Below are 56,931 nucleotides of genomic sequence, written 5' to 3' on the forward strand. Positions count from 1 at the left end.
TTTCGGCCTTTCGGCTTTCGCGCTCCCCGACTTTAGCAGATGCTTTCCGCCGGATTTACCGACCCATCGTGAGGACGCACGTCTCCGTGGCGTTCTCGTCGCGGGGTTAACCCAACGTACTGGAGGAGCCCGGTCGGAGCAAATCGGGGTTGCGTGCGGTGCCGTGGTGTGCCGGGCCTTGAGGGGGTGGCAGACTTGAGTGGTCTGGACCACTTGCTTGGAGGCTTCATCATGACGACTGTCTCGTCGCCCCTGACCGGGCGCGTCATCGGTCTGGCCGCGGTGCCCGACCCCGTGTTCTCGGGTGCCATGGTGGGGCCCGGCACGGCGATCGACCCCGTGCGCGAGCCGTCAGTGGCCGTGTCGCCGGTGGACGGGGTGGTCGTGTCCCTGCACGCGCACGCGTTCGTCGTGGTGGACGCAGACGGGCACGGGGTGCTGACCCATCTCGGCATCGACACGGTGCAGCTGAACGGCGAGGGCTTCGAGGTGCTCGTCAACAAGGGCGACACCGTCGTGCGCGGCCAAAAGATGGTGCGCTGGGACCCCGCGGCGGTCGAGGCCGCCGGCAAGTCCCCGGTGTGCCCGGTGGTGGCTCTGGAGGCGACGGCCGAGGCCCTGGCCGGCCTCGTCGAGGACGGAGAGGTGGCCACTGGAGCCACGCTCTTCTCTTGGACGTAGCCTTTCCGGCAAGGCCACTCCCGACGCATACACACAGGCAACGCGGTCGCGAGCGTCCGCGACAACGGAGACGGGTGAGATGGAGACAACGCTGCGAGGCGTCGGTGTCAGCCACGGCGTGGCGATCGGCGAGGTACGGCACATGGGAACCGCGGTTCTCGAGCCCCCGGCCAAGCAGATTCCGGCCGACGAGGCGCCGCGGGAGCAGGCCCGGGCGCGTCAGGCAGTCGAGGCGGTGGCCAACGACCTGATCGCGCGCGGCAACCTGGCCGGTGGCGAGGCGCAGGCGGTGCTGGAGGCGCAGGCGCTGATGGCGCAGGACCCCGAGCTTGTGGCCGATGTGGAGCGCCGGATCGCGGTGGGCAGCTCGGCGGAGCGCGCGGTGTACGACGCCTTCGCCTCCTACCGGGCCCTGCTCGCCAACGCGGGCGAGTACCTGGCGGGGCGGGTCGCCGACCTGGACGACGTCCGCAACCGGATCGTGGCGCGGCTGCTCGGGGTGCCGATGCCGGGTGTCCCGGACAGCGACGAGCCGTACGTGCTGATCGCGCGCGACCTGGCGCCGGCCGACACCGCGCTGCTGGACCCCTCGCTGGTGCTCGGCTTCGTGACCGAGGAGGGCGGGCCGACCAGCCACAGCGCGATCCTCGCGCGTGCGCTGGGGGTACCCGCGGTGGTGGCGCTGCCGGGCGCGACGGAGCTGGTGGAGGGCACGGTCGTCGCCGTGGACGGCAGCACCGGCGACATCTACGTCGACCCGGACAAGGACCGGCGGGCCGAGCTGGCGAAGGCCGCGGAGGAGCGCAGGGCGGCGCTCGCCGCGACCTCGGGGCCCGGTGCGACCTCGGACGGGCACAAGGTGCCACTGCTGGCGAACGTCGGCGGTCCCGCGGACGTCGAGGCCGCCGTGAAGGCGGGCGCGGAGGGCGTGGGCCTGTTCCGCACGGAGTTCCTCTTCCTGGACGACTCGAAGAACGCGCCGTCGGAGGAGATGCAGGTCGAGGCGTACCGGCAGGTGCTGGAGGCCTTCCCCGAAGGGCGGGTCGTGGTCCGGGTGCTCGACGCCGGCGCCGACAAGCCGCTGGAGTTCCTGACGCCCGCGGACGAACCGAACCCGGCGCTGGGCGTGCGCGGTCTGCGGACCCTGCTCGCCCACCCCGACGTGCTGCACACGCAGTTGCGGGCGCTCGCCACGGCCGCCGAGGGACTGCCGGTGTACCTCGAGGTCATGGCGCCCATGGTGGCGGACCGCGTGGACGCCAAGGCGTTCGCGGACGCGTGCCGGGCGGCCGGGCTGCACGCGAAGTTCGGCGCGATGGTCGAGATCCCGTCGGCGGCGCTGCGGGCGCGCTCGATCCTGCAGGAGGTGGAGTTCCTCTCGCTGGGAACCAACGACCTGGCGCAGTACACCTTCGCGGCGGACCGCCAGATCGGCTCGGTCTCGCGGCTGCAGGATCCGTGGCAGCCGGCGCTGCTGGACCTGGTGGCCGCGGCGGCCGACGCCGCGCGGGCCGAGGGCAAGAGCTGCGGTGTGTGCGGTGAGGCGGCCTCCGATCCGCTGCTGGCGTGCGTGCTGACAGGTCTGGGCGTGACGAGCCTGTCGATGGGCGCGGCGTCGATTCCCTACGTGCGGGCGACACTCGCGAAGTACACCCTGGCGCAGTGCGAGCGGGCGGCGGCGGCCGCCCGGGCGACGGACACGGCGGACGAGGCGCGGCGCGCGGCGCAGGCGGTGCTGTCCGGGGAGTGATCGCTTCCCGTGCTCCCCAGGGGCGTCCCACCGGTGGTGGGGCGCCCCTGGGCGTTCCCGCGCCCCGCGGAGCTCAGCCGTCCTCCGGTGGTGGGAGGACGAATCCGGGGCGGTGGACGACGCCGGGCTCGGGCGGTACGGGATCGCCGGACTCGGCGTCGGTGCAGTAGGCGTTGAAGACCTGTGCCTCGGTGAGGGGTTGGAGCCAGCCGTCACGCAGCGTCCAGCCGCGCACCTCGTCCGGACGGTCCGGTGGGGGCTGTCCGGTGCCCGTGCCGCTGCGCAGTACCAGGCCTCCGGGGCTGTCCTCCGCGATCCCCGCGGCGAGGACGGTGCAGCAGACCAGGGCCTCGGCCTCGACGAGGTGGACCATGCCCTGCTCGTCGCAGCGGGCGTGCATGGCGGCGAGGAGCGTGGTGCCCTCGGCGGGCACGCTGCAGACGAGGTGGTGGTGGCCGGGTCCCGCGGCTTCGAGGAGGCGCATCAGTGCCTGGGATGCGCGGTCGAAGGACGTACGGGCGAGGTCGTCGCCGCAGCCGGCGCAGTCCCCGGCGCGGGCCAGGATGCCGGAGGCCCGTTCCCAGGTGGCCTGGCGGCCCGCCTCGTACTCGAGCTCGGTGACGAGGAGTTCGAGGGGCTGTCCTGTGTAGGGGACGGTGGGTCCGGCCGTGGTGACGTCGGCGGCGTACCGCGTGCGGGAGCCTGAGCTGTCGGGGTCGTGGCCGGTGTCGGCGCAGTACTCGGCGTACTCGGCGGGGTCGAAGGGCCCGACGCGGGCGTGGATGCCGCGGGAGGCGAGGGAGCGCAGCAAGCCCTCGATCTGCCTCAGGTAGGTCCTGTGGTCGTCGAAGGTGAAGCTCCGGTAGCCGCGCATGGCGGCGAAGTCGGCGGGGTCGGTGAGGACGGCGACGGTGGTCGGTGCCTCGCGGCGCAGGGCGCGGCGGCCGGTCCTCGCGGCACGGCGGGCGGGGCGGGCGCTCTGCTTGCGGTGCTTGGTGTGTGCCATGACGGCTCCCCCTCGGTACGACGGTCAACTGTCACTCACCGTAATCGCCACCACTGACAGTCACCGTCGCGCTGGGGACGGCGGGGGTCTTCAGGTCCGCGGCCCCCTGCTCTTCCACGGCGTCCAGCCGGTCGAGGCGGCGGCGGACGAGGGCGCGCTGGCCGACGGAGACGGCGGCGAGTCCGGCGCCGAGGCCCAGCCAGCCGAGCGGGCCCGCGGCCATGACTGCGGAGGTGAGCAGCACCGGGCCGGCCGAGCGCTGGGCGGACTGCGCGAGCCCGTGGACACCGAGGTACGAGCCCTGGGACCGGCCGGGCGCGAGGGCGAGGGACAACTCCCAGGAGATCGCGGCGTGGACGATCTCCGCGGCGGTGAAGGCCGTGGCGGCGACGACGAGGGCGACGACGGCGGCCCCCGCCGAGCCCACGGCCGAGACTGCCATGGCCCCTCCCGCGACGAGGAAGGCGACGCCGAGCAGCGGCAGTGAGGCGGCGGCCCTGCGCGGCTCGTCGCCGAGGCGGCTGAGACGGACCTGGAAGAGCACGACGAGGACGTTGTTGAGCACGAAGAGCAGGGCGACGAGGCTGTGCGGCGCGACGGTCGCGGTGGCGATCCACAGGGGCAGGCCGACGTTGAGCGCGGTGTCGTCGAGGAGGAGCAGGGTCTCGGTGGCGGTGTACGCGAGGTAGCCGCGGTCGCGCCACGGGCTGGTGGCAGGGGTCTTCGTCCGGGGCGGTTCCCCGCCCGTGGTGGCGGGCGCGCCGGTCACCACGCGTGCGGGCGACGGTGGTTCGCCGCAGCGCAGGACGAGCAGGGCGGCGCCGGCGAAGGAGAGGGCGTCCCCGATGAGCATGGTGCGGTACGCGGTTCCGGTGCCGATGGCCAGGGCGACGGCGGCGGCAAGCCCGCCGACGCCGAAGCCGATGTTCACGACGGTGCGCTGGAGGGCCTGGTAGCGGACGCGGTCCGGGCCGGCGACGCGGGCGGCGTACAGCTTGGTGAGGACCGAGGCGGCACGGTCGCCGAGGCTGCCGAGCGCGGCGATGGCCAGGAGCAGCCAGAAGGTTCCAGTGAGCAGGATGCCGACGGCGGCCGCGGCGCGCAGGGCGTGGACGGCGGGCAGCAGCCGGGTGAGCGGGACGCGGTCCGCGACCCGGCCCGCGACGGGGGTGCCCGCTACGCCGACGGCGCCGGCGACGCCGAGCAGGAGGCCGATCTCGTGCGGGGACAGGCCGGCGACGTACGTGTAGTAGAGCGCCGAAGTGCCGTACCAGAGACCGGATCCGGCCTTGTCGGTGAGGCTCACCCAGAGCATGCGGCGGCCGTCGCGGCCGCCCGGTACGAGATCCTCGATGTCGCTGCGGCTGCGAGGGAATCGCATGCACTGCCCCCTTGACCCGAAGTTTGTATTGATACAGACTTGCGAATGTGGCAGCACAATATGCGATCAGTGGCACGAGCGCCAAGGGCATTGCCGCGTCCGTGGAACGGGGGGTGGCCGACGGGACGTTGTCCCCGGGGACCGCGCTCCCGCCGGTGCGGACGCTGGCCGATCGCCTGGGAGTCAGTCCCGGCACGGTGGCGACCGCCTACAAGGAGCTCCGGCAGCGCGGGATCGTCGTCACGCGCGGCCGTGGCGGCACCGTCGTCGCGCAGGCGCCCGCGGTGGCGTCCAGGAGACCGCCGAAGGTGCCCGACGGGCTGCGGGACCTGACCGGCGGGCATCCGGACCCGGCCTTCCTGCCGGAACTGCCGGCGTCGGTGCGCGTGACGCCCGGGGTGCGCTCGCACCGTTCGGCCCCGCGCCTGCCGGAGCTGGAGGAACTGACCCGCATGTGGTTCGACCGCGACGGGGTCCCGGCGGACGACGTGACGTTCGCGCACAGCGCGCTGGACTGCGTCGGGCGGCTGCTCTCCGTCGAGTCGCGGCCCGGCGACGCGGTGGCGATGGAGGACCCGGGCTACCACCATCTGCTCGACCTGGTGCCCGCGCTGGGCCTGCGGATGGTGCCCGTCGCGGTGGACGACGAGGGCATGCGGCCCGACGCGCTGCGCGACGCGCTGCGGGCCGGGGCCCGCGCGGTGGTGTGCAGTCCGCGCTCCCAGAACCCGTACGGCGGGTACTTCTCGCCGTGGCGACGGGACGCTCTGCTCGCCGTGCTGCGGGAGGCGCCCGACGTGCTCGTCATCGAGAACGACCACGCCGCGGAGATCGCGGGCGTACCGCTGAACAGCCTGACGTCAGGAGGGCTGCCGCGCTGGGCGCAGGTGCGCACGGTCACCAAGTACCTGGGCACGGACCTGCGGTGGGCGGCCCTCGCCTGCGACCCGACCACACTGGCGCGGCACGACGGGCGGCTGCTGCTCACCTCGGGGTGGATCAGTCATGTGCTGCAGGCGATGGCCGCGCGGCTGATGACGGACGCGGCCGCACGGCTGCTCGTGGAGGCGGCGCGGGACGCGTACGCCCAGCGGCGGGAGGCCCTGGTCGCGGAACTGGGAGCGCGCGGGATCGCGGCGCACGGGGCGAGCGGGCTGAACGTGTGGGTGCCCGTGCGGGACGAGGCGGCGGTGGTGAACGGACTGCGCTCGCGCGGGTGGTGGGTGGCCGCGGGGGCGAGGTTCCGGCTCGCGGCGGGGCCCGGGGTGCGGATCACGACCGCGGGGCTGCGGCCCGCGGAGGCGGGCACGCTGGCCGCCGACTTCGCGGGCGTCCTCGGCGAGTTCGGGGCGACGTACGGGGGGTGAGGCGGGCCGGGACCCGGGCCCGCCTCACCCCCCGGGGCGGCGCTCAGCCGCGGGTGCGGGCCAGCTCCTCGTAGAACCTGAGCAGCTCCAGGTTGTCGACGGAGCCCGGGTTGACGGCCTTGTCCAGCGGCGTGCCCTGCAGCAGCTTCTTCACCGGGACCTCGATGCGCTTGCCGGTGAGGGTGTGCGGGACGCCGGGGACCGGGATGATCTCGTCCGGGACGTGTCGGGGGGAGAGCTGTTCACGGATGATGCGCTTGACCTTGTCGCGGAGGGCGTCGTCGAGCACCGCGCCCTCGGCGAGCTGCACGAACAGGGGCATCCAGTAACCGCCGTCGGGCTGTTCGATGCCGATGACCAGCGACTCGCGGATCTCCGGGAGGCGTTCGACGGCCTCGTAGATGTCGGCGGAGCCCATGCGGACGCCCTGGCGGTTGAGGGTGGAGTCGGAACGGCCGTGGATGACCACCGTGCCGCGCGAGGTCAGCGTGATCCAGTCGCCGTGCCGCCAGACGCCGGGGAACATCTCGAAGTAACTGTCGTGGTAGCGGCTCCCGTCGGGGTCGTTCCAGAAGTGGACCGGCATCGACGGCATGGGGTTGGTGACGACCAGTTCGCCGACCTCGTCGGTGACGGGCTTTCCGTACGGGTCCCAGGCCTGCAGGTCGGTGCCGAGGCAGGGGGCCTGGAGCTCGCCGATGTACACCGGAAGGGTCGGGACGCCGCCCGCGAAGCAGCTGCACACGTCGGTGCCACCGCTGACGGAGGCGATCCACAGGTCCTCCTTGACCTCGTCGTGGATCCAGCGGAAGCCGTCCGGCGGGAGCGGGGAGCCGGTGGTGGCCACGCACGTGACGGCCGACAGGTCGTGGTCGCGGCCGGGGTGGACGCCGGCCTTGCGGCAGGCGATGACGTACGCGGCGGAGGTGCCGAACACGGTGGTGCCGGTGCGCTCCGCCACGCCCCACTGCGCCCCGGTGTCGGGGAAGCCGGGACTGCCGTCGTACAGGACGATCGTGGATCCAGCGAGGAGGCCGCCGACGAGGAAGTTCCACATCATCCAGCCGGTGGAGGTGTACCAGAAGAACCGGTCCCGCGGCCCGAGGTCGAGGTGGAGGCCGGTCTGCTTGAGGTGCTCCAGCAGGATGCCGCCCTGGGACTGGACGATGGCCTTGGGCAGGCCGGTGGTGCCGGAGGAGTAGAGCACCCACAGCGGGTGGTCGAAGGGGACCTGCTCGAAGACCGGCTCGGGGTCGCCGGAGACCAGGGACTCCCACTCCAGGGCGCCCTCGGGGGCCGCCGTGCCCAGCAGCGGGATGTGCACGACGGCGCGCAGCGAGGGCAGTTCGGCGCGCAGCTCGGCGACGACCCCGGTGCGGTCGTGCTCCTTGCCCCCGTAGCGGTAGCCGTCGACGGTGAACAGGACGACGGGCTCGACCTGCTGGAAGCGGTCCAGCACGCTGCGTGCGCCGAAGTCCGGGGCGCAGGACGTCCACACGCCGCCGACGGCGGCGGTGGCCAGCAGGGCGACGACGGCCTGGGGGACGTTGGGCAGGTAGCCGCTGACCCGGTCGCCGGGGCGGACGCCCAGGGCGCGCAGCTCGTGGGCGAGGGAGGCGACCTGGCGGCGCAGGTCGGCCCAGCTCGTGGCGCCGGTCTCATGGCGCTCGTCGAGGTGGAGCAGGGCGGGCTCACCGGCCCGCGTCGCGTCGCCGGCGGGACGCAGTGCGTGCTCGGCGTAGTTGAGGGTGGCCCCGGGGAACCACTTCGCGCCGGGCATGGAGGCGTCGGCGAGGACGGTCGCGTACGGGGAGGAGAAGCGCACGTCGAACCACTCGACGACGGATTGCCAGAAGGTCTCGGGCTCGCGCACCGACCAGGCGTGCAGGGCGTGGTAGCCGGCGACCGGGTCGGCGGTGTCGGGGGCGGGCGCGCCGTGGTGCTCCGCCGCCCAGGCCTGGAAGCGCGTCACCTGGGCACCAGAGACACGGTCCGGGCCGGGCTGCCAGAGCGGCTGCTCGGTCGCCGGGTCGGCGGTGGGCTCAGGTGTGGTGCTCATGGGGCGGCTCCCGGACGGTACGCGACGCTGCGTGATCTGCGGCTGGACCCCGGCCGGGCGGAATGTCCCCGGTCGCGGCTGGGCAGGACGATGCCACGCGATCGTCTCAGGCGCCAGGGCACGCCCCACACATTGGGGGGTGGAAGCATGTGCCGGGCCGCCAGGTGGAAGGTGGCCGGCCGGCGGCTGGGCGGGCGGGAACGGAGAAAGGGTGGGCCTCATGGATGCTCGGGACCTGGTGCGGCAGGTACGGCAGGTCGGATCGGCGAACGGGCTGAGGGCGGTGCGCGCGGCGTGGCGCCGGCAACGCACCGACGCACGTGACCTCCCGCGGCGGGGACCGGAGCGGGCGCGGGTGCCGGGACCGGCCGAGGGCGCGGATCCGCTGCCGGGCGGCGGGCTGGTCCGCTTCGCCCGGTCGACCCTGCGGGTGCGGGTCGCGGCGGGCGGCGCGGTGTTCTGCGGCTGGGACGGCGCCGAGCCGGAGCCGTCGTACGCGCTGGACGGCAGTTGCCCCGACGCCGACACACGGGCGGTCATCGAGCCCGACAAGGACGGCTGGCGGGTGGTGTCGGAGCGGATCACGGTGCTGGTCTCCCGGCACGGGGCGGTCGAGTTCCGCACGCCGGGGGGCCTGCTGCTGCGGCGTGACCTGCCGCCACGCTGGTGGGACCCGGTGAACACGGCGAACCCGGCGGGCGGCGCGGAACCGCGCTGGGTGCAGCGCTCTGAGACCGCCGCGGACGCGGCCGTCTTCGGGCTCGGCGGGCGCGCCGCGGGGCCGCGGCTGAGCGAGGGCACGTACCGGCTGTGGAACACCGACCCCGGCGGCGCCTTCGAGCCGGAGACCGATCCGCTGTACATCACCATGCCGCTGCAGCTGGTCGTCGCCGACGCGGGCAGCCATCTGGTCTTCCACGACAACACCTGGGACGGCCGGGTGACCCTGCGCGACGGCGAGGAGGGCGCGGGTTCCGGCCACGACCGCCCCGGCGGCTGCGAGACACGGATGGACGGCGGCCCGCTGCGCTACTGGGTGATCCCCGGCACGCCCGCGCGGATCCTCTCCTCCTGGACCGCGCTGACCGGCCGGCCGGCGCTGCCGCCGCGCTGGGCGCTGGGGTACCAGCACTCGCGCTGGGGCTTCGGCACGGCGGCGGAGGTGCGCCGGGTCGCGGCGGGCTATCGTGAGCGGGAACTGCCGCTGTCGGCGCTGCACCTGGACATCGACCACTTCGACGGCCACCGGGTCTTCACCGTCGACCGCGAGCGCTTCCCCGACCTGCCCGCACTCGCCGAGGAGTTGCGCGGGCACGGGGTGCGCCTGGTGTCGATCGTGGACCCGGCCGTCAAGCTGGAGCCGGGCAACCCCGTCCACGACAGCGGGGCCGCGGCCGACGCCTTCGTACGGGACGCGCAGGGACGCACGGTGCACGGCGTGGTGTGGCCCGGCGACGCGGTCTTCCCGGACTTCACCGACCCGCGGGTGCGCAAGTGGTGGGGCGGCCTCTACGCGGAGCGTCTGTCGCAGGGCTTCGCCGGGGTGTGGCACGACATGAACGAGCCGGTGTCCTTCGCCGCGTTCGGCGACACCACGCTCCCCCGCTCCGCGCGGCACGCGCTGGAGGGCCGCGGCGGCGATCACCGCGAGGCGCACAACGTGTACGGGCTGACCATGGCCCGGGCCGGCCACGAGGGGCTGCGCGAACTGCGGCCCGGCTCCCGGCCGTTCCTGTTCTCCCGCTCCGGCTGGGCGGGCATGCAGCGGTACGGCGGCACATGGTCGGGCGACGTGTCGACGGGCTGGCCCGGGCTACGTTCGTCGTTGTCGCTGGTGCTGGGGCTCGGCCTGTGCGGGGTGCCGTACTCGGGGCCGGACGTGGGCGGGTTCACCGGGAACCCGTCCCCTGAGCTCTACCTGCGCTGGTTCCAGATGGCCGCGTACCTCCCGTTCTTCCGCACGCATTCGGCGATCGACGCCGGGCACCGTGAGCCGTGGGAGTTCGGGCCGCGCGTCCTGGAGGCGGCCGGGGCGGCGATGCGCGAACGGGAGCGGCTGATGCCCTACCTGTACACGCTCGCGCACACCGCGCGGCGTTCGGGCGCGCCCTATGTGCGGCCGGTGTGGTGGGGCGATCCGGAGGACCGCAAACTGCGCTCGTGCGGGGACGCCTTCCTGCTGGGGGACGCGCTGCTGGTGGCGCCGGTGCTGGAGCAGGGTGCGACGGAACGGGCGGTGCGGCTGCCCAGGGGCCGCTGGTACGACACCGCGACCGGGGAGGCGTACCAGGGGCCCGGTCAGGTGCTGTTGCCCGCGCCACCGGAGCGTGTCCCGGTGCTGGCCAGGGCCGGCGCCGTGGTGCCGGTGGCGGAGGAGGACGGCACGGTGACCCTGGAGGTGTGGGCTCCGGCGCCCGGGCGCGGCGGGGGCGGCACGTTGATCACCGACGCCGGGGACGGCTGGGCCGACCCGCGGGTGGAGCGCTTCACCTCGCGGATCGCCGACGGCGAGGTCGTCGTGGTGCGTGAGGACCACGACGCGGTGGGGTACCCGGTGCGCGTGCGTGGCGCCGCGGTTGGGTAGCGGCCGTTCGGTGCCGCCTCAGTAGCGGCCGCCGAACCAGTTGCGCACCGCCGCGGTGTGCAGCGGGAAGGCCAGTTCCGCGGGGGCGAGGAGGATCTCCCGGCCGTCGGTCTCGTCGGTGGCGACGGCGGGCGGCAGGTCCCGCGCGGCGCGCTCCGGCAGGAGGCCGAAGACCAGCAGGTGCCCGCTGTCCCCGCTGAGGGCGTCCGCCAGCCGTACGTCGCCCGCGGCGGCCTTGATGCCGGTCTCCTCGTCGAGTTCGCGTACCACGGCCTCCTGCCACGTCTCGCCGAGGTCCACGAAACCACCGGGAAGGGCGAGCAGTCCCCGCCGCGGCTCGATGGCCCGGCGGACCAGGAGCAGACCGGTGCCCTCGGCGGTGCGCACGGGCAGCAGGGCGACAGCGACGGGGAGCGGATTGCGGTACGTGACGCCACCGCAGGCGGCGCAGGTGCGCGGCCATCCCGCGCCAGGGGCGAACTCCGTACCGCAGTAGGAGCAGTGGCGGTCCTTGCGGCGAGTGCTCACGCGCGGACTGTAGCGGATTGACCGGCCGGGCACGGGTGTCGTGCGGAGCCCTGTCCGTCGCGGCGGGTGAGAGGGCACACTGGCGCCGTGACACCCGAATCCCTCGGAAAAGGCGCCAATCTGCCCGTTCCCGTGCCCGCCGTGCGGGCCGTGCTCGACTGGACCGCGGGTCCCGGCGTGCCCGACGTCGACGCCTCGGCGCTGCTGCTGGGCGGCGACGGACGGGTGCGCTCCGACGCCGACTTCGTGTTCTACAACCAGCCCGCGCACGCCTCCGGCGCCGTGCGGCACGCCGGGAAGCAGACGGGACCCGGGCAGGCCTCGGACGCCCTCGACGTCGACCTGGCCCGCGTGGAGCCGGCCGTGGAGCGGATCGTGCTGTGCGCCTCCGCGGACGGCGGCACCTTCGGTCAGGTGCCGGGGTTGCGGCTGCGGCTGCTGGACGCGCGCAACGGGGCCGTGATCGTGCGGTTCGACATGGCGGCCACGACGGAGACGGCGTTCCTCGGCGGTGAGCTGTACCGGCGCAGCGGGGTCTGGAAGTTCCGCGCCGTCGGGCAGGGCTGGACCTCCGGACTGGCCGGGCTCGCCACGGACTTCGGGATCACCGTCGACGCGCCGCAGCCTCCCGTGGCGCCGGCCGCGCCGCCGCCTTCCCCTCCGGCGCCGCCCTGCCCACGGCCCGCGCTGCCCGTGACGGTGCCGCCTCCCCTTGCCCCTCCCCCGCCGCCGGCCACGCGTCTCACCAAGGGCGAGGAGCACCTGCCTCCCGACATGCGCGAGCGGCTGAGCCTGCGCAAGGAGCAGGTCGCCGTCAGCCTGCGCAAGCACGGTGCGGCGGGCGTCGTGGCGCGCGTGATCCTCGTGCTGGACGCGTCGGGCTCGATGAGCGGCCTGTACGCGCGCGGGGTCGTCGCCGACGTGGTCGAGCGCATGGCGGCGGTCGCGGCCCAGCTGGACGACGACGGCGACATGCAGGCGTGGACCTTCGCCTCGCACTCGGCACGGCTGCCGGACCTGCGGATCGCGGAACTGCCGCTGTGGCTGCGGCTGCACGTCCGGGTGGGCGAACTGAGCCTGTTCGGCCGTCCCAAGAAGCCCCGGCACGGGCTGCAGCCGGGCCAGGTCGACATGCGGTTCGTCGGCATCCAGAACGAGGAGCAGAAGGTCATCGCCGAGGTCCGGGCCTTCGTGCGGGCGTACCCGACGGCGGCACCGACGCTGGTGCTGTTCTTCTCCGACGGCGGCGTCTACCGCAACGCCCAGATCGAGCAGCAGCTGCGGGAGGCGGTGGAGGAGCCGGTGTTCTGGCAGTTCGTCGGACTGGGACGGGCCGACTACGGGGTGCTGGAGCGCTTCGACACCCTGCCGGGCCGGCGCGTGGACAACGTCGGCTTCTTCGCCGTCGACGACATCGCCACCGTGCCGGACGCGGAGCTCTACGACCGGATCCTCTCCGAGTTCCCGTCCTGGATGACGGCCGCGCGGCAGGCCGGGATCCTGCGCTGAACCTCCCGCTTGTCGGCGGCCGTCGGGCCGTGGGACTCCAGGACGACCGGTGCGCCGAGGGCGTCGCCGATCGCCTGCGACCAGGCGCCCGGATCGGGGCCGGGCACGTCCCAGCGGGCCGGGCGGGCCGTCAGCAGCCGTTCGGTGAGGGCGGCCTGGCGGCCGAGGTCCCCGGGCGGGGCGGTGGGCAGCCGCGTCTCGCCGGTGTCGTACGCGCGGACCAGCCGCAGCTGCGGGCAGCGGCGGGGCGCGTCCAGGTGGGTGACGGCGAGGGCGTCCACACCGCCGCAGGCCTCGACGGCGTAGCGGTGGGCGACGGCGTCGAAGTGGCCGGTGCGGAAGGCACCCTGCCAGGGGCCGTGGTCGTTGTGCGGTTCGGGCAGCAGCGGGGCGAGTTCCCGGTCCTCGGTGACGTGCGGTCCCGGGCCGTGCCGGGTGGTGTACGTCCGTACGACGCCGAGCCGGCGGGCCTGCCGGCCGGCTTCCGCCAGCAGGGTCTCGGCATTGGCGAAGGTGGTCGTGGACCAGGTGGTGTACGGGTGGAAGCCGTGCCACTCGTCCAGGAGCACGCCCTGGGCGCCCTCGAGGACGACCGCGCCCTCGCGCAGGACGCGGGCGAGGTGGCCGTCGCCGGTGAGGGTGACGGCGCGGGCGAAGGCGGTGAGGGCGTCGGCGCAGTCCTCGGGCGGTGGGGCGGGCAGGCGCCGGCCGAACTCGTCGGCCAGGCGGTCGCGCAGCAGGCGCAGCTTGCGCAGCAGCCGGGGGCGTGAGGCGCAGTCCCCCGCGGTGGGGGCCTCCTCCGGGTGGGCGAGGGCGTAGGCGGCGGTCTCGCCGATGCCCATGCCGCACGAACCATGGCGGGCCGCTCCCCGTGCCTGCTCCCGCAGCCGGTTGGCGGCGGCGTGGTACGGGGTGGTGAGGCGCGCCGCGCGGTCGACGCTGAGAAAGGCGTACGGGGCGGTGACCCCGAGGGTGGTGAGGTGGTCTGCCTCGGCGGCCAGCGCGAGGGGGTCCACCAGCATGAAACGGGACAGGTGGGTGGGGACGCCCTGGAGGGTGCCGGAGCCGAACTGGGCGAAGGTGTGGTGGCGTCCGTCGGTGGTGACGACGTTGTGCGCCGCTTGGGCTCCGCCGTTGAAGCGGACCACCGCGCGAACCGGCCCGCTCGCGCAGAGCCGGTCCACGACGGTGCCCTTGCCGGCGTCGCCGTAGCCGAGGTCGACGACGATGGTGTGCACGGGGTCCTCCGGGAAGGGCCTACAGGCGGGTGGTGCCGGTGGCGGAGTCGCCGCCGGCGCCGGAGCCGTCGATCAGGGGCGTGTCCGTCACCGCGACGGGCGCTCGGTCGCGGTCGAGGGCGGCCAGGGCCTTGCCGACGGTGCCGGTGGCGGTGGAGCCGAGGTCTGCGAGGTCGTCGAGGCCCTCGGCGAGGTCGATGGCCTCCTCGCCGAGCCCGATGGTGACGGCGATGGTCTCGCAGACGGCGTCGAGGTCGTCGAGCTCGATTACGTTCTGGCCGAGGAGTCCCCGCCAGGTGCCCAGGACCTCGGTGTTGCCGACGTAGGAGGAGCCCGCCGGGAGGATGTAGTAGACGTCGAACTTCTGCTTGAGCTCCGCGACGATCCGCGTGACCGGGATGTCCTCGGCGAGGTCCTCGCCGAGGACGTCGCGCACCTCGCGGGCCTTGACCTTGCCGTAGGGCAGCTCGTCGCCGATCAGGAAGAGGTAGCCGCGGCGGCCGCGCTTCTCGTGGCAGTCGAGCGAGGTGTGCCGGGCCATCGCGTACAGGGCGAGCTCGTAGGACTCGGTCATCTGTCCGCCGCCCCCGCCCTCGAGCAGGATGTTGCCGAGGTCGTCGTCCATGCGGTTGTCAGACTCGAACTGACCCAGCTGGAGCGGGACCCGGTCGCAGGTGGCGTCGCCGACCGCGCCGAAGAGGATCTGCGGGTGCTCGGTGTAGCCCTTGCGCAGGAGCAGGCCGAAGAGCTCGGGGAGCTTGGTCTGCAGGACCTGCGGGACGGTGCGCATGGATCCGGTGACGTCGAACAGGACGGCGATGGCGAGCGAGGTGGGGTGCTCGTCGGAGTCGCGGCTCTCGCGGACGCCGATGCCCTTCGGGTCGAGCGAGGGGTGCGCGGTCCAGGAACCGCGCGGCGCGGACGAGGTGACGCGGTCACTGTAGGCGAAGGCGCCGGCGCCGCTGGCGGCGCGATAGCGCGCGGCGGCGTCGTAGACGTTGGTGGACCAGCTTCCGCTGCCCATGGTGGTTCCCCCTTGGTGTCGGGTGTTTCGGGTGTCGGGTGTGCGGTGTCAGGTGTCGGTGCCCGGCATGGTGAACGGGCGGAAGGTGCGCGGGCCGTAGAGGCGTTCCAGGACGTCGTCGAGCTCCGCGAGCAGCCGCCACGCGTCGTGCGGGCGTCGGGACCCGGACGGGAGCGTGCAGCCGCGGAGGAAGGCGCTCAGCGGGCGTGGCGCGCGGTCCCCCATCAGCTGCCCGACGCAGCGCGAGGCGAGGTGGATGTCGGTGGCCTCGGTGGCGGGGCGCCGGCCGGTGACCTCGGGCGGGTAGAGGGGGCGGTGCCGCTCCACGAGGGCGGGGACGGTCGCGCCGCGGTCGGTGGAGTAGCACCAGTCGACCAGAACGAGGCCGTGCTGTGCGGGGTGGATGAGGACGTGTTCGGGCAGCACGGCGCCGTGGACGACGCCGGCGCGGTGCGCCCAGCCGAGGGCGGCCAGCAGGCGGCGCCACATCCAGGCGGCGTCGCGCGGGTCGAGGCCGCCGGGGTGGAGGGCGTGGACCTCGGCGAGGGTGTGGAAACCGCGCAGCCGCTGGAGCGCGTTGACACGGCGTTCGGTGCCGTCGGGGCCGCGGTGGCGGAAGGACTCCGTCAGGCGGGGCGCGTAGGCGCGGTGCCGGGCGTCGGCGACGGTGTGCAGCCGGGTGAGGGCGCGGGCTTCCCGCTCCATCAGGTCGTTGTCGACGGGCCGCCGCGGGATCTTCAGTACGGTGCCGGGGCCGGCGGCGCGCAGCACGGCGAGGTCGCCCTCGGCGAGGACGGGCCCCAGCCGGTACACACCGCGGGCGGTGGTGAGGGCCGGACCGTCGCCCGTGTGCGGCCGCCACAGGGCGGTGAGGCGGACGAAGGCGGCCGCGGCCTCGTCCGCGCGGCCGGGCGGGGCGGTGTCGGGGTGGAGCAGCCGGGCCAGCCGGCGGTAGTGCCGGGCGGCCTCACCGGCGTCGGCCGGGAAGGGCCGGCCGAGGGCGGCCAGGGCGCCGTCGAAGGTGCGGACGCGGTATGCGGACGCGGATCGCGTCGTGGCGGTCATCGGACACTGTCCTCACGGTCGGGGCGGAGCAGTGCGGGGTGCAGGAGGCGGGCGTCGCCGGCGCGGTAGAGCCGGGCCCTGGGGCCGCCCTTGGAGCCGCCGCGGCCGACGGTGGTGCCGGTGGACTCGACGAAGCCCGGCACCGACAGCACCTTGCGGTGGAAGTTCCCGGCGTGCAGCGTGCGGCCCCAGACCGCCTCGTAGACCGAGCGGAGCTCGGTGATGGTGAACTCCTCGCCGAGGAAGGCGGTGGCCAGGGGGGTGTACTCGATCTTGGCGCGGGCCCGGTCGAGTCCTTCGGCAAGGATCGTGCCGTGGTCGAAGGCGAGGTCGGCGCTGATGCCTGGCGTCTGGCCGGACCGGCGGCCGGAACCACCCCCGTGGATCCCGGCCGGCCGGTCCTGCTCCTTGGGACGCGCGGTGACGGCGTCCGGGTTCCCCTGCGGTGCCAGGGCCCCGACGGGGACCCACTCGGCCGCCGCGGCGTCGCTGCCGGCCCGCGCCTCGGGCAGGTCCGGGGCGAAGGCGAGGTAGGCGACGGAGACGACGTGCATGCGCGGGTCCCGGTCGGGACGGCCATAGGAGCCGAGCTGTTCGAGGTGGACGCGGCCGAGGCCGCGTGCCGCGTCGAGCCCGGTTTCCTCGGCCAGTTCGCGGGCCGCCGCCTCGTCCAGGGACTCGTGGCCGGCGTGGACGAAACCGCCGGGCAGCGCCCAGGCACCCTCGTAGGGCGGGCCGCCACGGCGCACCAGCAGGACGTGAAGGCCACCTTGACGCAGCGTCAGCGCGACGACGTCGACGGTCACGGCGATGGGCTCGAAGGCGCGCGGGTCGTAAGCGGCGAGGAACGCGTCCTCGCCCTGCCGGTCTGCCATCGTGCGCCACCCCTGCCCAGTTGTTCTCACTTCGAGTATTTCTCGTTTCGAGAAAAACCTAGCAGCCGGCACCGACACCGTCCACAGCGTTTCGCCGCCGGCCGGCCCGTGGGCCGCCGCTGACGAGCCGTCAGATCGGAGGAAGGGACGGGCATGGCACGGTCACGGAGACCCGTGCCGGCGCGCCGGTTCACGCAGGACACGGCGGACGGGGACTTCCGGTTGCTCGGCACCGGTGCCGCTGCTGCCGTCTGCGCTTCGCCCGGCTCCGCGCGACGGCCGATCCGGTGCGGATCCGCGCCGTCTCCACCATCGCGCGGTCCATCAGCACGGTGCCCGACCTCCCCGGCAGCGCCACCGACTCATCGACCGCCGCCAGCCCACCGCGAGGCCTCCACCGGCTTCCCGGCGTCCGGTCGTCCGCGCCGCGTACGAGGAGGCCGGCATCGGTCCGGGGGACCTGGACCGGGCGGAGGTGTACGACCTGTCGACCGCACTGGAACCGGACTGGTACGAGGACCTGGGCCTGTGCCCGCCGGGCGGGGCGGTGGAGCCGCTGCGCGACGGGGCCACGTCGCCCGGGGGGATTCCGGTCGATCCCAGCGGGGGCCTGCCCTCCTCCTTCGGGGAGGCCGCGCCCGCCCAGGCGCTCGCCCATGCGTGCGAGCTCAACTGGCGGTGGCGCGGCCTGCCGGGCCCCCGGCAGGTGAGCGGGGCCCGCGTGGGGGTGACGGCGAACCAGGCCCTGTCCGGGCACGGCTCGTCGGTGGTCGTAATCAGGTGATCTGTCCGATACCTTGACGCTCCATCACCCCGGGACAACACTTCCGGGTGGCGCGGAGGCCGGTCGGGAGGAGGGACCTCCGTACCCGCGTCCGCGTGCGCTTTTCCCTGGCGGCGCATGCCCGACACGTGCGCTTGCGCGAAGGAGCCGTCATGTATTCCAACGGAGACGTCAAAGGGCACCTCCGACTGGGCGTACGCCTGGATCCCGGTGGCCGGTCCGCTGATCGGCGGGGCCCTGTCCGGTCTCATCTACAACGTCGCGTTCAAGTGAGGCGGTCATGACCGATACGTCCGGCACGGCGACCCGATACGTGGCCGCCGTCGACCAGGGAACTACCTCCAGCCGCTGCATCATCTTCGACTCCGACGGGTCGATCGTGGCGCTGGACCAGCGCGAGCACCGCCAGATCTTCCCCAAGCCGGGCTGGGTGGAGCACGACGCCACCGAGATCTGGGCCAAGGTGCAGGCCGTGGTGGCGGGCGCGCTCGCCAAGGCCCGGCTGCGCGCGGATCAGCTCAGCGCGCTCGGCATCACCAACCAGCGCGAGACGACCGTGCTGTGGGACCGCACCACCGGCCGCCCGGTGCACAACGCGATCGTCTGGCAGGACACCCGTACCGCCGCGCTGTGCGACCGGCTCGGCGGCCAGGACGGCCAGGACCGCTTCCGCGAGTCCACCGGCCTGCCACTGGCCAGCTACTTCTCCGGCCCCAAGGCGGCCTGGCTGCTGGACAACGTGCCGGGGCTGCGCCGCCGCGCGGAGAACGGCGAGATCGCCTTCGGCACCATCGACTCCTGGCTGATCTGGAACCTGACGGGCGGGACCGAGGGCGGCGTGCACGTCACGGACGTCACCAACGCGAGCCGTACGATGCTGATGAACCTGGAGTCGCTGGAGTGGGACCGGGCGATCCTCGCCGCGATGAACGTCCCCGAGGCGCTCCTCCCGCAGATCCGCTCCTCCGCCGAGGTGTACGGCACGGCTGTCGGCCAGCTGGGCGGCGTGCCCGTGGCCTCGGCCCTCGGCGACCAGCAGGCCGCGGTCTTCGGCCAGGCCTGCTACGGGACGGGCGACGCCAAGAACACGTACGGAACGGGCAGCTTCCTGCTGCTCAACACCGGGAACCGGCCCGTGCCGTCGAAGAACGGCCTGCTGACCACGGTGGGCTACCGGCTGGGCGGGGAAGCGCCGGTCTACTGCCTGGAGGGGTCGATCGCCGTCACGGGCGCCCTGGTGCAGTGGTTCCGCGACAGCCTCGGCATCATCAGCGCGACGGACGAGATCGAGGCCCTGGCGGCGAGCGTCCCGGACAACGGCGGCGCGTACATCGTCCCCGCCTTCTCCGGGCTCTTCGCCCCGTACTGGCGCTCCGACGCGCGCGGCGTGATCACCGGCCTCACCCGGTACGTCACCAAGGCCCACCTGGCGCGGGCGGTGCTGGAGGCGACCAGTTGGCAGACCCGCGAGGTCGTCGACGCGATGTACCAGGACTCCGGCGTGCACATCACCGGGCTCAAGGTCGACGGTGGCATGACGGCCAACAACCTGCTGATGCAGCACCAGGCGGACGTGCTGGGCGTGCCCGTGGTGCGGCCCCGGATCTCGGAGACCACGGCCCTGGGCGCGGCCTACGCCGCGGGGCTCGCCACCGGCGTGTGGGACGGGCTGGACACGCTCAGGGCGCACTGGCGCAAGGACGCCGAGTGGCAGCCGCGGATGGACGAGAAGACCCGTGAGAAGGAGTACCGCCGCTGGAAGAAGGCGGTCGAGCGGAGCTTCGGCTGGCAGGACGACGAGGAGGACGAGGACCCCGCGCCGGCGGACGGGAACTGACGGCCCGCCCCGCCCGCGCCCGCGGCGCGCGGCTCAGTTGGCGGCGGCCGCCCGGCGGTCGCCGGCCACCTGGGCCGCGTGCTCGACCACGGTGATCAGCACCTTCTTCGCCGAGGCGCGGTCCCGCGCGTCGCACATCACCAGCGGCACCTCGGGGTCGAGGTCGAGCGCGTCGCGCACCGTCTCGGCCGGGTGCCGCTCGGCCCCGTCGAAGATGTTGACGGCCACGGCGAAGGGGATGCCGCGGCGCTCGAAATAGTCGACCGCGGAGAAGCAGTCCTCCAGGCGCCGGGTGTCCGCGAGGACGACCGCACCCAGGGCACCTTGCGCCAGCTCGTCCCACAGGAACCAGAAGCGGTCCTGGCCCGGCGTGCCGAACAGGTAGAGCACCAGGTCGTCGCGGAGGGTGATCCGGCCGAAGTCCATGGCCACGGTGGTGGTGCGCTTGGCCTCGACGCCCGCGGTGTCGTCGACGGGCCGCCCGGCCTCGCTGAGCGTCTCCTCGGTGCGCAGCGGACGGATCTCGCTGACCGCGCCGACAAGCGTGGTCTTACCCACGCCGAAGCCGCCCGCCACCAGGATCTTCAGCGTGACGGGCTCGACGGGGGAAGGACGGCGTTCAGAGCGTCCGAAGGCCATGACTCACTCCTCCGGTCGTGCCGTTTACACAGGTCAGAGGCATCCTGGGTCCTAGGGACTGCGTCGCGGGATCAGCTGTGGCAGTGGAACATTACTACGATGCGAGCGGGCAATTGGCAGTGGTCCACGGGCCGTTACCCGTCAGCGGCCCCACCCGGCGGTCGCGCGGCGCCCCTCGTGGCGGCCCCTCGTGGCGGCCCCTCGGTCCGGGCCCGGGAGCCCGGCGGCACCGGCGTGACGGTGCCCGCGGGGCTCCCGGGCGGGTTCACAGCGCGCGCAGGCCGTCGATCACGTCGCGGAGCAGCCCCGCGTCGGGCAGCTCCGCCGGCGGGACGGGCCGGGTGACGTGGACCAGCCCGGCCTCCAGGACGTCGCCGATGAGCACCCTGACGACGCCCACGGGCAGGTCGAGGTCGGCCGCCAGCTCGGCGACCGACATCGGCTGCTCCTGGCACAGCTCGACGATGTCGAGGTGCTCGGGCGACAGGGTGCGGTCGACGTCCGCGTCGTCGTCCGCGGTGCGGGACTCGGCGACGACCAGGGCGATCAGGTCGAGCCGGGCTTCCGCGGCGTGGCTGGTACGGCCGCGCGTCATGGCGTAGGGCCGCACCACGGGCCCGGCGTCGTCGTCGTACCAGCGGTCCGCTTCGGAAGTCATGACGTTCCCGTCACACCGCCTGCGGCGCGTCGTCGTCGGTGCGCGGGGCGGTCGCGAGGTGCACGCCCACCCGCTTCACCAGCAGCGCCATCTCGTAGGCGACCTGACCGACGTCGGAGTCGGCGTCGGCGAGCACGGCCAGGCAGCTGCCGTCACCCGCGGCGGTGACGAACAGGAAGGCCTCGTCCAGCTCCACGAGGGTCTGCCGGACCTTGCCGGCCTCGAAGTGCCGTCCGACGCCCTTGGCGAGGCTGTGGAAGCCGGAGGCGACGGCGGCGAGGTGCTCGGCGTCCTCACGGGTGAGGCCCTCGGACGCGCCGGTGGCCAGGCCGTCGCTGGAGAGCACCAGCGCCTTGCGGATGCTGGCCACGCGGCCGACCAGTTCGTCGAGAAGCCAGCTGAGCTCGCGGGTCGGGCTCGATGGTGCGGTCATGGACCGTTCCCCTCCGTGGTGGATCCGGTTGTGCTGCCGCCCGCTCGCTCCGCCGGGTCGGTTCCCGGGCGGTCGGCGGGGCGGACGTCGTCGGTGCCGTCGGTGCCGAGGTCGTCGGCGGTGTCCGCGCGGCCGCGCAGCCATCCGCGCTGCAGTGAGGCCATGCGGTCGCGCACCTCCTCGGGCGAGCGCTCGTCCCCGCCGTCGCCGTCCGCGCCGCCGGTGGCGGCGGTGCGTGTCCGGGTGGTGGTGGAGTCGCTGCGCAGCTGCGGGGCGAGGCTGGCCTGGCGGACCCGCCGAGGCAGTCCGGCGGCGGGTCCGGGCTCCTCCCCCGGTGCGGGCTCGGCGGGCGGGGGCGCCTCGCCGACCGGGCGGCCGTTCTCGGCGACCAGGACCGGGGTGCGGCGGCGGCGCGGCAGGATCGTGGGCGCGTCGCCCGGTGCGGCGTCGCGTGCGGCCGCCGGCGCCGGCTTCCCTTCGGTCGCGGGGAGGTGCGGCCGGTGCTCGCGCGGCTCGTCGTCCGGCTCCGGGACCAGGCCCCACTGGCGGAAGCTGTGCTCGGTGGCGGCCGGCATGGGTGCGACCCGCGGCTCGTCCCGCTCGGACGGCGCTCCTGTCTCCGCGGCGGCGGTCTTTGCGGCGGCCTCGCCCTGGGGCACCTCCGGCTGGTCCTCGCCGGACTCGTCGAACAACGACGCCGGGACGAGCACCACGGCCGTGGTGCCGCCGTACGGGGACTGGCGCAGCGAGACGCGGACGCCCTGACGCTGGGCGAGCCGGCTGACGACGAACAGGCCGAGCCGGTCGGTGTCGGAGAGCTCGAACTCGGGGGTCTCGGTGAGGCGGAGGTTGGCCTCCAGCATGGCGTCGGGGGTGAGACCGAGGCCGCGGTCGTCGATCTCCAGGACGAAGCCGTTGGCGACGGACTCGCCGTGCACCTGGACGCTCGTGTGCGGGGGCGAGAAAACGGTGGCGTTCTCGATGAGTTCGGCGATGAGGTGGGTGAGGTCGGCGACGGCGTGGCCGGCGACGGCGAGCCGCGGCAGCCGGCGCACGTCGACCCGCTCGTAGTCCTCGACCTCGGCGACGGCCGCCCGAACCACGTCCATCAGCTGCACCGGCTTGCGCCACTGCCGGGACGGCACGGCGCCGGAGAGGATCACCAGGCCCTCGGCGTGGCGGCGCATGCGGGTGGTCATGTGGTCGAGGCGGAAGAGGTCGGCGAGTTCCTGCGGGTCCTCGGTGCGCCGCTCCATGGTGTCCAGCAGGGTGAGCTGGCGGTGCAGCAGCACCTGGCTGCGGCGGGCGAGGTTCACGAAGACCTCGGAGACGCCGCGGCGCATCTCGGCCTGGCGCACGGCGGCCTCGACGGCCGCCCGTTGCAGGGTGTTGACGGCCTTGCCGACCTGGCCGACCTCGTCGTCGGGGTAGTCCAGCCGCGGCGCCTCGGTCTCGACGTCGACCTCCTCGCCCGCGGCGAGACGGCGCATGACGCGCGGCAGGCGGGTGCCGGAGACCTCCTGCGCCTCCTTGCGGAGCCGGGACAGGTCGCGGATCAGGCTGCGGCCGATGCGTATGGAGACGATGACGGAGGCGGCGACCGCGACCAGGCCGAGGCCACCGGCGACCGCGGCGACGGCGACCAGCCGCATGCCGATCGGTTCGGCGCGCTTCTTGTGCAGGTCGCCGGCCTCGACGCCCATGCGGTCGAGGTCGGTCAGCGCTGTGGTGGCCGTGGTCTGCCAGGACACACGGTCGGCGGCCCGGGGGGCGCCGGACGCGCCGGCGGAGATGACCGCGTCCTCGGCGGCGCGCAGGGCGCGGCCGGAGGGCCCTGCCCAGTAGGCGTCGTAGATCGCGCGCTCGTCGTCGGTCAGCAGGTGGAGGTTGTCGGCGTAGTAGGCACGCTGCTCGGCGACGGCGAAGGTGAAGGAGCGCATCTCGGGGGCACTCATGCGGCCCGCCGCGATGGCCGCCACCATGAGGGCGTCCTCCTGGCTGATCGCCTCACGGGCCCGGGTGACCTGGATGAGGGCGCGGCCCTGCTTGTCGATGGCGACATTGTTGAGCGGGTTCAGCGAGTCCAGGAACGCGTAGGCCGGATCGAAGAGGCCGCTGTACGCGCCGAAGGCGTCGTTGCGGCTGATGGCGCCCTTGCCGACCTTGCCGCGCAGCGTCTCCAGGCCGCCGAACCCGCGGACGACCAGGTCGAGCCGGCGCAGCGCGTCGGGGGCCAGCCGTTCCCGGTTGGCGCCGGAGGCCGCGTTGCCGCGCAGCCGCGCGATCACCTTGTCCGTCTCGCGCTCCCGGGCCAGCAGGGTGCCACGAGCGTCGGACCGTCGAGGATCGGCCAAGTAGAGCATGGCGGAACGGCGTTCCTGCTGGAGCGCCTGGATGCTGTCCTCGACCGGGTACCCGAGTGCGTTGACGGTCTGCTCGATGCCGAAGAGGCCCCAGACCTGACGCCCGGTCAAGGTCGCGGCGAAGGCCCAGATGGCCGTGAGGGACACCAGCGGAATGAGCAGCAGTGCCACGATCTTCCGCCGGATCGTCGTACCGCGAAAGCGCATGGCCTCCCCAACGTCAAACCCGGTCAAGGGCTGTCGTGTTCCGACTGCAAACGGCGCGAGCCTACTACTGCCCGATGACCAATCCGAAAGCCCTCCTTCCGCCCTTGCCCCGGGACGACCCGATTCGTGCGAATGAACAGCCGGCACGGCTGGCCGAAATGCACCGCACAGGGAACCCGCGGGGCCTCTCCGTCGTAAGAACAGGAGGGGAGGGGCGCTCCGGAATGCGGAGGGCATTCATCGGCGGAAACCGGGCAGCCACTCTGGAGTCGGACATCGGGGATCCGGCGCCGCATCACCGGTATCCCGCAGGGGAGCGGATTTCATGGACGACCTTGTAGAGGACGCACTGGATCGCGACATTCCGCCGCGCAGGACCCGGCGGCCGTTGTGGGTCGAGGAGCCCATGGGACGACCGCGCATGCCCGACCCGGTGCGCCGGGCGGCCGTGCGGGCCGGGCTCGTCGTCTCGCTGACATTGATCGCCGCGGTGATCGCCATGCTGGGGGCGGCCGGGAAGTCCTGGCTCGCGGCGCCGGCGACGCTCACCGCCATAGCCTTCGCCGTCGTCGCCACCTGGGCGGTGCTGGACGTGTGGATCACCCGCCAGGTCTGGAACCAGCGCAACGGCGTGGTGTCCAGTCCGAGCAGCGCGGCCCGCAGGCTGCGCCGCGAGCGCCGGCGGGAACGACGGCGGGCCCGGGCCGCGGCCCGCGGCGCCGCCCGCCGCCGGCACCTGCCGGGCACCGACGCCCGTACCGCCTGACCGGCGCCGCCTCCAGGGCCCGGACGGCCCTGGAGGCGGATCAGCCGGGGGTCAGCCGCCCTGCGGGGCCGGCTGCTCCGCAGGGCGGCGGAACATCCGCGTCGCCGTGATCTCGCCGTGCACCGGCTCGGACTCCGGGTCCCGGACGGGGAGTCCGGGCCGCAGGTGCTCCTCGACGCTGATGTACTTCAGGCCCGCACGCAGATCCGCGTCGTTGCGCAGCCGTACGACCAGCGGGAACTCGGCGAGCGCCGTGGTGTCGAACAGACCCGTGGTGTAGATCAGCTGGACGCCCAGCGCGTCGGCGACCGCGCGCTGCAGCTCCAGCAGATAGGTGGCGTTGGCGCGGCCGATCGGGTTGTCGAGGAAGAGCGTGCCCGCGTGCCGGTGCCGGTCCCTGCCACGGTCGTTGCTGCGCAGCGCGGCCATCGTGCAGTACAGCGCGATGGCGGCGGTGAGCAGCTGGCCGCCGGAGAAGACGTCGCCCATCTGCCCGACGGGGACGCGCTCGGCGCGCAGCACGGCGTCCGGTTTGAGGATCTCCACGGCCACGCCCTCGGGTTCGAGGGCGGCCGCGACCCCGCGCAGCAGCAACGACATGCCGTCCCGGCGCAGGTCGGAATTCTTGCGGACGGCCGCCCGCGTCGCCTCGTCGATCACGGCGCCGAGCCGCTCGTTGAGCGCCGCGTGGTCCGGGTCGTCGAAACGGATCCGCAGGAACTCCTGTCCCGACCACTCTCCCAGGCCCTCCGGCAGCCGGGACAGCCGCTGCGCGGACCGCAGGGTGGCCAGCGAGGACTCCACCATGCCTCGCAGCCGGTCCACGATGCTGTCGCGGTTGCGCTCCAGTTGCTCCAGCTCGTCGGTCAGGACGCGCAGCCGCGGCGCGAAGGCGGCGTGCCAGGCCGCCGCGTGCTCGGGCAGCGCGGAGCCGGGCAGTTCGCGGATCTGCTGGCGGGCCGGGGTGCGCACCTGCTCGTAGCGGGTCGCGTTGGCGTGCCGTACGAGGACGTCGCAGGACTCGCGCAGCTGCGACTCGGCCGCCGACAGGTCGGCAGCGCAGCCGCGCAGGCTGCGGCGGGCCTCGGCGACGGCGGACCTGGCCTCCTCCAGGGAGCCGGAGTGCGGCTCGGGCTCCTCCTCGCCGTCCTCGGGCTGCCGATCGCCGTCGCGGAGCAGGTCCCGCAGCAGCGCCGCGAGTTCGTCGAAGCCGGTCGCCGCGTCCTCGGCAGCGCGGTGCGCGCGGACCAGGTCGCCGTGGACGTCCCGGGCGTGGCCCAGCGCCTCGGTCCGGGCGGCCAGTTCGCCGTTGGCGCCGCGCAGCAGCTCCTGGGCGTGCTCGGCATCGCGGGGCAGCAGCTCCTCGGGGAGCTCGGTGTGCGCCTCGCCGTCCGCCGGGGCGTGCCGCTCGGCCTCGCCGCGCAGCCGGCCGAGCTGCTCGCTGGCCGCGGAGGCGCGGGAGTCGAGGGTCGCCACCAGCTGTTCGGCGCGAGCGGCCGCGGCCTGCCGGGCGGGTCCGTCGGCGCCGTCCGGGCCCTCCAGCAGCCGGCCGGCCCGGGTGCGCACCTTGTTGGTGAGGCGCTCCAGTTCGGCGAGCGCGGACTGCTCGGTGCTCTCTGCGCGGGCCTGCTCGGCCCGCAGGTCGGCGCCGACGCCCACCTTCTCGTACACCTGGGAGGCGGCGCGGTAGGCCTCGCGCAGGGCGGGCAGCGAGCCGGCCGGCTCCCCGGCGCCGTCCTCGTCCTCGAGGGCCTCGTCGGGGGCGCCGGTGATCTCCGAGCGCTCGGCGCGGAGCACACGCGCGGTGCGGCGCGCGTCGTCCGCCGCGCGCTGGGCGGCCCGGCGGTCCTCGTCGGCGGCACGGGCCAGGGTCAGGCACGCCTCGGCGCGGGTCTCGGCCTCCGCGGCGTCCTCGGCCAGTTCCCTCGTCCTGCGCTGCCAGTTGGCCCGCTCGCGCAGCCGGAAGGCGAGACCGGCGAGCGCGTCGGCGGCCCGCCGGGCCTGCTGCGCCACTTCCTGGCGCTCGTCACGCAGGGCGGTCGCCTCGGCTGCGGCCTCCTCGGCCTCCATCCGTACGGAGCGTGCCTCGGCCAGTTCCTCTCGGGCGGCGGCCGCGGTCTCCCGGGCGGCCTCCACTGCCGCGGCGAGTTCGGCGAGCCGGCCGCTCGGGCAGCCGGATCGCCAGGAGGAGAGCCGGGCGGCCAACGTGCGATCCGCGGCCAGACGGGCGGCGAGGCCGCGGATGTCCTCCTCGCGGGCGGTCGCACGGGCGCGCAGCTCCTGCCGCTCGCCGTCGGCGGCCAGTTCGTCGTGCATGGCGGGGTTGGGCGGGACGAGGAAGAGCTCGGGCTCGGTGCCCGCCGGGGGCGGCGGGGCGAGCAGCGCCGCCGCCGTGCCGACCGTGACGGTCGACCGCGGCAGCAGGGCCGCCTGCGCCAGCACCTCGCGGGCCCGTAGGTAGCTCTGCGGGTCGGTGACGACCACGCCGTCCACCAGCTCCGGGCGCGCGGCGAGCACGGCGGCGTGGTCTGCCGGGGCGACGGCCTGGGCGAGGTACCGCCAGCCGGGGAGGGCGGGGATGCCGTGCTCGCCCAGGTACTCGACGGTGGCCAGGACGTCGGGGCCCGGCGGCAGCAGCCCGCCGTCGCCGAGCGCGGCCAGGATGCGGGCGTCGTCGGCGGCGGCGGTGCGCAGGTCGAACAGCTGCCGCTCGGCGGAGGCCACCGCCCCGTCCAGCATCTCCTGCAGCGACTCCGCGAAGGTGTCGAGCTCGGCCGCGGTCAGCGGGCCCTGCCCGGCGGGACGCCGTCCGGCCGCGGGTGCGCCGCGCCGGGCCGCGGAGGCCTGGGCGGGGACGGCGGGGCCACGGTCCCCGGCGGTGTCTTCCGCCGCGTCTTCCGCGGTGCCGGCCGCCAGGACGGTCCGGGGAGCCTGTGCGGGCGGCAGGCTCAGCAGTTCGGCGAGGCGGGGCTCGGCCGCGAGGGCGTCCGCGACGCGTGACTCGGCGGCGTGGGCTGCCTCGGCCGCGGCGAGGGCGTCGGCCGCGCGGGCGGCGGACAACTCGGCACGCGCGTCGGCGGCCGCGGCCTCCCGGGCCCGGTCACCGGCCCGGCGGGCGGCGTCACGGGCGGCCTCCGCCGCGGTCGAGGCGGCCTTCTCGGCGTCGGAGGCCTCCAGTGCGGCGCGGGCGGGGTCGGCGTCGGGGGCGGAGTCGTCCAGCCAGCCGGCCCGGACCGCCTCCGCGGTCTCCTGCTCCACCTCCGCCAGCCGCTGCACCAGGTGCCCGGACTCGCTGCGGGCGCGCTGCGCCTGCGTCGCGGCGGCGGTGGCGTCGCGGTGCGCCGCCTCGGACCGGGCCTGGAGTCCCGCGGAGCGCTCCTCCTCCGCGTCCGCCCGCTCGTCGGCGGTGTCCGCGGCGGCCCGCAGGGCACGGACGAGGTCGCCCGCGGCCTTCGTACGGGCCGCGAGGGCCGGTGCGGCGTCGCGTTCCGCCTCGTGGATGGCGGCGGTGACCCGGGCCAGGCGGTCGGCGGCGGCCCGGTGCCGCAGCACGATCTCCGCGGCCTGCCAGGCGGACTGCAGCGTACGGGCGTCGTTGAGCTCGCGGCGCAGCGCGGTGGCGCTCTTCTCGCCGGCGGCCAGGGCCAGCGAGGCGTGCCGGTAGGCGAGTTCGGCGGCGACGAGGGCGCTGCGGCCGCGGGCGGCCTCGGCGTCGGTGACGGTGTGCGCGGCGCGGGCCGTCTCCTGGGCCAGTTCGGCGGCGCGGCCCCGCTCCTCGCGGGCGCGCGCGGAGAGCCTGCGGGCCAGGGCACGGGTGCGGCGCTCGGACTGGGCGTGGACGCCGCGTGCCTGATCCCGGGCGGCGGTGGTGTCGACGATGCGGCCGAGCAGTTCGAGGGAGCCCGCGGTGAAGTCGCGCTCCGCGGTGAGCTCGGCCCGGCGGCCCAGTTTGCCGGCGAAGCCGTGCACGAGGTCGGCGAGACCGTCGGTGTCCCGGGTGTCGGTGACCGCGCGCAGCAGGAGGTCGGTGAAGTCGGAGTCCTTCTTCACCGCGAAGAGACCGGCCGCCTCACCTTCGTCGGCGTTCATCTCCCGCTGGTAGCGGAAGAGTTCGGGGTCGAGGCCGAGCTCGCCGAGGTGCTCGTTCCACCGGTCGTGGATCTCCTCCCACATCACCTCCAGGTGCGGGTAGTAGCGCCCGGCGTCGGTCAGGGCGTCGCGGAAGCCCTTCATGGTGCGGCGGCGGCCGCGGGCGCCCGAGGCACCCTCGGCGGACGGCCGGACGGCGGTGGACTCGGCCACGGGCAGCGAGTCCAGGCCGAGCCCCGGGCCGGGCCGGAAGGAGTACCAGGCCTCGGCGAACTTGCGCGGGTCGGAGGAGACCTGGCGGCCGCGCCACTCGCTGACCTTGCCGACGACGACCAGCTCGCCGGTGACCGTGTGCTGCCACTCCAGGGCGACGTGTCCGCAGTCGTCGGCCAGCAGGAACTTGCGGAGCACGCCGGAGCTGGCGCCGCCCAGGGTGTTGCGGTGTCCGGGCAGCATGACCGAGAAGATCAGCTTGAGCAGGACGGACTTGCCGCCGCCGTTCTCCAGGAACAGCACTCCGGCCGGTGCCGGACGGCGCGGCGGGCCCGTCGGCTCGTCCTCGAAGAACTCCGCCTGGGCGGGGGCAGGTTGCGGCACGGGCTCGCCGACTCCGCGCAGGTCCAGCACGGTGTCGGCGTAGCGCGCACCGGCAGGCCCGATGGAGTAGAGGCGGACCCGGGACAGCTCGTACATGGGGGGCTCTCGTCGTGGTGGTCTGTGGTCGGCAGGTGCGGGTGGATCGGCAGGATCCGGGGGCGGGTGTCGGTGCGGGCCGCGGCTTCAGGAATGGAAGGGCAGGCCGGCTCCGGCCACGAGGCCGAGGTCCTCGCCCTCCTCCGCCGGCATCAGCGCCGCCGAGTCACCGGCCCGGGGCACGATGCCCAGGTCGAGGAGTTCGGCCATGGCGGCGCTGCCCGCCATGTCGCGCACCTGGAGCTGATAGCGGGCGGTGGTGCGGTAGGTGCCGCCCGACTCGTCGCCCGTGCGCTGCAGGAAACCGGAGTCGACGAGGAAGGAGACGGCCTTGCCCACGATGCCGGTGGTGGAGCCCGCCAGGCGCCGGGCGTCCTTGGTGGCGCCGGTGGAGCTGCGGCGCACGTAGACCCGCCAGGCGGCCTCCAGGCCGGGGGCGTCGCTGGCCGGGTCGGTGTTCTCGCCCTGCTCCTCGGCCCGTGCCTCCAGCCTGCGGCAGGCCTGGCGCAGGAAGCCGTCGACGCCGTTGACGGTGACGCGGCCGATGTAGGCGTCGTCGGCGAGGTCCTCCGGACGTGGGAAGGCCATGGCGGCGGTGGCGAGGTGGGCGAGCCCGTGAAGGAAGCGGTCCCCCGCGTCGGAGGCGGCGCGGCGCGAGTAGTCGCCCATGCGGACGGCGAAGACCGAGTCCTCACCGGCGGCCAGCGCCATGCCGGCCCGGGGCGAGACCTCCAGCACGACCAGGCCGAGCCCGGTGGCCACGGCGTCCGCCAGGCGCGAGAACAGCGGCTCCTCGCGGTAGCGGCGGATCAGCTCGGCGTACTCGGCGTCGCGCGCGGGCAGCAGCTTCGGCTGGAGACCGAAGGAGACCAGGCGGGCGGCGTCCGCGGCGTCGCCAGGGGTGACGGCCGCCGGGCCGGGGGCCGCGGCGGGCGGCTGTGTGCTCTCGCCGTCGCGGTGGTCGCTCACGGGGTTGTCTCCTCGGTACGGATGGTCGGTTCGCTCATCGTCACGCCACCTCGGACCGCTCGGCGGCCATCCCGGCGGCGTCCAGCCGGGCCGTGCCCACGATCAGGTCGGCGCCGCCGAACTCGGGGTCGTCCAGCTCGGTGCCGTCGTCCACGGCGAACAGCAGCCGCTCCTCGCCCTGGCGGTAGGCGGTGCCCACCGGCGGGCTGGCCGCGTGCACGGCCAGCAGGGCGACCAGATAGGGCAGTTCGGGGTCGAGGCGGCGGGCCTCGGCGAGCAGCCCGGACAGCCGGCGGGGGGCGTCGTGCGGCAGTTCGAGGAGCTCCAGCGCGGTCTCGAGCTGCTCCTCGCTGAACCGGCTGTCGTCCGGGGTGGCGACGAGGTCGGGCTCGGGCATCTCGGCGCCGAGGTGCTCGCGCTCCACCGGCGGGGTGAGCAGGGCGTCCACGAGGTCCGTGACGCGGACCGAGGCCGGGGTGCGCAGGCCCGTGCCGCGGGCGAACCAGGCGTCGGTGACCCGGGTGGCCTGCTCCACCGGGAGCGGCAGGACCGGCGCGACCAGTTGCCCGTACAGGTCGAGCATGCCGACGAGGGCGCCGCCGCGCGGCGCGGCGAAAGCCTGCCGGTCCTGCTCGGCGCGGAAGATCGGCCCGGCTTCCAGCAGCCGGGACTGCAGCTGGGTGTGGCGTCGGATGCAGTCCTTGACGATGTCGACGAGCTCTGCGGCGCGGCGCTTGTGCTCCGGGTCCTCCGACTCGTCCCTGGCCTTGCGGATGTTGGTCAGGATGGCGTTCTCGTGCCGGTAGCGGTCGGCGACGTGGTCGAGCGCCTCAGCGATCATGTCGGGGACGGCGCGGACCCAGTCGACGGCCCGGACGTTGCGGCGCGTGGCGTCCAGGGTGCGGCGCAGCGTCTCTGCGTACTGCACGGTGCGGTAGCGGGCCTGTTCCGCGGCGAGCTGAGCGTCGGCCAGGCGGCCCCGGTTGATCAGCACCTCCAGCTTGACCTCGGCGGCGATCTGGGCACTGGTCACGTCGGTGTCCAGGGCGCCGACGAGCACGTTGACGGCCTCGTCGGTGGTGCGCAGGTAGACGGTGCCGTCGCGGCCCGGGACCTCCTCGATCAGCTTGAAGTCGTAGTCGCGGCGCACGTACGTCCCGTCGGCGCCGAAGGTGCCGTAGACGGCGCGGAAACCGCGGTCGACGCTGCCGACGTTGATCAGGTTCTCCAGGACCCAGCGGCCCACCCGCTCGTGCTCGGCGGCGGGACGGCCGGGGGCCTGGGCGGCGATGCGGGGCAGCAGCCGGGAGATTATCTGGTCGTGGTCGGCGCCGGTGTCGAAGTCCATGTTGAGCGTGACCAGGTCGATGGCGGCCAGGGCGACCTCGGCCATCGCGTACACCGAGTACTCGCCCGCGAGGTTGGCCTTGCGCGCGTCCAGGTCGTGCAGCGGCGCGGTGCAGGCCAGGGCCTTGAGCCGGCGGGCCAGGCCCTCGTCCGCGGCCGGTCCCGGCGCGGGCCGGACACCGCCGCTGAGCTGGTGCGGAACGGTCGTGGTCACGACGCACAGACTAGGCGCTCGGACCGACAACGGCCCAAACGGCGCGGTCCGGGCAGCGCCGGGTCCGGTGCCGCTCAGCCTCCGGCGGCCCCGTAGCCGCCCCCGCCGGGCGTCGCCACGACCAGGACGTCACCGGGCCCGACGTCGGCGCAGTCGACGCCGCCGAGCGGGGTGACGGTGCCGTCGGCACGCTCGATCCGGTTCTCGCCGAGGGCGCCGGGGCCACCGCCCGCCAGGCCGTACGGGGGGACTCGCCGGTGGCCCGAGAGCAGGGCGACCGTCATGGGTTCCAGGAACCGGATGCGGCGTACGACGCCCCGGCCCCCGTGCCACCGGCCGTCGCCACCGCTGTCGTCGCGCAGGGCGAAGCCGTCGACGCGGACGGGGTAGCGCCATTCGAGGATCTCGGGGTCGGTGAGCCGGGAGTTGGTCATGTGGGTCTGGACGGCGTCGGCGCCGTCGAAGCCCTCGCCCGCCCCGGCACCGCTGGCCACCGTCTCGTAGTACTGCACCCGGTCATTGCCGAAGGTGACGTTGTTCATCGTGCCGGAGCCCTCGGCCTGCACGCCGAGCGCGGCGTACAGGGCCCCCGTGACGGCCTGGGAGGTCTCCACGTTGCCCGCGACGGTGGCCGCCGGGTACTCCGGGGCGAGCATCGAACCGTCGGGGACGCGGACGTCCAGGGGTTTCAGGCAGCCGCTGTTGAGCGGGATGTCGTCGGCGACGAGGGTGCGGAAGACGTAGAGCACGGCGGCCATGACCACCGAGCGCGGCGCGTTGAAGTTGCCCTCCTGCTGCGGGGAGGTGCCGGTGAAGTCCAGGACGGCGGAGCGCGCCGCGCGGTCGACGCGGACGGCGACGCGGATGACCGCGCCATTGTCGGTCTCGTACGCGCAATCGCCGTCGTCGAGACCGGCGACGATGCGCCGCACGGACTCCTCGGCGTTGTCCTGTACATGCTGCATGTAGGCGTGCACGACATCGAGGCCGAACTGCGCGGTCATGCGCCGCAGCTCGGCGATGCCCTTCTCGTTCGCGGCGATCTGCGCGCGCAGGTCGGCGATGTTGGTGTCCGGGTCGCGCGAGGGGTACGGGGCGCTCGTGAGCAGGGCGCGGGTCTCCTCCTCGCGCAGGCGGCCGTCGCGCACCAGGAGCCAGTTGTCGAAGAGGACGCCCTCCTCGTGCACGGTGCGGCTGAAGGCGGGCATCGAACCGGGGGTGAGGCCGCCGATCTCGGCGTGGTGGCCGCGCGAGGCGACCAGGAAGAGCAGCGACCTCCCCTCGTCGTCGAAGACGGGGGTGACGACGGTGACGTCGGGCAGGTGGGTGCCCCCGTGGTAGGGGTCGTTGACGGCGTAGGCGTCGCCCGGGCACATGGTGCCCTCGTTCCGCCGCAGTACCTCCTTGATGGACTCGCCCATGGAGCCCAGGTGAACGGGGATGTGGGGGGCGTTGGCGATGAGGTTGCCCTCGGGGTCGAACAGGGCGCAGGAGAAGTCCAGCCGCTCCTTGATGTTGACGGAGTGGGCGGTGTTCTCCAGTCGGACGCCCATCTGCTCGGCGATCGACATGAAGAGGTTGTTGAAGATCTCCAGCATCACCGGGTCGACCTCGGTCCCGACCGCCACCCGCCCGGGCCGCGGTCGCACCCGGGTGAGCAGGAGGTGGCCGTGCTCGCCCACCGCGGCCCGCCATCCGGGGTCGACGACGGTCGTCGCGTCGGCCTCGGCGATCACGGCGGGCCCGTCCATGGTGTCGCCCGGGCGCATCTCGTCCCTGCGGAACAAGGCGCTGCGTCGGCGCCGGCCCTCCACGTACAGCGACACCTCGGCGGCCGGCCGCAGTGGGCCCTCCCGGGCCGGCTGCTCCACGAAGTGCCGGCCCGGCGGGCCCGCTGAGCCGACCGCCTCCACCGATACCGCCTCGACGACCAGCGGCTTGTCCATGGTGAAGGCGTAGCGGGCGCGGTGGTCGGCGGTGAAGGCCCCGCGCATGGCGTCGACGGTCCCGAACGGGACCGGCAGCGCGGCGTCGGTGCCCGCGTAGCGGACGTGGACGCGGGTGACGGTCTCGACGCTGTCGTCGGGGACCCCGTCCTCGCGCAGTTGGGCGCGGGCCAGGCCGTCGAGCTCGTCGCGGACCGCGCGCAGGGCGGGCAGCTCGTCCTCGCGAAGCGGGCTCTCCACGGAGCGCTCGCGCATGGCGGTGGCGTCCGCCAGGCCGATCCCGTACGCGGACAGCACCCCGGCCAGCGGGGGCACCAGGACGGTGCCGACGGACAGGGCGTCGGCGACCGCGCAGGCGTGCTGGCCGCCGGCTCCGCCGAAACTGGTGAGGGCGTAGCGGGTGATGTCGTGGCCGCGCTGCACGGAGATCTTCTTGACGGCGTTGGCCATGTTCAGGACGGCGATCTCCAGGAAGCCCGCGGCGACCTCCTCCGAGGTGCGGCGGTCGCCGGTCGCGGCCGCGGCCTCGTCGGCGAGCCGCGCGAACCCCGCGCGGACGGCCTCGGTGTTCAGCGGCTGGTCGCCGTCCGGGCCGAAGACGGCCGGGAAGTGCGCCGCCTGGACACGGCCGAGCATCACATTGGCGTCGGTGACGGTCAGCGGGCCGCCGCGGCGGTAACAGGCGGGGCCGGGGTCGGCGCCGGCGGAGTCGGGGCCGACCCGGTAGCGCTGCCCGTCGAAGTGGAGGATCGAGCCGCCGCCCGCCGCCACCGTGTGGATGTTCATCATGGGCGCCCGCATCCGCACGCCCGCCACCTGGGTGCCGAGGACGCGTTCCAGCTCGCCCGCCCAATGGGAGACGTCGGTGGAGGTACCGCCCATGTCGAAGCCGACGACCCGGTCGAACCCGGCCTGCCGCGAGGTACGGGCCATGCCGACCACTCCCCCGGCGGGGCCGGACAGGACGGCGTCCTTGCCGCGGAAGTGACCGGCCTCGCGGAGCCCGCCATTGGACTGCATGAACATCAGCCGGACGCCCCGCAGCTCCGCGGCCACCTCGTCCACGTAGCGGCGCAGGACCGGCGACAGGTACGCGTCCACCACGGTGGTGTCCCCGCGGGGGACCAGCTTGATCAGCGGGCTCACCTCGTGGGAGCAGCTGATCTGGTCGAACCCGGCCTCGCGGGCCGCCCGCGCGACGGCCTGCTCGTGGGCGGGATGGCGGTAGCCGTGCAGCAGGACGACGGCGACGCTCGTCAGGCCGTCCCGGCGCGCCTCGCGCAGGGCCGCGCCGGTGGCGGCCGGATCGAGGGGACGAACGACCGCGCCGTGCGCGTCGACGCGTTCGGGGACCTCGATGACGCGCTCGTACAGCGCCTCGGGGAGCACGATCTCGCGGTCGAAGAGCCGCGGCCGGTTCTGGTACGCGATGCGCAGCGCGTCGCGGAAGCCTTCGGTGACGACCAGGACGGTCGGCTCGCCCTTGCGTTCCAGGAGGGCGTTGGTGGCCACCGTGGTGCCCATCTTGACGACGCAGACCCGGTCGCCGGGCACGGGTTCGCCGGTGTCCAGCCCCAGCACGCGCCGGATGCCCTCGACGGGGGCGTCCCGGTAGCGCCCCGGGTCGTGGGAGAGGAGCTTGCACGTCTCCAGGCCGCCGTCCGGCCGTCTGGCGACGACGTCGGTGAAGGTGCCGCCCCGGTCGATCCAGAACTCCCAGCGTCCGGTCACGCCCTCATTGTCCCAGGGACGTCCCTCCCAGGCGGGCCAGCGCGGCGGCCGTGGAGTCGCGGGAACGCAGGTCCAGCAGGCCGTCGGTGCCGGCCATCCGGTGCCGGGCCTCCCGTCCGGCGAGCCGCAGCAGATCGGGCAGCAGATCGGTGCAGCGGTCGGCCACCCAGCGGGTACCCCTGGTCGCCATCCACCGCAGGCTCGCCGCGGCGCCCGGCCCCGGGCCGCCGGGAGTCGTGGCCGGCGGTTCGCCGTCCGACAGGCCGCGCGCGACCAGGAGCTGGTGGAAGGCCCGGGCCAGCAGCCGGTGCCCCAGCTCGCTGGGGTGCAGCCGGTCCGCGCTCCAGGCCGCGCGGTCGGCCACCCACGGATGGCGGGCGGCGTGCAGGTGCGCGGCGTCGTACCGCTCGGACAGGACGTGCACGACCTGGTTCAGCGCGGCCATCCGGCGGCCCAACGGGCGGGCGAGCGGCCACGGCAGGCCCAGCATGCGGCCGGGGTCCGGCAGGCAGGCGGTGAGCACCTCGGCACCGTGGGCGCGCAGTTGGGCCAGGACGGTGTCCAGGCGGCGGGCGACGGACTCGATGTCGAAGCTGCCGCGGAGCGTGTCGTTGGCGCCGATCACCACGGAGGCCAGGTGGGGGCGGTGGTCCAGCGCGCGGGGCAGCTGCTCCTCGACGACGTCCTTGGTGACGGCGCCGCTGCGGGAGCAGTTGAGCAGGCGTACGGCCGAGGGCTCGGCGGTCAGCCCCTGCGCCAGGAGCGGCACCCAGCCGCGCCATCCGCCGGCGACGGGATCGCCGAGGCCCTCGGTGAGCGAGTCGCCGAGCGCCGCGAAACGTATCTCCCTCGTGCCGGCCGGCGTGCCACCGGCCTGACCCGACGCCTCAGTCGACGCCTGAGTCGACGTCAGGGCAGAGGTCGGGGCCGGCATCCGAGCGGTGACCTGGGCCTGGGCGGGTGCCGTGACATCGGCGGGCGGGTGGGACGCGGGTCTGGCACGGCCGGGGACGGCGGGCGTCTCCGTGCCCGTCGTCATGGCGTGACCTCCGGGGCGGTGAGCCGGGGCGCGGCGTCGTGGGCGGCGAGGAAGGCGCTCACGGCGGTCGGCCAGCCGTAGCGCTCGGCCTGGGCTCGGGCGATGGCACGGCGCATGGGCTCGGGGCGGGACAGCAGGTGGCCGGCGGCGGCGGCGAAGGCGGGGCCGTCGTCGGTGGCGGCGGCACCGGCCGGGCCGAGGATGTCGGGCAGCGCGGACAGCGCGCTGGCGACGACCGGGGTGCCGCAGGCGAGGGCCTCCAGGGCCGACAGGCCGAACGTCTCCACCGGGCCCGGGGCCAGGACCACGTCGGCGGTGGCCTGGAGCGCGGACAGGGTGCGGCGGACGGGGACGTGCCCGAGAAAGGTGACCGGCAGCCGGGCCTCCCGGGCCCGCGCCTCCAGACGGGCGCGCATCGGCCCGTCCCCCGCGACGACGAGGACGGCGTCCACGCCCTGGTCCCGCATGTGGGCGAGCGCCTCCAGGGCGCGTCCCGGCCGCTTCTCGGGCGACAGGCGGGAGCACATCACCACCAGCACCTCGGCGTTGCCTGCGTACCGCGCGCGCAACTGCGGGTCGTGGTGCGCCGGGTGGCACGCATCGAGGTCGACGCCGAGCGGCGCCCGTACGACGTTGCGGGCCCCGATCCGCTCGAACTCCACGGCCGCCCAGGCAGTCGTGCAGACGATGCGCGAGTACACGCGCGCGCTGCGGCGGTTGAGCCGGTCGGCGGCGCCCTGGGCGAGACCGCTGGGCAGGCCCCAGGTGCGCAGCACCCCGTCGACGCTCTCGTGGGACACCATGACGGACGGCACCCGGCGGCGGCGCGCCCACTCCCCGGTCCAGCGCAGCGTCGTACGGTCGGAGACCTCCAGCCGGTCCGGGCGCAGGCCGTCGAGCACCGCCTCCAGCCGGGCCCGGCCGGCCAGTACGCGGTAGCCGCCGGTGCCGGCGACCAGGGGGCCGGGGAGGGTGACGACGCGGCCCTGGGAGGTCGTCTCGTCCTTGGCGGCGGGACCGGGGACGATCAGGACCGGCTCGTGGCCGGCCGCGAGGTAGCCCTCGCCGAGGTGGCGCAGGGCGGTGCGCAGGCCGCCGGAGGTGGGCGTGACGAAGTTGGCCAGCCTGACGATGCGCAGCGGACGGGTCATGCCGCCACCGCCGTACGGGCGTCGATCACCTGCGCGTAGTGCTGCAGGAGCAGGTCGCCGACGGCCTCCCAGGTGCGCGCGGCCACGTCGGCGCGCCCCTCGGCGCCGAACTGGTCGCGCATGGCCGGGGCGCTCGCCAGCAGCCGTATGGCGCCGGTGACGGCGTCCGCGTCCCCGGGCGGTACGAGCAGCCCGGTGCGGCCGTGGTCGACGAGGTCGAGCGGACCGCCGGCGGCGGGGGCGACCACGGGCAGCCCGCTGGCCATCGCCTCCTGGACGGTCTGGCAGAACGTCTCGAACGGCCCGGTGTGGACGAACGCGTCGAGGGAGGCGTAGATCCGCGCGAGGTCGTGCCCGGTGCGGCGGCCGAGGAACACCGCGCCCGGCAGCGCCTCGTGCAGCCCCTGGGCGCTGGGGCCGTCGCCGACGACGACCACCTTCACGCCGGGCAGCCGGCAGGCGCCGGCCAGCAGCTCCACGTGCTTCTCCGGGGCGAGGCGGCCGATGTAGCCGACCAGGACCTCGCCGTTAGGGGCGAGTTCACGGCGCAGCGCCTCGTCGCGGTGGGCGGGGTCGAAGCGCACGGAGTCCACGCCGCGCGGCCACAGGTGCACGCGCGGGATGCCGTGCGCCTCCAGGTCGCGCTGGGAGGCGCTGGACGGCGCGAGCGTGCGGTCGGCGGCCGTGTGCACGGCGCGGATGCGGCGCCACGCGGTGCTCTCGCCGCGGCTCAGGTAGGTACGGGCGTACCCCGCGAGGTCGGTCTGGTAGACGGCGACCGTGGGGATGTGCTGCCGGGCGGCTGCGGCCATGCCGCGCACCCCGAGGATGAACGGGCTGGCCAGGTGGACGAGTTGGGCGCGGTGCGCGGCGATCGCCGCCCCGGTCCTGCGGCCGGGGAGCGCCACCCGGACCTGCGGGTAGCCGGGCAGGGGCAGCGACGGCACGCGCACGACGGGGCACGGTTCGTCGCCCGGCGTGGAGTCGTGCGGGCCGGCCGGCGCGACGACCAGCGGCTCGTGGCCCCTGCGGACCAGGTGCTCGGCCGTGCGCAGCGCGCAGTGGGCCACTCCGTTGACGTCGGGTGGGAAGGACTCTGTGACGATGGCTACTCGCATACGGACGTTGTGGGCTCCCCGGGCGTTGTCCGGGTCACGTGGATCTTTCCCCTTGGGGAACGTGCCGTGAGCGTTGGCCCCGGATCGGGCCTTCCGACCGCGGCGCCACTCCCCCCGCGGGCGCGGACGCCGCCCGCCTGCCGCGGCAGGAGTCCGGCGCCGGGGCCTCCGGCGATGCGGCGGAGGAGGCGGCGCGGGCCCGGAGGAACGGGATCCCGTCCTCGGGGCAGGGCCCGCCGAGACGTCGACGAGCAGCCGGCCGACCTCGGCGCACTGGCGACTGCCGTGCCCCAGGCCCGGGACAACTCCCCGTACCAGCCGGCCGCCTGCGGGGTCGCCGACTTCGGCCGGTTCCTCCTGGCCGCGCGGGGCCAGGAGGCCGTGACAACCGCGGTCGCGGCTACCGGGCGGGGTCGCCGGAACTGAGGCGCCCGCGGACGGCGGTCTGGACCTCGGCCTCCTCCGCGGGATCGGCGGCGAGGCTGCGCAGACGGGCCAGGACGCGGACGTCCGCGGTCGTGGCCGTGCGGGCGGCGAGTTCGCGGGTGGTCTCCTCGCAGTCCCACAGGCACTCGACGGCGAGCCCGGCGCCGAAGCTGGGATCGGTGCGGGCGAGGGCGTGGGCGGCGACGCCGCGCAGTTGTGAGGAGCTGGTCTCGCGATAGACGTGGCGCAGGACGGGGGCCGAGCAGTCGATGGAGAGCCGGCCGGCTCCCTCGACGAGCACGACGAGGCCGTCGGCGTCGGCGCCTTCGCGCTGGACGAGGCGGCGCAGGGCGCCGAGGACGCGGTCGGCGTCCTGTTCGCCGCCCCGGCAGGCGAGCATGCGGGCGGCGGCCGCGCCGAGCACGTCCTCGCGGCGTGACCAGGCGCGGGCCCGGGTGAGGGCGGCGACACTGCGCATCCGCTCGAAGGACTCGACGGCGGCGCGGGCGACGAGCTCGGACGCACTGAGGGCGGCGGCCTCGATGAGGTCGAGGGCCGCGCGGTCCTGCCGGTCGGAGAGGTGGCGGAGGGCGGCCGCGCGGGCGGCGTCGGGGCCACCGCGGGCCGCCTCGACGAGCTCCTCGCGGTCCTCGGGGCCGGCGACGGCGGCCAGGCAGCGGGCGGCGGGGGCGTCGCGGTGCTGCGGTGGGTGGGCTGCCAGACCCTCCTGGGCCCATTCGAGCACGGCGCGCACGCTCCAGCCCGGGGTCGGCCCGGCAGGCCGCATCTGGCGCTGCCAGCGGTCGAAGGCGGTCTGTTCCGACGCCTTGCGCACGCGTTCGGAGACGGCGGGGTCCGGATCCTCGGCCCACAACCGCCAGGGCCGTGGCTCGTACGCCTCCCGGAGTGCGGCGGCCAGCTGGGCGTCACCCTCCGTGGTCCGCGGGAAGCGGGCGAGCACAGCCGGGCCGAGCGCACGCAGCGCCTCGTCGTCGTCACGTACGGCGAGCTCGTCCAGGGCCCATTCCCAGTTGCCGCCGGTGACGGCGTAGCGGCGCAGCAGCAGGGTGGCGTCCCGGCGGCCGTAGCCGGCGAGGTGGCCGAGGACGGACAGCGCCAGGCCGCAGCGGTGCTCGTCGGGGCTGACGATGTCGTCCGGGTGGAAGAGGTGCTGTTCGATCCCGTCGAGCGGGCCCTCGAGTTCCGAGAAGAGGCGCGCGTAATAGAGGGAGCGGGACTCCACGCGCCAGTCGTGACGGGGGTCGCGCAGGACACACTGCTCCAGCGCGGCGAGCGCGTCGGCTCGCCGCGCCGCGAGGGCGTGCAGGGTCCCGTCTCCGCGTCCTCGCTGGAGGAGGCCGAGAAGGGTACCGCTGGGCGCTATGTCGGGGTCGAACATGAGGTCAGCATCCGGTGCGGGGAGTTCGTTGGCAACGGGATTTTCCGTTACCGGCTGCGAGGTATCTTCGCAGATCGTCCCGGGTTCAAACCCTTTGCGTGACACCCGGGCGCCTCGCGAGCGCGCTCACGGGGCGGAGTCCCGCAGCTTACCCGGACCGAGGCATTCCGCCGAGTCTCCCGAGCTCGGCGGCACCCCAGGCTCCTGACATATGCCGGTAGCACCACCGGATCGGGTATTGCAGAAACCCTTACGGGCCATCACTCCTTGTGCAAGAGTCGTGACTGGCCCATCCGTACGGCCCCGTAGAGGCCGGCGCCCGGTTCGGAGACATGTTCGGAGAGCGTCATGCCGCCCCATTTGCATGAGGACCGCGCCACCGCGAAGCCTGAGCCCGGTACCGTGGACGCGCTCATCTCCCAGACCCGCCAGCTGCGCGGCAAGGTCGACGCCGTCCGCCGCGACGCCGCCGGGGAGGACGAGGAGGACCCGCGGCTGCGCTGGCAGCGCGCGCTGTGCGACCTCGCCGTCCACCAGCTCGACGACCTGGGCGCGCACCTCGGGCAGCTGCGTGACGGCCTCCCTGGTGACCGGGAGACGGCTGCGGAGCCCGGCGGCGCCGCCTGCACGGGACGGCCGGCCCGGGAGGCACCCGCCCCCGCACCGGCCCCCGCCGCCGTACGGGCCCTGGGACGGGCCGGCAGCGCGGAGTGGGACCTCGTCACGGACGGTGTCCAGTGGTCGGAGGAGCTCTACCGCATCTTCGGGCGCACCGGAGAGGACGGACCGCTGACCCTGGACGAGCTGCCCTCGTGGCTGTTCGCCGAGGACCAGCAGACCCTCACCGCGGCCGTGACCGGCTGCCTGGTGGACGCCCGGCCGATCGACTGCGAGTTCCGCATCGTCCGCCCGGACGGTGCCGTGCGTACGGTGCACATGGTGGGCGAGCCGGTGCTCGACGCCGCCGGCGCCACCGCCTCCATGTGGGCGGTGCTCCGCGACGTCAGCGAACTGCGCCGCAGCCAGCGGACGCTGCGCGAGACCCGTGACTCGTTGCAGCGCGAGCGGCAGATCGCTCGGACCGAGCGCCGGCTGGCGGTCGAGCTGCAGGAGGCCGTGCTGCCGCCGTGGCGCGGCTCCCTGCGGTTCCCGCAGGACGGCGGCCCGACCACGGTCGACCTCGCCGCCCACTACCTCCCGTCCGCGACCGGCGCCCTGGTCGGCGGCGACTGGTACGACGCGCTGCAGCTGCCCGACGGCTCCGCACTGCTCACCGTGGGGGACCTCACCGGGCACGGGGTCTCCGCCACCTCCGGCATGGCCATGCTGCTCGGCGCGCTGCGCGGCATGGCGATGACGGGGCTGGACCCGGCCCCGCTGCTGGGCGGGCTCAACCAGTTGCTGGACAGCTCCGCGCAGCCCGCGCTGGGCAGCGCCCTGTGCTGCCGCTACCGCCCGGAGGACCGCTCGCTGGTGTGGGCGCAGGCCGGACACCCCGCCCCGCTGCTGTTCCGCGAGGGGACAGGGCGACCGCTCGACGCGCCCGAGGGTGTGCTGCTGGGTGCCACGTCGGGCGCCCAGTACGGCCAGACCACCGAGTGCCTGCTCCCCGGCGACCTGCTGGTATTGCACACCGACGGCCTCCTGCCGCCGCGTTCGGGTTCCGTTGCGGCCTCGGACTCGGCCGAGGCGGTGCGACGCCTGCTGGAGCTCGGCCCGAGGTTCGCCCGGGCCCGTACTCCCCAGGAGTGCGTGCGCGTCGTGGTGGAGGAACTCGGCGCCCCCGAGCGCGAGGACGACGCCTGCGTGCTCATCGCCAAGTTCCACTGAGGTCCACGGGCCCGCGCCGTCACCAGCCCACGGCGTCACCGGCATACGGCGTCACCGGCAAACGGCGTCACCGGCAAACGGTCGACGTACCGGCATATCCATGTGTCGACACGAGGACGACATTCGGGAGAGCCGGCTCGTTCGGCGTCGAGTCGGCTGGTCCCGCCCATCCCCGTCGATGTCCGCTGTCCGCGTGCCCCGCGCCGGGCTCCGCTCAGATCACGGGGCCCTTGCGCCTGGGGCCGCTCGGCAGCGCGACCTCGATCTCCTCACGCAGGTCCTGGATCCTGGTGAAGTCGGAGTACCGCGCCGTCAGCCGGTACATCTCCCGCAGTCGGTCCCAGGTACGCAGCGACGAGTTCTGCCTTATGGTCAGCAGCGCCAGTCGCGCGTAGCGGTCCGCCTGCTCCGGGTCGTCGGCGATGAAGCAGGCCGAGGCCAGCGAGATGTAATCGAAGATGTTCGACCGGTCCCGGCCCTTGCCGCGCAGCTCCAGCGCCTGCTTGGCGTGCTGCTGCGCCGTCCGCGCCGCCAGGGGCTCGTACTCGGCGAGGGTGCGGTACGCGAGCGCCTGCATGCCGTGCAGATCGGCCTCGTCGAACATCTGCATCCAGCTCGGCGGCGGGACGTCGCCGCGGTCGCTGGCGAAGAGGTCCTCGGCCTTGCCCAGGGTGCGGCGCATCGCCTGGCCGTGGCCCATGGAGGCCTGTGCCCACGCCTCGATGGTGCAGAGCATGGCGCGGGTGCGCGGCAGCGCCTCCTGCCCGGAGCCGGACTGCGCCAGCTTCATCAGGTCCAGCGCGTCGTCCGGCCGGCCCAGGTGGACCAGCTGCCGGGCGGCGCGGGAGAGCGCCTCGCCGGCCCTGGGCCGGTCCCCGCCCTCACGGGCGGCGTGTGCCGCGATGACGAAGTACTTCTGGGCGGTGGGCTCCAGGCCCACGTCGTGGGACATCCAGCCCGCCAGGACGGCGAGGTTGGCGGCCACGCCCCAGAGCCTGCGCTTGAGGTGCGGTGGGTGGTGGTAGGCGAGCATGCCGCCCACCTCGTTGAGCTGTCCGACGACCGCCTTGCGCTGCAGCCCGCCGCCGCGGGACGCGTCCCAGGCGCGGAACACCTCGACCGAGCGCTCGAGCGCCTCGATCTCCTGGGAGCCGACGGGGGCCGCCTCGTAGCGGTCGTAGGAGGCCGCGTCTGCGTTGAAGGGGTCGTTGCTGGTGGGGGCGTCGGCCGCGAGCGCCGGATCGGTGTGCAGCCAGTCGTGCATGGCGCTGCTGAGTGCGGAACCCGCGGCGAGCGCGGCTCCCGCGCCCACCAGACCGCGTCGGTTGAGCATGAGGTCCATTCCCGTGAATTCGGTGAGGACCGCGGCTGTTCGCTCCGGTGGCCAGGGCAGTCCGTCGACGCTGACGGCCTGCTTCCTTCCCGTACGCCGATGCCGGCCGAACCCGAGATCCTCGATGGTTACGACACGGCCGAGACGCTCGGTGAACAGGGCCGCCAGCACGGTGGGCACGGGTTCGCGCGGGGATTCCCCGGTCTCGATCCAGCGGCGCACGCGCGAGGTGTCCGTCGCCAGCTGCGGGTGGCCCATGGCCGCCGCCTGCCGGTTGACGAGTCTCGCGAGCTCTCCCTTGGACCATCCGGTGAGTGCGAACAGGTCCGCTAGCCGTGTGTTGGCTTCCTTGTCCATCCAAGCCCCCAGGTTCCTCGGCACTGTTGACACTAACGGCCGGTCAGCGCCGCCGCGAGCATTCGCCATGGTTCGCCAGGGTGCGCCAGATGGTCTGCCACCCGCATGCGGTGGTCAGGTAGGAACGCGCCACCCGGCCCGGCACTCGCCGGCTCGCGAACGGTCGCATATGAACAACTTTCGAAAAACGCCGATCAGCGTTGAACAACTCGAGAGCCATGTGCGTACTGGTACGCGAGGGGCGTACGGCGCGTGGACAGTTCGGACCGCCGGCCCGGACCCGCATTCCCCAGGGTGCGGGACCGGACGCCGACCCCGGCTCCGGATCCGTCCACGCGCCGGCCCCGCCACCTCGTCAAGAGCCCGTTGGCACACGAAGGGATCTGTCTCCCCATATGTATTCAGCATCGTCCTCCGTGTCCGCACCGCCCCGGCCGGCCCACCTCCCGGCGTTCTCCGGGACCGGGACCGCCATACGTCCTCGCCCGGTGCTGCCCGCTCCGCGCAGGAGCGCGCCGGGGACCTCCCATCCGCTCAGCGGGAGGCTCGACTTGACCGGACCCCAAGGCGCGCAACTGCGCTCGGCCATCGCCTCGGTGCAGCGCATCTGTCCCGAGTTCACGCCCGTCCAGATGTTGCGGCGCAGCGGCCGCTCGGTGCTGCTGGTCGGTACCTCGGGGCGTGCCCCCGCGGTCGCCAAGTGCCTGCTGGACCACTCTCCCGCATGGGTGGAGCGGTACCGGCACGAGATCGCCGCGTACCGGGCGTTCGTACGGCACCGGCCGCCGGTCAGGGCGCCGCGCCTGATCGCCGCCGACCCCGAGAGCTGCACGCTCGTGGTGGAGCGGATGCCCGGACGGGTCGCGGCGCTGCAGCGGCACCCGTCCGAGGCCCCGCCGCGGGCGGACGTGCGGATGGTGCTCAGCGCGATCTCCCGGGTCAACATGTGGCGTCCGCCGGCCGGGGTCTTCGACGCCCCGATCGACTACGCGGCCCGGCTGTCCCGCTACCACGAGCTGGGACTGCTCACCGACCGGGACATGGGCGACCTGCAGAAGCTTCTGCACGGACTGGCGCACGCGCAGGGCCAGTTCAGCCACGGCGACGCCCTGCTCTCCAACATCCTGCTCTCCCCGGCCGGCCCGGTGCTGGTCGACTGGGAGCACGCCGGCTGGTACCTGCCCGGCTATGACCTGGCGGTGCTCTGGATGATCCTGGGCGACGACCCGGTCACCCGGCGGCAGATCAGCCAGATGGCACAGGCCTCGGGACCGATCGCGCGTGACGCCTTCCTGGTGAACCTGATGCTGGTGGTCACCCGCGAGATCCGCACCTACGAGACGGCCGTGCAGCGCACCATGCGCAGCACCGTCCCGGCGGGTCCGGGCGCGGCCGAGGCGGGCGAGGAGCAGCGACTGCTGCTGCGCCGGCTGCACGACGACGCGGGCCTCGCCCGGCGGGCCGTCAGGGCCGCCGTCGGCACGAGGTGATCCCCCGGCCGGTTCCCGGACGGAAGAGGAGGAGGGTGCGTGGTGGACGACGGCGCACCGCGGTCGCGGACCCGGGGACCAGGGGAGAGTCCTCCGGTGCCGTCGCGGTGCCGCCCGGGAGGCCGTACGGCCGGGGTGGCACCGCCGGTCGCCCAGTCCACTGACGCGCCGCAGGCCATGGCGCGGCGGGCGACACCTGTCCGTCCCGCGGTTCGACGGCCGTCCGGCTGTACACCGAGCCGCGCGAAGACGCCCCGCTCGTCAAGGACACCGGTCTGAACGGGGAGGCCCCTTCGACGACCGGGTGAACGACACCGGCGCCCGTGCCTCGACCGGCCGGCAGTTCGCGGTGGCCGAACGGCGCGGGGACTGACGGCGATCTGGTACCTCTGCCAGAAGGCCTGGTTCCACGAGCCCAGGGGACACCGGACCGCCCTGCCGGCCGCAGGCCGGCTGCTCACGCCGAAGGAGGGCCGCGGCGAGGTCCCGGTGTACGGGCGTGCCGACCCGGAGGCGTCCGCCTACCCGCCGGGCGTCCCGGTCCAGCCGGACTCCCCGCTGCCGTACAAGCTGCTCGCGGGCCAGAGCTAAGCGGTGGGCCGGGGGCCCCGGGGCGAGTGCTACCGGGCGGTCACCTTCGACGCCTCCCAGCACGCGGTGGTGCGCGGCAGGCAGCTCCACTACGAGATGCTGCACGAGATCCAGTTCGGCCACCGGTGGCCTGGGTCAAGGCCGAGGACGTGACCGTGCGGCCATCCTGGGATCCGTTCAGCCCTGCTGGAACATCTCCGCGGGGAGGGGCTTGAGCAACTGGTAGAGGTCGTCGGTGATCGGTCGGTCCCAGGTCGCGATGGTGACCAGGACGCCGTCGCTGCGGTCGAACTGCGTGCAGGCGATGCGCCCTTCGGAGAGCTTCACCTTGCGCACGATCAGCAGGTTGTCACCGTGCATGACCGGGGTCTCCTCGGTGCCGACGACCTCCACCGGCTCGTCGTTGCCGAGGGCCAGCAGCAGTTGCGCGACCTCGAAGGGGATCTGGCCCTCCTCGAGGTCGCGGGCCGGCGAGCCCTCGGGGAGGTTGCCGATCAGCATGGCGGGACCGCGCCCGCCGAAGAGGTCGTAGCGCAGGAAGATGCCCTGGCAGGTGCCGTCCTCCCCGGGCAGCAGCCCGGCGCCGAGTTCGCCCGGCCAGTCGCCCGGGTCCATGGCCAGGACGTCGAATTCCGGCCCTGTGGGCGTTGCGGCGCTGCGGCGGCGGAGGAACGACATGCGCCCATCGTACGGTCCCCGGGACGCCCGTGTGCCCGGGGTCGCACGGCTAGGGCGCCAGAGCCCTGGACAGGCCCGCCCGGTCGGTGCCGATCTTGCGGTAGACAGCGGAGAGCAAACGGGTGACGTTCTCCACGTCGGTGTCCAGACCTGCGGCGATGTGCTCGTCGTCCTCGCCTCGGGCGGCCCGGGAGGCGGCCGCCCGCTCCTGGGCGGTGAGGGCGTCGGTCTCGGTGGTGCGGAGCCTGCGGGGGCGCAGTCCGGCGGCGGCGAGCTCGTCGCGGGCGCGCTCGGCCAGTGCGTCGGCACCGCAGTGGACGGCGGTCTCCAGGCCCCGGTAGAGCTGTTCGGCCGCCTCGTGGAGCCGGGCCTCGCGGCGCAGGGCGGCACCGTGGTCGACCAGGGCCCGGGCCAGCTCGTAGCCGGCCGGTGAGCGCTCCAGGTGCGCGACGGCCTCGGTCAGCAGCTTGAGCCGGTCGGATTCCGCGGCCACCTCGGCGGCGACTCGCAGCGCCTGGCCGATCGCGGACGCGGTGCCGTACTGGCGGGCGCGTTCGACGGCGTCGGCTGCGGTGGCGCGGGCCCGCTCCGGGGTGTCCCGGGCCTCGGCGAGCGCGAGGTGGAGCTTCCACGCGGACCAGGCGGGGTTGCGCATCCCCCGGGGGTCGAGCCGGCGGCCGCATGCCTCGAGCTGGGCGATGGCCTCGTTGACCATGCCCCGGGCGAGCAGCAGCTCGCCGTGGACGGTCTGGGCGTCGGGGAAGGTGACGGCCGCCGGGAAGGGCTCGCAGAAGTCGTACTCCTCGGCGAGGGCCGTGGCCTCGCGGACCCGGCCGCGGGCGACCAGGATCTCGACGAGGATCGCCACGGTGTACCAGACGACCGGGGTGCCTCGGCCGACACGGTCGGCGAGCCGGAGGCCGTCGCGGGCGAAGTCCTCGGCCTCGGCGAGGCGGCCGCGGCGGTAGCGCACGTAGCCGAGCAGGGAGTAGCCGAAGGCGAGGTGGGCGCCGCGCCAGCCCTGGCGCTCGTAGTCGCCGATGCCGGTGGCGAAGAGCTCTTCGGCGCGTCCCGGCCGGTCGGCGTACATGTACGTCATCGCGACGAGGACCGGCACCTCGAATCCGAAGTCCTCGCTGGCCCAGGGCAGGCCGCCCATCAGGGCCCGGTCGGAGTGCCGCAGCGCGGTCTCGGCGGGCTCGCCGCGCAGGGTGGCGTCCCAGGCGCGCAGGCCGATGATGTAGCGCTCGGTCAGGTCGCGTCCGGTCAGCCGGTCGGCCAGGCGGGCCAGCCGGCGGGAGCGCGCCGGGGAGTCGGGTTCGTCGGAGCGGAAGGCGTCCCACATGAACTGCTCTTCCTGCATCCGCAGCCGGGCCCGCGCGTTGGTGGCGGTCCGGGCGGCCTGCCCGACGGTGTCCGCGGCCTCGCCGAGCCGGTCGGAGTGGGCCAGGGCCTGGGACAGCCGGTAGGTGATCGCGTCGCGCAGCACCGGGTCGACGACGGGCTCCTCGAGCGCGGCGCGCAGGTGGTTGACGGTGGTCGCCGGCTCGGTGAGCAGGGAGGAGCAGCCCAGCTCGAACAGCACGGCCGCCCGGTCCTCGAACGGGGGCGGCTCGCGCAGCGCCCGCGCGAGGTAGCGACGGGCCGCGTCGGGGGCGCCGGCCCGGGCGGTGTCGCGGGCGGCCTGGCGCAGTTGGGCGACGACCCAGGGGTCTCCCTCGGGGTGGGTCTCCAGCAGGTGGCGGGCCGCGGCGGAGGGGCCGAGCCCGGCGTCCACGACGGACCAGGCGGCCTGGCCGTGCAGCGCGACCCGGACGGCGTCGGGGATCGCCCGGTAGACGGCGGTGGCGATGAGGGGGTGGACGAACTCCAGGACGTCGCTGCCGGTGAGTATGCGGGCCTTGCGCAGCCGGTCCGTGGCGTCCGCGGCCTCCTCGCCGCCCAGGCCCGCCACGCTCGCGGCGATCGCGGGAGAGATGGAGGTGCCGAGGACGGCGGCGGCCCACGCCATGCGGACGGTGGAGGTGCCCAGGCGTTCCAGGCGGGAGATGAGTCCGCTGCCCTTGGCCGCCGCGGCCAGGTCGCGCAGGAGGTGCGCGCTGGACTCGTCGGGGCGCAGTGCCCGGTCGACGACCTTGGCGGTGAGTTCCACGGCCTCGAAGGGGTTGCCGGCGGTGACGGCCCAGGCCTCGCGGCAGAAGGCGTCGTCGGCGTGGTCGCCCACGGCGTCGCGGACGAGGCGGCCGATGGCGGCGGCACTGAGCGGTTCCAGGCCGATCGGGCGGGTGCCGGAGCGGTCGGGAAGTCCGCGGAACGCCTCGGCGTGGGCGGGGAGTTCGTCGGGGCGGTAGGCCACGACGACGAGCATGGGGAGTTCCTCCGCGCGCGGCGCGAAGGCCGCCAGCCAGCCCAGGGACTCGGGGTCGGCCCAGTGGGCGTCGTCGAGCACGAGGACCACCGGGGCACGCCGGACGGCGATGTGGGTGAGCACCCAGTCGAGTCCGTCCGCGAGGCCCTGCGGGTCGGGGGGCGCGCCCTCGCCGTCGGTGCACAGCCCGAGGGCGGGGCCGACGATGCCGTACCAGCTGCCGAGGGTGGAGCGGAGCGCGGCGTCGCCGGCTCCGGCGAGCTGGGGCTGGAGCAGCTGGCGGGCCACGTGGAAGGCGACGCCCTGTTCCTGATCACCCCCGCGGGCGTACAGAACGGTGCAGCCGAGGGCGGAGGCCCGGCGCCGGGTCTCCGCGAGCAGGGTCGTCTTGCCGAGGCCCGCGGGGGCCGCGAAGGCGAGCACCCCGCCGCGCCGTGTGCCGACCCGGGGGCGGTCCCCCTCGGCCCGGATGCCCGTGAGTTCGGCCAGCGCCTCGTCGACGGCCACGAGCTCGGCCTCGCGTTCGAGGAGCGGCCGCCGGGACTTCGGCGTGCGCCGCGCCATAGTGCACCCCCTGCCCCTGATCCGGCGCACGCCGGGAGCGCGCCGGTGATGCTCGGACACTTGTCCGATGGCACCTCAGCGTACGCCACCAGGGACCCTGCGTGAGTGGAGACATGTGAACTGATGACGGCTGTTCACAATCGTTCGGGGAATGATCGACCGTGCTCGGTCAAGCCCGCCCACATGCGAGAACACCACGCAGTGATGCCTCCGGCACATGCCACACGACGACGACATGACAGCCCGTCGGTTGCGTTCCCCGGGGGACGTACGCGGGCGCGGGGACGGGCGGCCGAGGCGGCCGCGTCACGCCCGGTGGGTCCGCCGGCGGCCCTCCGTCGCGGACGGGGGCGGGCCGCCGGGCGTGCCCGTGGTCTTCCCTCAGGTGAGGTCGAACTCGCCGTCGCGGGCCCCGAGGACGAAGGCCCGCCATTCCGCCGGGGTGAAGACCAGCGAGGGCCCCTCGGGGTTCCGGCCGTCCCTCATGGCGATGTAGCCCTCGACGAAGGCAATCTGGACGTCTCCCGTGCCCTGGCTGCTCGACTGCCATGTCGCGTTGGCCAGATCAAGCTGCGGCTTCTTCCCGTTGGCCAACGGCGATCCGATCGTGCTCTCGGCCACGTCCGTTCTCCTCCCGACTCCGTCGTCCGGGCCAGCCTAGCGACCGTGCAGGGGCCCGGACAGGTCATGGAAGAACCTGCCCGGGCCCGGCACCGGTTCATGCCCGCTTCACTCTCCGGGGTGCCTCGATCCGACCACCCGCGTGGAAAGGACTGCGAACCCCCACCGTACGCGGCCTCGGCGAAGCGGATCATCCCCGAGGAACCGATCGGGTCGCTGGACGGCACACCACCCGAAGGGCTGATGGGCAGGTCGCCGTCGAGCTCCGTCACCCCGGACCCGGTGAGCTTCCAGCCCTCGCCCTCCTGGGCGAAGCCGAGGTTCTCCAACCCCATCGGCTCGTACCAGGGGGCCGGCTTCAACGTGCCCTTGGCGTCGCAGTTCCCCCTGGTGGCCGTGCGGCCCGGTGAACGCGTTCGCGTGGTCGCGGTGGAGCGGGACGGCAGGGCGGGCGAGGGCGTCGAACTGCTTCCACCCGCTGGATGAGCGCGGTCCGGCACACGATCGACGAACGGCCCTGCGCACCGGCGGCCCTGGTACTTAGGGTGTGCCCATGACGCATCTGGACGCCCAGCGCACCGCACTTGTAGTGATCGACCTGATGGAACGCATCGTGGAGCTGCCGTTGGCCCCGCGCTCCGGTGAAGAGGTCGTTCTGGCCTCGCTCGGACTCGCGACGGTCTTCCGCGAGGCGGGGGCGCCGGTCGTGCTGGTGCGCGTGGAGCGCCCCGGGGTCGACGAGCAGCCGCCGGGGAGCGAACTGGTCGCGGGCCTGGAACGGGAGGGCGACCTGGTGATCGTCAAGCGGGCCGTCGGCGCCTTCCACGGCACTGGCCTGGACGGGGAGTTGCGGTCGCGCGGCGTCGACACCCTCGTGATCGCCGGCATCGCGACGAACATGGGCGTCGAGTCCACGGCCCGCGCTGCCTCCGACCACGGGTACGAACTCCACTTCGCCGAGGACGCGATGACCGCTCTCAGCGGCGCGGAGCACGAGGCCGCCGTGACGCTCTCCCTCCCGCGCTTCGGGACCGTGGCGCCGGCCGCGGAGCTGGCGAAGGCGCTGTGGAGCTGATCGGCGCGGGTCGCGAGGCCGACGTCTACGCCCTCGACGGCGTGCGGGTCCTGCGCCGCTACCGGCACGGGCGTGCCGCCGGAGAGGAGGCGCGGCTGATGGCCCATCTGGCCGGCCTCGGGGTCGCCGTGCCGCGGGTACACGACGTGACCGGCGCTGACCTCGTCATGGACCGCCTCACGGGTCCCACGATGGCCCAGGACCTGGCCCGCAGGCCCTGGCGGGCGTACGCCCACGGCGGTCTGCTGGCGGCGCTGCAGGCCTCCGTGCACGCCGTCCCGGCACCGGGCTGGCTCCCGCGCCGCTACGCCGGTGGGGGTCCCGGCTCCGATCGCGTCCTCCACCTGGACCTGCACCCGGAGAACGTGATCCTCACCCCGGACGGCCCGGTGCTGATCGACTGGAGCAACGCGGCGGCCGGCGACCCTGCCATCGACGCCGCGCTCACCGTCGCCATCCTGCGCGGCGTCGTCCTGAGCCGGGCGCGGAGCGCCGGACTGCGGGTGTTCCTCGCCGGCTTCCTGCGCGCCTGCGCTGCGGACCCCGCCCCGCGCATGGCCGAGGCGATCACGGCCCGCCTGGCGGACCCGCGCCTGCTGCCCGTGGAAGAACGACGGCTCAGGCGCTTCGCCCGCCGCGCACCGGGCGGCAATTGACTCGCGGACCGGCGGGACGGCCGCCTAGCCTGGCGCGATGGACCACCAGGTGATCGTACTCAACGGCGGCTCAAGCTCTGGCAAGTCGGGCATCGCGCGGTGCCTGCAGGCGGTGCTGCTGCCGGAGACGTGGCTGACGTTCGGCACGGACACGCTCGTCGACGGTCTCCCCGCCGGGCTGCGCGGCTCCGGGTCCGGCGCGGGCATCGGCTTCGGTGCCGACGGCGGCGTGTCGGTCGGCGAAGCCTTCCGGGCCCTGGACGAGGCCTGGGCGGCCGGCATCGCCGCCATGGCGCGGGCCGGTGCCCGGGTGGTCGTCGACGAGGTGTTCCTCGGCGGTCCCGCCTCGCAGGAGCGCTGGCGGCGGGCCCTGGACGGCCTTCAGGTGCTCTGGGTCGGCGTCCGCTGTGCGCCCGAGGTGGCGGCCGGCCGGGAGACCGCCCGGGGCGACCGGATGGCGGGCATGGCCGCGGCGCAGGCTGAGGCGGTTCACCAGGGCGTCGTCTACGACATCGAAGTGGACACGACACACACCGAGTCGATGGAGTGCGCGCGGATCATCGCCGCTCATGTGTGACCCATGTGACGGCCGTGACCGCTACGGAACGGCGGGGCCTGTGCTTTCGTGGCGGCATGCGCCTGCACCTCTGGAACCCGGGCCCCCTGTGGCCGGGACGCCGTGCGCAGCACTTCGCCCGGGGCTGTCGCCGGGGCTGCTCCCATGGCCCTGCACGACCCGGCGAGCGGCCCCACCCCGCTCGTCCTCCCCCAACCGCGCGCACTGGTCCGCGGCTACGCCGCCGTCGAGCCCGCGTCCACCTCGGCCGTCCACCTGCCCGACCGCCGCCGGCACACGCCTGCACCAGGACCCCTGTGTGGGCGTCTGGCTGATCACCTGGCCGCGCGGCACCTCCACGGAGCTGCACGACCACGCGGGTTCGCTCGGTGCCCTGACCGTCGTCGGCGGTACGCTCACCGACCGGGGCCACGACCGCGTCGCGACCCGTGAACTCGCCGCAGGCGGCGGCGCGGCCGCCACGCCCGCGGTGAGCGTGCACACGTACTCGCCACCCCCAAGGCGCTGTCCCATTACGCGGTCGGCGACGCGCGCTCCCCGCGCCGCACGCGTACCGTGCTGACGGACGAGCCGGAGCCCCCCGCGGTGCCCGCGCCGTCCCCCTGTCACGCGCCCTGTCACGCGCCCTGTCCGTGACCGCGTCCGTGTCCACGACCGCTCCGGAGGCCGTCCGATGAATCCGTCCACCACCGTCAGGTCCGGCATCGACCGGCTGCTCTACCGCGCCCGGGCCCGCCTGCAACGGGTCGGGCCCGAGGACGCGGCGGCCGAGATCGCCGCAGGTGAGGCGCTGCTGGTCGACATCCGCCCGGCGGCGCAGCGGGCTCTGGAGGGCGAGTTCCCGGACGCGATGGTGATCGAGCGCAACGTCCTCGAATGGCGGCTGGACCCGCTGAGCGACGCTCGCGTCCCCGAGGCCACCGGTCCGGGCGTGCGCTGGATCGTGGCGTGCTCCGAGGGCTACACCTCCAGCCTGGCCGCCGCCTCGCTGCTGGACGTCGGCCTGACCCGGGCCACCGATCTGGAGGGCGGTTTCCAGGCGTGGCAGCGGGCCGGGCTGCCGGTCAGGGGTGGGACGCCGGAAGGAACGCCCTGACCTCGGCGAGGAAGTCCGCCGGGCGCTCCTGGTGGACCAGGTGCCCCGCCTCCAGGGTCACCAGCCGCGCCCCCGGCACCCGGGCCGCGACGGCCGCGATCCCGTCCTGCGGGATGTGGCTGCCCGCTCCGCCGGCGAGGACGAGGGTGGGGCAGTCGATCGTCGCCAGCAGGTCCCACCAGCCGGGGTCGGGGGCGTTGCGCCAGCGGTTGACGGCCGCGATGACCCGCCAGTCGCAGGGCTCGTCGCCCTCGGGGCCGGACGGCACGACCCGCGGCGGCACCTCGGGGTCCGGCGGCACGGGCTCCTCCAGGACGAGGGCGGTCAGCCGGCGCGACCGCTCCGCCGCCACCAGGTAGGCGACGACCGCGCCCATCGAATGCCCGGCCAACGACACCGGTTCCGGGCCGAGGGTGTCCAGGAACGCCACGACGTCGTCCCGCATGGCCTCGAAGGCGTACTCGCCCGGCCAGTCGCTGGCCCCGTGGCCGCGCAGGTCGGGGGCGTACACCCGGTGGGTCGCGGCCAGCGCGGGCGCGACCGGTTGCCAGTCGGCGCCGTCCGAGCCGCGTCCGTGGAGCAGGACGAGCGGCGGCGCGTCCGGTTCGCCCCAGGTGCGGTAGGCCATCCGGATGCCGTTCACGTGCAGGGTGCGGAGATCGCTCACGCGGGCGACGCTACCCGCCGGCGGCGGATGTCACTCGTCCGGGCGACGGCCGTCCCGGTCGGGCCCCGGCCGTCAGCGCTTTTCAGTGCGGGACGACGGCCACCGGGCAGGCCGCGTGGTGCAGCACCGCGGCCGCCACGGGGCCCAGGTGCGGACCGACGCCGCCGTGCCGGTTCCGGCACCGGCCGACGACCAGCAGCGAGGCCCCGGCCGCCGCGTCCACCAGAGGCTGCGCGGCGTTGCCCGCGGCGACCTCCACCGTGATCTCCACCCCGGGCGCCGTCTCCCGCCACGGCAGCAGGGCGGCCTGCACCGCGTGCCGCTCCGCCGCGAAGATCTCCGCGCCGCACGTGGGGTCCATGGCTGCGGGGACGTAGCCGTAGGTCGGCGGGTACGACCACGCGTGGACGACCCGAAGCCGCGCCTCGCGCCGCCGCGCGTCCTCCACCGCGAAGGCGATCACCTCCTCGGCCCCCTTCCGCAGGCTGAAGCCGAGCACCACGGGCCGCCGGTCGTCGTCGGCCTCCTCCTGACCGGAGCGGACGACCACGACGGGGCCTTCCGCGCGGGCCAGCGTCATCTGCCCGACCGCACCGAGGAGAAAGCCGCTGAGCCCACTCAGCCCCTGTGAGCCCAGCGCCAGCAGTTCGCTGCGCCCCGCCTCCGCGACCAGCAGCTCCGCCGGCGGGCCGTCGGCCACGTCGGTCGTCACGGGCAGGTCGGGGTGGCGCTCGGCGAGCTCCTGTGCGGCGTCGCGCACCATCGCGTCGCCGTACGGGTGTCCCCCGGCGTGCACCAGGCGCAGCTGCACCGATCGCCGCAGCGCCTCCCCCGCCGCCCAGTACATGGCGGCGCGGCTCTCCGGCGAGCCGTCCAGGCCCACGGTGACGGGTCGGGTCATCGGATGTGCCTCCCTCGCCTCGCCTCCACAGTAGGCGCCGCCGCCCCGCGCGGCGCCCCGGCGGGGCGGACCCGCCGTCACACGGGCGGTGCGTGGCCCTCCCCGTGCGGTCACGGAGCCGACGTGCTCGTCGCACCGCTCGGCCACCCCTTAACCGGGTCGGTCGCGCAGGCCCAGCCGCGCACGGCAGCGCGCACAGTCCTCACCGCTCGCCACCGTGTCCGGGTGATCCGGGCCCAGGACCCGGCCGCGGGCCTCCGCCACGGCCTCGTGGAGAATCAGGGCCTCGCGCCAGTCGCCCAGCCAGCCCAGGGCGACGGCGATCTCGCGGCGGCTGACGAGCGTGTCCGGGTGCTCCGCGCCGAGCACGCGGGTGCGGACCGCCGCGACGTCGCGGGCCTCGGCGAGGGCGTCCCGCCAGTGGCCCAGGCGCCCGAGGTTCACCCCGAGGCCGTGCCGGGCGCGGAGGGTGTCGGGGTGGGCGGGGCCTGAAACGCGGGTGCGGAGGGCGACGAGGTCGGTGTAGAGCTCGTGGGCCTCGGCGCCGAGCCCCATCCGCCCCAGGCAGATCCCCAGTTCGTGGCGGGCGGCGAGGGTGTCCGGGTGGTCGGCGCCCAGCAGTCCCGCCCGGGTCGCGGCGACGTGGGCGTAGGTGGCGCGGGCCTCCGGCCAGCGGTCGAGGAGCCCGAGCAGGTGGCCGACCTCGCAGCGCGTGCCGAGCGTGTCGGTGTGGGCGGGGCCCAGGACGCGGGTACGGGAGTCCGCGACCTGGGCTGCCAAGGTGTACGCCTCCTGCGTACGGCCGAGCCGCCCGAGCGTGACAGCGAGGTTGTGCCGGCAGTGCAGGGTGTCGGGGTGGTCGGTGCCCTGCCGCCGTTCGCGGACGGCGAGCACCGCGGCGTACCCCTGGCGGGCCTCCTTGTGGCGGCCGAGCCGGCCCAGGACGTAGGCGGCCTCCTGGCGGGCGGCGAGCGTGCCGGGATGGTCGGCGCCCAGGGCCCGCGCCCGGGCCGCGGCCACCTCCTCGTACGCGCGCAGCGCCTCCGCGTGGCGGCCGCCGCGGCTGAGGCACAGGGCGAGTTCGTAGCGGCTGGTGAGGGTGTCGGGATGGGTCGCGCCGAGCAGCCGCTCGCGCTCCTCGGCGACGGCGCGGTGCGACCGCTCGGCCTCGGACCAGCGGCCCAGCCGGGCGAGTCCGACGGCCGCGGTGTGCCGGCTCGCCAGGGCCCCGGCTCCGTGCGCGCTGGGCGC

The 56,931-nt window shown here is 74.6% G+C and carries 41 protein-coding genes and 4 pseudogenes (1 of these 45 only partly in view); 17 read left to right on the plus strand and 28 right to left on the minus strand.

Annotation, left to right across the window (positions count from 1 at the left end):
- Positions 1 to 231: 231 nt before the first annotated feature.
- Both AC3EUJ_RS22210 and ptsP read left to right on the plus strand, forming a co-directional pair.
- A complete protein-coding gene (locus AC3EUJ_RS22210; protein ID WP_431963980.1) occupies positions 232 to 681 on the plus strand; it encodes a PTS sugar transporter subunit IIA in 450 nt (149 codons plus the stop codon).
- Between the two features lie 79 nt (positions 682 to 760).
- On the plus strand, positions 761 to 2,431 hold the full coding sequence (gene ptsP, locus AC3EUJ_RS22215) for a phosphoenolpyruvate--protein phosphotransferase (RefSeq protein WP_431963982.1): 1,671 nt from the start codon (positions 761 to 763) through the stop codon (positions 2,429 to 2,431).
- A gap of 73 nt (positions 2,432 to 2,504) precedes the next feature.
- Here ptsP and AC3EUJ_RS22220 read toward each other — a convergent pair whose 3' ends face one another.
- Positions 2,505 to 3,437: a hypothetical protein gene (locus AC3EUJ_RS22220; protein WP_431963984.1), complete on the minus strand. Its 933-nt coding sequence runs from the start codon at positions 3,435 to 3,437 to the stop codon at positions 2,505 to 2,507.
- A 31-nt stretch (positions 3,438 to 3,468) separates the two neighbouring features.
- Positions 3,469 to 4,818: an MFS transporter gene (locus tag AC3EUJ_RS22225; protein ID WP_431963986.1), complete on the minus strand. Its 1,350-nt coding sequence runs from the start codon at positions 4,816 to 4,818 to the stop codon at positions 3,469 to 3,471.
- Between the two features lie 47 nt (positions 4,819 to 4,865).
- Between AC3EUJ_RS22225 and AC3EUJ_RS22230 the strand changes: the two genes are divergently transcribed.
- Positions 4,866 to 6,185, plus strand: coding sequence for an aminotransferase class I/II-fold pyridoxal phosphate-dependent enzyme (locus AC3EUJ_RS22230; protein WP_431963988.1), 1,320 nt, complete (start codon positions 4,866 to 4,868; stop codon positions 6,183 to 6,185).
- A 43-nt stretch (positions 6,186 to 6,228) separates the two neighbouring features.
- Here the strand turns inward: AC3EUJ_RS22230 and AC3EUJ_RS22235 are convergent, their stop codons facing one another.
- The gene (locus AC3EUJ_RS22235; RefSeq protein WP_431963990.1) at positions 6,229 to 8,244 is read right to left on the minus strand and encodes an acetoacetate--CoA ligase; all 2,016 of its coding nucleotides are present in this window, start codon (positions 8,242 to 8,244) and stop codon (positions 6,229 to 6,231) included.
- 220 nt (positions 8,245 to 8,464) lie between these two features.
- On the opposite strand from AC3EUJ_RS22235, the gene AC3EUJ_RS22240 reads away from it, so the two are divergent.
- Positions 8,465 to 10,828, plus strand: coding sequence for a glycoside hydrolase family 31 protein (locus tag AC3EUJ_RS22240; RefSeq protein ID WP_431963992.1), 2,364 nt, complete (start codon positions 8,465 to 8,467; stop codon positions 10,826 to 10,828).
- Positions 10,829 to 10,846: 18 nt separating this feature from the next.
- Here AC3EUJ_RS22240 and AC3EUJ_RS22245 read toward each other — a convergent pair whose 3' ends face one another.
- Entirely contained in the window at positions 10,847 to 11,356 is a 510-nt protein-coding gene (locus tag AC3EUJ_RS22245) for an NUDIX domain-containing protein (protein ID WP_431963994.1), read from the minus strand.
- 87 nt (positions 11,357 to 11,443) lie between these two features.
- On the opposite strand from AC3EUJ_RS22245, the gene AC3EUJ_RS22250 reads away from it, so the two are divergent.
- Entirely contained in the window at positions 11,444 to 12,865 is a 1,422-nt protein-coding gene (locus AC3EUJ_RS22250) for a VWA domain-containing protein (RefSeq protein ID WP_431963996.1), read from the plus strand.
- Here the strand turns inward: AC3EUJ_RS22250 and AC3EUJ_RS22255 are convergent.
- The 4 genes from AC3EUJ_RS22255 to AC3EUJ_RS22270 are packed head-to-tail and all read right to left on the minus strand — an operon-like array spanning position 12,796 to position 17,067.
- Complete coding sequence (locus tag AC3EUJ_RS22255; protein WP_431963998.1) at positions 12,796 to 14,103, minus strand: adenylosuccinate synthetase; 1,308 nt, start codon at positions 14,101 to 14,103, stop codon at positions 12,796 to 12,798. The genes AC3EUJ_RS22250 and AC3EUJ_RS22255 overlap by 70 nt on opposite strands.
- A gap of 19 nt (positions 14,104 to 14,122) precedes the next feature.
- Entirely contained in the window at positions 14,123 to 15,127 is a 1,005-nt protein-coding gene (locus tag AC3EUJ_RS22260; RefSeq protein ID WP_431964000.1) for a hypothetical protein, read from the minus strand.
- Between the two features lie 48 nt (positions 15,128 to 15,175).
- Positions 15,176 to 16,192 carry a molecular chaperone DnaJ gene (locus tag AC3EUJ_RS22265; protein ID WP_431964002.1) on the minus strand — a complete coding sequence of 339 codons (1,017 nt, stop codon included), beginning with the start codon at positions 16,190 to 16,192 and terminating at the stop codon, positions 15,176 to 15,178.
- Positions 16,189 to 17,067, minus strand: coding sequence for an NUDIX hydrolase (locus AC3EUJ_RS22270; protein ID WP_431964004.1), 879 nt, complete (start codon positions 17,065 to 17,067; stop codon positions 16,189 to 16,191). The genes AC3EUJ_RS22265 and AC3EUJ_RS22270 overlap by 4 nt, the downstream gene beginning before the upstream one ends.
- Before the next feature lie 251 nt (positions 17,068 to 17,318).
- Here AC3EUJ_RS22270 and AC3EUJ_RS22275 point away from each other — a divergent pair.
- From AC3EUJ_RS22275 to glpK, 3 genes and pseudogenes are all read left to right on the plus strand, one after another.
- Positions 17,319 to 17,851 (plus strand): annotated as a pseudogene (locus tag AC3EUJ_RS22275) (thiolase C-terminal domain-containing protein); the annotation flags it as partial.
- A 171-nt stretch (positions 17,852 to 18,022) separates the two neighbouring features.
- Positions 18,023 to 18,124, plus strand: a pseudogene (locus tag AC3EUJ_RS22280) (aquaporin family protein); the annotation flags it as partial.
- A 7-nt stretch (positions 18,125 to 18,131) separates the two neighbouring features.
- Positions 18,132 to 19,688, plus strand: coding sequence for a glycerol kinase GlpK (gene glpK / locus AC3EUJ_RS22285; RefSeq protein WP_431964006.1), 1,557 nt, complete (start codon positions 18,132 to 18,134; stop codon positions 19,686 to 19,688).
- Between the two features lie 33 nt (positions 19,689 to 19,721).
- Here glpK and AC3EUJ_RS22290 read toward each other — a convergent pair whose 3' ends face one another.
- The 4 genes from AC3EUJ_RS22290 to AC3EUJ_RS22305 form a co-directional block, all read right to left on the minus strand.
- Positions 19,722 to 20,327, minus strand: coding sequence for a GTP-binding protein (locus AC3EUJ_RS22290; RefSeq protein ID WP_431964008.1), 606 nt, complete (start codon positions 20,325 to 20,327; stop codon positions 19,722 to 19,724).
- A 265-nt stretch (positions 20,328 to 20,592) separates the two neighbouring features.
- Entirely contained in the window at positions 20,593 to 20,985 is a 393-nt protein-coding gene (locus tag AC3EUJ_RS22295; RefSeq protein ID WP_431964010.1) for a DUF742 domain-containing protein, read from the minus strand.
- Positions 20,986 to 20,995: 10 nt separating this feature from the next.
- Complete coding sequence (locus AC3EUJ_RS22300; RefSeq protein ID WP_431964012.1) at positions 20,996 to 21,418, minus strand: roadblock/LC7 domain-containing protein; 423 nt, start codon at positions 21,416 to 21,418, stop codon at positions 20,996 to 20,998.
- A complete protein-coding gene (locus AC3EUJ_RS22305; protein ID WP_431964014.1) occupies positions 21,415 to 23,988 on the minus strand; it encodes a sensor histidine kinase in 2,574 nt (857 codons plus the stop codon). The genes AC3EUJ_RS22300 and AC3EUJ_RS22305 overlap by 4 nt, the downstream gene beginning before the upstream one ends.
- Before the next feature lie 325 nt (positions 23,989 to 24,313).
- On the opposite strand from AC3EUJ_RS22305, the gene AC3EUJ_RS22310 reads away from it, so the two are divergent.
- Positions 24,314 to 24,754, plus strand: a complete 441-nt coding sequence (locus tag AC3EUJ_RS22310) for a hypothetical protein (RefSeq protein WP_431964016.1) — start codon at positions 24,314 to 24,316, stop codon at positions 24,752 to 24,754.
- A gap of 51 nt (positions 24,755 to 24,805) precedes the next feature.
- Here the strand turns inward: AC3EUJ_RS22310 and AC3EUJ_RS22315 are convergent, their stop codons facing one another.
- The 8 genes from AC3EUJ_RS22315 to AC3EUJ_RS22350 form a co-directional block, all read right to left on the minus strand.
- Positions 24,806 to 29,536 (minus strand): hypothetical protein, encoded by a 4,731-nt coding sequence (locus AC3EUJ_RS22315; RefSeq protein WP_431964018.1) that lies wholly within the window; start codon positions 29,534 to 29,536, stop codon positions 24,806 to 24,808.
- 87 nt (positions 29,537 to 29,623) lie between these two features.
- On the minus strand, positions 29,624 to 30,505 hold the full coding sequence (locus AC3EUJ_RS22320) for a hypothetical protein (RefSeq protein WP_431964020.1): 882 nt from the start codon (positions 30,503 to 30,505) through the stop codon (positions 29,624 to 29,626).
- A gap of 40 nt (positions 30,506 to 30,545) precedes the next feature.
- Positions 30,546 to 32,066 (minus strand): hypothetical protein, encoded by a 1,521-nt coding sequence (locus tag AC3EUJ_RS22325; RefSeq protein ID WP_431964022.1) that lies wholly within the window; start codon positions 32,064 to 32,066, stop codon positions 30,546 to 30,548.
- 74 nt (positions 32,067 to 32,140) lie between these two features.
- A complete protein-coding gene (locus AC3EUJ_RS22330) occupies positions 32,141 to 35,743 on the minus strand; it encodes a hydantoinase B/oxoprolinase family protein (RefSeq protein ID WP_431964024.1) in 3,603 nt (1,200 codons plus the stop codon).
- Positions 35,744 to 35,747: 4 nt separating this feature from the next.
- Complete coding sequence (locus AC3EUJ_RS22335) at positions 35,748 to 36,782, minus strand: SGNH/GDSL hydrolase family protein (RefSeq protein ID WP_431964026.1); 1,035 nt, start codon at positions 36,780 to 36,782, stop codon at positions 35,748 to 35,750.
- On the minus strand, positions 36,779 to 37,933 hold the full coding sequence (locus AC3EUJ_RS22340) for a glycosyltransferase (protein WP_431964027.1): 1,155 nt from the start codon (positions 37,931 to 37,933) through the stop codon (positions 36,779 to 36,781). The genes AC3EUJ_RS22335 and AC3EUJ_RS22340 overlap by 4 nt, the downstream gene beginning before the upstream one ends.
- Complete coding sequence (locus tag AC3EUJ_RS22345; protein WP_431964029.1) at positions 37,930 to 39,051, minus strand: glycosyltransferase family 4 protein; 1,122 nt, start codon at positions 39,049 to 39,051, stop codon at positions 37,930 to 37,932. Before AC3EUJ_RS22345 ends, AC3EUJ_RS22340 begins: the two co-directional genes overlap by 4 nt.
- Positions 39,052 to 39,451: 400 nt before the next feature.
- Positions 39,452 to 40,876, minus strand: coding sequence for a HEAT repeat domain-containing protein (locus AC3EUJ_RS22350; RefSeq protein WP_431964031.1), 1,425 nt, complete (start codon positions 40,874 to 40,876; stop codon positions 39,452 to 39,454).
- A gap of 348 nt (positions 40,877 to 41,224) precedes the next feature.
- On the opposite strand from AC3EUJ_RS22350, the gene AC3EUJ_RS22355 reads away from it, so the two are divergent.
- Positions 41,225 to 42,706: a PP2C family protein-serine/threonine phosphatase gene (locus tag AC3EUJ_RS22355; protein ID WP_431964033.1), complete on the plus strand. Its 1,482-nt coding sequence runs from the start codon at positions 41,225 to 41,227 to the stop codon at positions 42,704 to 42,706.
- Between the two features lie 214 nt (positions 42,707 to 42,920).
- Here AC3EUJ_RS22355 and AC3EUJ_RS22360 read toward each other — a convergent pair whose 3' ends face one another.
- Positions 42,921 to 44,396, minus strand: coding sequence for a DNA-binding protein NsdB (locus AC3EUJ_RS22360; protein WP_431964034.1), 1,476 nt, complete (start codon positions 44,394 to 44,396; stop codon positions 42,921 to 42,923).
- 395 nt (positions 44,397 to 44,791) lie between these two features.
- Between AC3EUJ_RS22360 and AC3EUJ_RS22365 the strand changes: the two genes are divergently transcribed.
- Together AC3EUJ_RS22365 and AC3EUJ_RS22370 are read left to right on the plus strand one after the other, a co-directional pair.
- On the plus strand, positions 44,792 to 45,886 hold the full coding sequence (locus AC3EUJ_RS22365; protein ID WP_431964036.1) for an aminoglycoside phosphotransferase family protein: 1,095 nt from the start codon (positions 44,792 to 44,794) through the stop codon (positions 45,884 to 45,886).
- Positions 45,887 to 46,071: 185 nt separating this feature from the next.
- Positions 46,072 to 46,692: pseudogene (locus AC3EUJ_RS22370) on the plus strand (N-acetylmuramoyl-L-alanine amidase); the annotation flags it as partial.
- On the opposite strand, the gene AC3EUJ_RS22375 reads toward AC3EUJ_RS22370, so the two are convergent.
- From AC3EUJ_RS22375 to AC3EUJ_RS22390, 4 genes and pseudogenes are all read right to left on the minus strand, one after another.
- Positions 46,655 to 47,155 carry a hypothetical protein gene (locus tag AC3EUJ_RS22375; protein ID WP_431964038.1) on the minus strand — a complete coding sequence of 167 codons (501 nt, stop codon included), beginning with the start codon at positions 47,153 to 47,155 and terminating at the stop codon, positions 46,655 to 46,657. The pseudogene AC3EUJ_RS22370 and the gene AC3EUJ_RS22375 sit on opposite strands and share 38 nt — an antisense overlap.
- Before the next feature lie 49 nt (positions 47,156 to 47,204).
- Complete coding sequence (locus tag AC3EUJ_RS22380; protein WP_431964040.1) at positions 47,205 to 50,087, minus strand: ATP-binding protein; 2,883 nt, start codon at positions 50,085 to 50,087, stop codon at positions 47,205 to 47,207.
- Positions 50,088 to 50,468: 381 nt separating this feature from the next.
- The gene (locus AC3EUJ_RS22385; RefSeq protein ID WP_431964042.1) at positions 50,469 to 50,708 is read right to left on the minus strand and encodes a DUF397 domain-containing protein; all 240 of its coding nucleotides are present in this window, start codon (positions 50,706 to 50,708) and stop codon (positions 50,469 to 50,471) included.
- Between the two features lie 146 nt (positions 50,709 to 50,854).
- Positions 50,855 to 51,121 (minus strand): annotated as a pseudogene (locus tag AC3EUJ_RS22390) (thiolase C-terminal domain-containing protein); the annotation flags it as partial.
- A gap of 140 nt (positions 51,122 to 51,261) precedes the next feature.
- Here AC3EUJ_RS22390 and AC3EUJ_RS22395 point away from each other — a divergent pair.
- The 5 genes from AC3EUJ_RS22395 (at position 51,262) to AC3EUJ_RS22415 (ending at position 54,112) form a co-directional block, all read left to right on the plus strand.
- On the plus strand, positions 51,262 to 51,783 hold the full coding sequence (locus tag AC3EUJ_RS22395) for an isochorismatase family protein (protein WP_431964044.1): 522 nt from the start codon (positions 51,262 to 51,264) through the stop codon (positions 51,781 to 51,783).
- Positions 51,774 to 52,439 (plus strand): phosphotransferase, encoded by a 666-nt coding sequence (locus AC3EUJ_RS22400; RefSeq protein ID WP_431964046.1) that lies wholly within the window; start codon positions 51,774 to 51,776, stop codon positions 52,437 to 52,439. Before AC3EUJ_RS22395 ends, AC3EUJ_RS22400 begins: the two co-directional genes overlap by 10 nt.
- A 37-nt stretch (positions 52,440 to 52,476) precedes the next feature.
- Complete coding sequence (gene cpt / locus AC3EUJ_RS22405; protein ID WP_431964048.1) at positions 52,477 to 53,016, plus strand: chloramphenicol phosphotransferase CPT; 540 nt, start codon at positions 52,477 to 52,479, stop codon at positions 53,014 to 53,016.
- Positions 53,017 to 53,314: 298 nt separating this feature from the next.
- Entirely contained in the window at positions 53,315 to 53,578 is a 264-nt protein-coding gene (locus AC3EUJ_RS22410; protein ID WP_431964050.1) for a cupin domain-containing protein, read from the plus strand.
- Between the two features lie 111 nt (positions 53,579 to 53,689).
- Positions 53,690 to 54,112 (plus strand): rhodanese-like domain-containing protein, encoded by a 423-nt coding sequence (locus AC3EUJ_RS22415; RefSeq protein ID WP_431964052.1) that lies wholly within the window; start codon positions 53,690 to 53,692, stop codon positions 54,110 to 54,112.
- Here AC3EUJ_RS22415 and AC3EUJ_RS22420 read toward each other — a convergent pair.
- The 3 genes from AC3EUJ_RS22420 to AC3EUJ_RS22430 form a co-directional block, all read right to left on the minus strand.
- Complete coding sequence (locus AC3EUJ_RS22420) at positions 54,081 to 54,779, minus strand: alpha/beta fold hydrolase (RefSeq protein WP_431964054.1); 699 nt, start codon at positions 54,777 to 54,779, stop codon at positions 54,081 to 54,083. The genes AC3EUJ_RS22415 and AC3EUJ_RS22420 overlap by 32 nt on opposite strands.
- Before the next feature lie 82 nt (positions 54,780 to 54,861).
- Entirely contained in the window at positions 54,862 to 55,680 is an 819-nt protein-coding gene (locus AC3EUJ_RS22425; RefSeq protein ID WP_431964055.1) for a universal stress protein, read from the minus strand.
- A 150-nt stretch (positions 55,681 to 55,830) separates the two neighbouring features.
- On the minus strand, positions 55,831 to 56,931 hold the 3' portion of the coding sequence (locus tag AC3EUJ_RS22430; RefSeq protein ID WP_431964057.1) for a serine/threonine-protein kinase. The gene runs 939 nt beyond the window's last position; only the last 1,101 of its 2,040 coding nucleotides appear in the window; its start codon lies off the right edge, out of view — the gene reads right to left on this strand; the stop codon is at positions 55,831 to 55,833.

The sequence above is a fragment of the Actinacidiphila sp. bgisy160 genome, assembly GCF_057707815.1.

What these genes read in the sequence shown, in the direction of transcription:
- AC3EUJ_RS22210 (WP_431963980.1), top strand. Translation starts at nt 232, where the DNA reads ATGACGACTGTCTCGTCGCCCCTGACCGGGCGCGTCATCGGTCTGGCC.
- ptsP (WP_431963982.1), top strand. Translation starts at nt 761, where the DNA reads ATGGAGACAACGCTGCGAGGCGTCGGTGTCAGCCACGGCGTGGCGATC.
- AC3EUJ_RS22220 (WP_431963984.1), bottom strand. Translation starts at nt 3,437, where the DNA reads ATGGCACACACCAAGCACCGCAAGCAGAGCGCCCGCCCCGCCCGCCGT.
- AC3EUJ_RS22225 (WP_431963986.1), bottom strand. Translation starts at nt 4,818, where the DNA reads ATGCGATTCCCTCGCAGCCGCAGCGACATCGAGGATCTCGTACCGGGC.
- AC3EUJ_RS22235 (WP_431963990.1), bottom strand. Translation starts at nt 8,244, where the DNA reads ATGAGCACCACACCTGAGCCCACCGCCGACCCGGCGACCGAGCAGCCG.
- AC3EUJ_RS22240 (WP_431963992.1), top strand. Translation starts at nt 8,465, where the DNA reads ATGGATGCTCGGGACCTGGTGCGGCAGGTACGGCAGGTCGGATCGGCG.
- AC3EUJ_RS22260 (WP_431964000.1), bottom strand. Translation starts at nt 15,127, where the DNA reads ATGGGCAGCGGAAGCTGGTCCACCAACGTCTACGACGCCGCCGCGCGC.
- AC3EUJ_RS22265 (WP_431964002.1), bottom strand. Translation starts at nt 16,192, where the DNA reads ATGACCGCCACGACGCGATCCGCGTCCGCATACCGCGTCCGCACCTTC.
- AC3EUJ_RS22270 (WP_431964004.1), bottom strand. Translation starts at nt 17,067, where the DNA reads ATGGCAGACCGGCAGGGCGAGGACGCGTTCCTCGCCGCTTACGACCCG.
- glpK (WP_431964006.1), top strand. Translation starts at nt 18,132, where the DNA reads ATGACCGATACGTCCGGCACGGCGACCCGATACGTGGCCGCCGTCGAC.
- AC3EUJ_RS22290 (WP_431964008.1), bottom strand. Translation starts at nt 20,327, where the DNA reads ATGGCCTTCGGACGCTCTGAACGCCGTCCTTCCCCCGTCGAGCCCGTC.
- AC3EUJ_RS22295 (WP_431964010.1), bottom strand. Translation starts at nt 20,985, where the DNA reads ATGACTTCCGAAGCGGACCGCTGGTACGACGACGACGCCGGGCCCGTG.
- AC3EUJ_RS22300 (WP_431964012.1), bottom strand. Translation starts at nt 21,418, where the DNA reads ATGACCGCACCATCGAGCCCGACCCGCGAGCTCAGCTGGCTTCTCGAC.
- AC3EUJ_RS22305 (WP_431964014.1), bottom strand. Translation starts at nt 23,988, where the DNA reads ATGCGCTTTCGCGGTACGACGATCCGGCGGAAGATCGTGGCACTGCTG.
- AC3EUJ_RS22310 (WP_431964016.1), top strand. Translation starts at nt 24,314, where the DNA reads ATGGACGACCTTGTAGAGGACGCACTGGATCGCGACATTCCGCCGCGC.
- AC3EUJ_RS22315 (WP_431964018.1), bottom strand. Translation starts at nt 29,536, where the DNA reads ATGTACGAGCTGTCCCGGGTCCGCCTCTACTCCATCGGGCCTGCCGGT.
- AC3EUJ_RS22335 (WP_431964026.1), bottom strand. Translation starts at nt 36,782, where the DNA reads ATGACGACGGGCACGGAGACGCCCGCCGTCCCCGGCCGTGCCAGACCC.
- AC3EUJ_RS22340 (WP_431964027.1), bottom strand. Translation starts at nt 37,933, where the DNA reads ATGACCCGTCCGCTGCGCATCGTCAGGCTGGCCAACTTCGTCACGCCC.
- AC3EUJ_RS22345 (WP_431964029.1), bottom strand. Translation starts at nt 39,051, where the DNA reads ATGCGAGTAGCCATCGTCACAGAGTCCTTCCCACCCGACGTCAACGGA.
- AC3EUJ_RS22350 (WP_431964031.1), bottom strand. Translation starts at nt 40,876, where the DNA reads ATGTTCGACCCCGACATAGCGCCCAGCGGTACCCTTCTCGGCCTCCTC.
- AC3EUJ_RS22355 (WP_431964033.1), top strand. Translation starts at nt 41,225, where the DNA reads ATGCCGCCCCATTTGCATGAGGACCGCGCCACCGCGAAGCCTGAGCCC.
- AC3EUJ_RS22360 (WP_431964034.1), bottom strand. Translation starts at nt 44,396, where the DNA reads ATGGACAAGGAAGCCAACACACGGCTAGCGGACCTGTTCGCACTCACC.
- AC3EUJ_RS22365 (WP_431964036.1), top strand. Translation starts at nt 44,792, where the DNA reads ATGTATTCAGCATCGTCCTCCGTGTCCGCACCGCCCCGGCCGGCCCAC.
- AC3EUJ_RS22375 (WP_431964038.1), bottom strand. Translation starts at nt 47,155, where the DNA reads ATGTCGTTCCTCCGCCGCCGCAGCGCCGCAACGCCCACAGGGCCGGAA.
- AC3EUJ_RS22380 (WP_431964040.1), bottom strand. Translation starts at nt 50,087, where the DNA reads ATGGCGCGGCGCACGCCGAAGTCCCGGCGGCCGCTCCTCGAACGCGAG.
- AC3EUJ_RS22395 (WP_431964044.1), top strand. Translation starts at nt 51,262, where the DNA reads ATGACGCATCTGGACGCCCAGCGCACCGCACTTGTAGTGATCGACCTG.
- cpt (WP_431964048.1), top strand. Translation starts at nt 52,477, where the DNA reads ATGGACCACCAGGTGATCGTACTCAACGGCGGCTCAAGCTCTGGCAAG.
- AC3EUJ_RS22415 (WP_431964052.1), top strand. Translation starts at nt 53,690, where the DNA reads ATGAATCCGTCCACCACCGTCAGGTCCGGCATCGACCGGCTGCTCTAC.
- AC3EUJ_RS22425 (WP_431964055.1), bottom strand. Translation starts at nt 55,680, where the DNA reads ATGACCCGACCCGTCACCGTGGGCCTGGACGGCTCGCCGGAGAGCCGC.